This is a genomic window from Patescibacteria group bacterium (assembly GCA_018896215.1).
Classification (GTDB): domain Bacteria; phylum Patescibacteriota; class WWE3; order 0-14-0-20-40-13; family 0-14-0-20-40-13; genus JAHINB01.
The window spans coordinates 1-55,507 of record JAHINB010000007.1 but is presented as its reverse complement, the minus strand read 5'-3'; the positions used below and the strand labels follow the sequence as shown (position 1 = coordinate 55,507).

Genomic DNA, 55,507 nt, shown 5'->3' with positions numbered 1-55,507 from the left:
TTGCAAGAATACGACCACTGTTTGCTGATACGAAGATAAAGGTAGGATTTGTTTCGGGAAGTTGTTCGGGAATTCCCGAACAGGGATACAAAATAGAATCCACGGGAATGGCGGTGGACGCGGTCAGGAAACTTCAGGTTAAGGTATCCCGCCCGCAAATGAGCGCAATTTTTGATTACGCAATTTTTTCTGGTGGAGACATTTCGAAGTAAATTGAATCTTGTTATAAGTAGGAGGTGATTTTTTATGCCAGTTTCTAAAATATTTTTTGGGTTGCTCATTTTAGCAGTAGTGGGTCTTGGTGGTTATTATGCCTACCTTAAATATAATAACAGTCCAGTTGCAAACAAAACCGAAGCGCCCAAAAATTACAACTCTTTTGAGGAGCTTCCCGACTACGAGGCGGGAAATCCTCGGGTCAATGTAGTTCCTGAAAATCTTCGGGACGAAAATGCCACAGTTGGCGTAACCGCGGTTAAAATAACTGCCACAGGATTTAGCCCGAGTAAAATTACCGTAAAGCAAGGCGATATTGTTTCGTTTAGCAACGAAGATACATCTCCTCACCAAGTATATGGCGAGGGCGGATTGTGGTTTGGCAGACAACTAGAAGGAGCCGAGACTTTCAGCCAAGAATTTGATGTTCCGGGAACATACCCTTACTACGATAAACTGAACGAGGGGTTAAAAGGAGAGGTTATGGTTGAATAATAGCGCGTATGTCTGCAATAAAAATCCCCCTAGTTTTGCTGTTAATCGCGGTGTTGTTTTTGTGCCATCCCCGTTTGGTTTTGGCAAGTGATACCGTTGCCCCAGTTTCGTCTCTAACTTTGGATCCCTCATCCCCCGATGGGTTGGAAGATTGGTATTTGCAAACCGTTCTAGCTAAAATCATCTCGTCCGATTTAGAGTCGGGCGTCCTAAAAATTTACCACAAGTTAAACCAATCTCCTTGGGAATATAAAACCTTTAGCGGGTCGTTAAATACAGTGATAAACCCTTCTTTTGAGGATGATCTTAGTCAGTCGTGGCAACTTGTTGGCGATGACCCGGGATTTGTGGATAGGGAAATTTATTTTGACGGCGAAAGATCTGTTAACATTGTAGCGACTAATATTTTGTCCGAAACTTGTTGGGAAAATGCTCTTCGTTATATTCCAGCTGACCCTTGGGATACCATAAACAGCTCCCTTTATCTCAAGACGGATAATGTTATGGGGACTGGAGCTTACTTTAAAATCTACACAAAATTTGGCGAGATAAAAACTTTAATTGGCGAAAGTACCAAAGTTACAGGAACCGCAAATTGGCAAATTCTGTCTAAATCGGTGGTTTTGGGAACAGATGATTTAGACGGTGTGTATTTATCTTTGTGTCTCTGGGGATCGGGAAAGGTTAATTTTGATTCGGTTTATTCGGCAACTGTTGCGGAAGAGATATCCAACACGGTAAATATTTCTAGCAGTGGTTTGAATACTTTAAGTTTTTATGCTCAAGATAACGCCCTAAATTTAGAGGACACGAAAACCGCCACAGTTAAAATTGACACCAAGGCCCCCTCCCCCTGGAGCGATTTTAAAATTGGCGACGAAAAAGGCAATGACCACTCATTTGCGGTATTCATAAAAATAGCTGATGCCGATTCGGGGCTAAAAAAAGGCTACGAAAAGTTTCAATACTCTGTGGATGGCGGCGTTACTTGGGGGTATTACAGTAATTTGGATAAATGCTCCGGTAATTTTGTTAACAATGGTTGGGTTGCCTTAGATAATATTTCTTATGATGGCGCAAATGAGGCAACCTTAGAAACCCCCGTTGTAAACTACTGCAACTCGGCTTGGAAGACTTGTAAATCGGTACGATTTTTTGTTCGCGATGTAGCCGGAAGAGACTCGCTAAAAGATATTTGTATTAACGGCCCGTGGTTTAGAACGGAGAATGCCAGTATTTATGCTAATGGCGCCATCTCTCAAGGTGGTGGCGGGGCTGACGATACCGCGTCTGGTCTCATAATTTCCAGGACAACGGTTTCTAATGTTTCCTCTGGTTTGGGTATAATTTTGGAGTATTATAAGCATAAGACCGCCCCGTTGAGTTTTGTGGAAATGCTTTCTAAAACTAAAAATGTGCTAACGGTCTCCTCTTTTCCGCGCTCCTCCGGAGCTTATTTAATCAACAACGATTTAACAATAGGTAGCAATACCGTACCTTCCGAGGTCAAAAACGGCTCCGCTAAAGTTGTGGTTTTTGTCAAGGGGGATCTAACCGTAGGTTATGACATTGATTTAGCGTCAAGCGGAGCAATAGTTTTTATTGTTGCTGGCGATGTGGATATTGCGCGAACCGTGACTAAACTGGATGTTTTTATTGTGGCGGATGGAAGTATTGATACGACTTACAATGGGAATTCAAAAAGCGATAGCATTTTAATTAATGGAGGTCTAGTTGGTAAAGCAGTTAATTTGTCTCGTCAAATATCCTCAAAACAGGCAACCGATCCAGCGGAAGATATTGTTTGGAATCCTAACCATTTGTTATATCTAAGCGAGATACTAGGGGTAAGGAAAGTGGTGTATAAGGAGTTGTAATAGATTGAATTCTATTGTAATCTTACACCAGTTATCAAACTGCCCCTATGAATAAATTAGGTCTTGATATTGGATCCAGCAAAATAAAATGTGTTGAGATTACAGCAAGTGTTTCCCCACCAAAACTTGTCTCTTACGATATTTCCAATCTACCTGCAATTTCGCTCTACTCCGACTCCAAAGCTGACAGGAGCGAGTTTATTGATTTTATTAAAGAGTATATTTTTAGCAGTAAATTCTCAACCAACAATATTGTAGTTGGGTTGCCGGAGTCCAAAGTATTTACTAAAATTATCGAAGTGCCCAATTTGTCCGAAAAAGAGCTTGCCGAATCTATCAAATGGGAAGCGCAACAGTATTTTCCCGACTCCATAGAAAATTTAAGTTTGCAATATCAGCAACTGCCTCGTTCTAGCCAATCTCCCGAGGGAGAAAAAAACAAGACCGAGGTTTTGCTTGTTGCTGTAAACAAAGCGTTAATCGAAAAATATGTGGGGATTTTTGAAAAAGCGGGATGCGAAGTCCAAGGAATTGAGCCGGAATCTATGGCTATTGCTAGAGCTATTCAAAATGCTCCCAATACGCCGGTTTCTTTAGCCTTAAATATTGGAGCAGACACCTCCGATTTAATTATTTCGGAGAGCGGTATCATCCGTTTTACCCGAAGCGTTTCCTCTGGAATGGAAGCGTTCACAAGAGCCATATCGCAAGAAATTGGAATAGATCTAAGGCAAGCAGAAAGTTATTTGACCAGCTACGGCTTGGACGAAGGCAAACTAGAAGGCAAGATTGCCAAGATAATCCGCCCCGTTGTGGATATGGTAGTTACTGAAGTTAAAAGGTCAGTGGTCTATTTTGAAAGCAGAAAGCAAGGGAGAAAGGTTGAGCGAATTGTTCTTTGCGGTGGCGGAGCTACAATGCCAGGAATTTTGCAGTACATTGTTTCTGCCGTTGGGATAGAAGTGGAGATGGCGGATCCTTGGAAGCATCTGGCGATAGACAGCCAAAAATTTTCGGAATCCGACTTAAATATTTTTGGACCTTTCTTTACAACCGCTGTTGGTTTAGCATTAAAGGGTCTTTAGCTTTAACTTATGCAAAGAGAAATTAATTTAGTGCCCGAAAATCTAGTCAAAAGAAAAGAAAAGTCGGCTATTCTGGCTCTTTCTAGCAAAGTTCTTGGTGTTTTAGTCGCGGTGGCATTGTTGTTTGCTTTAGCGTCGTTTTATTTGTATTTTAAGCTCAATAGCTCCCTTGCTAAATTAAACTTGGATTTGGATCAAAAAAAGGAATCGGTAAAATCGTTGGAAAAAATTGAACAGCAAAACAACGAATTGTCCTTTAAGCTTGAAATTTTAAATAAAATTATTGCCGATCAGGAATATTACTCGGGTTTTTTGGAAGAAGTAAAAAAGGTCTTACCGCCTGCGGTTGTAATTGACGATATAAATTTTACAGATAATGCTTCTGTGACAGTCAGCGGGACAGCTCTTTCTTATGGGTCGCTTGCCGATTTTATAGAGAATGTGTCTAGCGCATCCGAAGACCCCAATTCGATTTATAAAGAAATTTCTCTTTCCGAAGTGACTCTAAAAAAAGAAACTAGGCAGATAAGTTTTAGCTCAATGATTAAATTAAAAGACAACGCGTTAAAGGCTAAAACCAAAATTTAGATGGAAATTCTCGAAAAACACAAAATAATTCTTTTGGGCGTTATGTTGGTTGGGTTTATCGCTTTGTCTTTTTTTGGTTTGCGTTTTTTTACCTATTGGATCAAGAACAAAGATTCCAGCAACCTCATTCTGGAAGAGATAAACCAGCTATCCCTAAAAGAGAACTCTTTAAAGTCGCTCTCGGCTTTAGCGCCTAAAATAGACGCTAATTTAAGGATAGTGGATACAGTAATAACCCCGCAAGTAGATATACCCGGCTTTATGACGCAAATAGAAACCGTGGCAACAGACGCTGGTCTTAAGGTAGACAGGCTTACTTTTGTAAGAACAGATACAAGCGCCTCCGAAAAGGTGGTAGCGGTACCTTTTGTTTCTCTCTCGGGATCATTTACTGGTAATTACGACAGTGTACTCAAATTCTTTAAAACGGTTGAAGGGGCGCGGAGAATTACTTACAGTCACGACATAAAAGTCTCTGCTGTTGTTGATAAAGAGTCGGTAGGAGTTTATAGCCTAAATGTCGCCCTTGATGGATTTTACCTGCTGGAAAATACAAAGCTAAATCAGGGGTCCTCGGGAGTCGATTTTAGAACAAAGGAGAACGCTCAATTAATCGATCAGATTTCCAATTTAAGAGAATACCAAATTCAAAGACTCCCCAATTCGGAAATGATTCCGCTACAAGATACTACAACCACCTTTGAGACACCCCCTTAATTTGATTTTTTCCAATCTTTTATTTTTTGATGGTTTCCCGAAATTAAAGTATCAGGAACAGAAAGACCCAAAAACTTTTGGGGTCTGGTGTATTGGGGATGTTCCAGAGAAAATTCTGGAGAAAAGCTTTCTTGTAAAACGGACTCTTCTTTTGCCACTACGCCAGGAATTAGTCTTGCGCTAGCTTCTATAAGTACCATAGCTGGGGTCTCTCCTCCCATGGTAATGTAGTTTCCAATGGATAGCTCTCTTGCGTTGGTCAGCTCTACAATTCTTTGGTCAAAACCCTCGTAGCGGGGGCAGAGAAGGACTAGATGGGATAAAGATGACAGGGAAGAAACCCTAGATTGTGTCAAAATTTGTCCTTTGGGAGAAAAAATAACAGTTTGGGCTTGGGGATCTTTAGCCTTAATTGAGGATACTGCTTTAAACATCGGTTCTACCATATACAGCATCCCCGCGCCTCCGCCGTAGGGTTTGGCGTCAACCGTGTGTCTTTTATCTGTTGCGTAGTCTCGCAGATTATACAAATTTACAGTAATAACCTTTTTATCTAACGCTTTTTTTATTAGAGAAGACTTTAAGAAAGAATCAAAAATTTCGGGGAAGGTGCTAATTATGCTGTAGACCATCGTCAATCGAGATATCAATAAACTTATTATCCAAAGGCGCTCTAATGCGCAGAATTGATCTTAAGGCTCTGATAACAATCCCCTTCTTGCCAATAATAATTGGAATATCGGCGGAATCGGCTTTTACATTTACAATGGCTACATTTTCTTGAGGGGTAGCGATTGTTATCTCAAGCCCGTCTTTGTTGGTGACGATGTTGGAGATGAGAAATTTTGCGAGATCTAGTAGCTTATTCATTGCTATTTTTATCATTTCCTACCTTCAAGCTTCCAGCTTCCGGTTGTTCAGCTTTTGCCTTCTTTGGCTCGTATTTGGTATAGGTATATTTTTTGTTAATCAGTTTAATCACAGATTCTGTCGGTACCGCTCCCTTGGCAACCCAACCCTCGTAAGCTTTTTTATCTACTTTAAATTCGTGGTTTCCATCTACCCGAGGTATTAAGTAACCAATCTCGGCAACAGCTCTTCCCGAGACCTTGGTTCTTGCTTCTTGAACGGCGATCCTATATGTTGGCGCATTGCGTTTTCCACGGCGGGTTAGTTTTATTTTTAGCATGGAGCAAATTGTATCATTTGCTGGTTAACTCTACAACAGCCTTTTGAGCTGCCCGCTCCTCGGCTTTTTGTTTGCTGGAACCTTGCCCTTGAGAAAGTTGCTTTGTATTCAGAAAAACACCTACGGTAAATACTTTGTTATGATCGGGACCCTCCTCGTTGAGTACTTTGTACAGCGGAGTAACAGAGAATTTCTCTTGGGTAATTTCTTGAAGATATGACTTTGGGTCGCGGTACTTTTTATCTTTAACAATTGATTCTATCTTATAAAATAATTCTTTGTAAAGAAATTTTTCGCAAATATCTAACCCGCTAGTTAAAGAATTAAATTCTAAAAACATTGTCCCTAAAAGCGCCTCAAAAGTGTTTGCCATAATGTAGGGTCGTGTCCTTCCCCCCGTTGCCTCTTCGCCTTTGGACATAAGAAGGTATTTTCCAAGATTTAATCTTAGAGCTTCTTGAGCTAGTGAGGTGGTGTTAACAATAGCAGCTCTATAGCTTGTAAGAATGCCCTCTGGCTGGTTTTGGTATTTAGCGTATAAAAGTTTGGAAGTTAAAAATTGCAGTACTGAATCGCCCAAAAACTCCAATCTCTCATTAGATTCTATATTTTGGTCACGACACTCATTAAGATAAGACCTGTGAGTAAAGGCGGTTTTAAGAAGGTTTTTGTTGGTAAATTGTAAATTTAGTGTCTTCTCAAGATCTAAAAAATCAATAATCATCACAAATACCCCGCTTCTTCAATAATAATTGCTAAATCGGCAACGGTTCTAATTGCTTTTGCGTCTTCGGGATCAATTTCTATTTCCAATTCGTCTTCTATTGTAGAGATTATTTCTGCAAGCTCAAGCTCGGAGATATTTAAATCGTCCACAAAGTCCTGTTCGGGACTAATATCGTTTGGGTCAACACCAGTGTGTTGGGAAATGATTTGGTATAATTTATCTAAGATTACTTTGTCCATATTTTGTATTTTTCGGGTGTCACCCGGAAGCTATTCCAGTTTTAACACCTCGGCAATAGTACCCAAAACACCGTTGACAAATTTACCGGAGGCGTCTCCCCCAAATTCTTTTGCCAGTTCTACCGCCTCGTTAATTGCCACCTTTAGAGGGGCGGTTTTGGCAATTATAATCTCAAAAAGAGAAATTCTTAATACCAAAAGATCTATTTTAGAGATTTGTTCCACAGGCCATTTTTGGGCGACTAGATTAATATATCCATCCAGCGAGTCGATATTTTTTGATACTCCAGAAATAATAAGTTTTTCAAGTTCCGTGTCGCAATTGGGGTGTTCCAAAATTTCATTGGCAAACAGCTCTTCTTTATCCATATCCTGCGACAAAAAGCTCCAAGAAAAAAGAGTTGCCAAAGCTATTCTTCTAGCATTGTGTCTAGGATCTTCTTTTAACGATGACTTTTTTGACATTCTGCTCTAATTGTAGGTCCCACAGTTTGCGCAGAGCCTGTGAGAGCGAGTCTCTTTTTTGCATTTTGCGCAAGGAACGGTCTGCACTTTCGAAATTTTTAAATTTACTCTTCTGTGCTTGCGTCTTGTATTGGAAATTCTGCGTTTTGGTGTTGCTGCCATGGGAGTAAGTTAGCGTTAATTGGAGCTACTTGTCAAGCACAAAATATTGGATTGTTGTCTTGCCGAATTTTCGCAATTTTGTTAGGTTAAAATTAACAGCTTCTGTTTGTTCGTTTTTAGTTTTACTGTCACAAAGATAAACGAGAACACAATTCCCACTGGCAACGCCGAAGATGTTTTTAAGGATATGGGTAATTGGGGAATTGTAAGGAGGATCTAAAAAGATAATGTCAAATTTGTCAGTGGTATTTCCAATGTATTTTACGGCATCTATTTTTTCCACATTGGCTAAATTAGAGAAATTAGCGTTTGCCACATTGGTTTTTATGCAAGAAATAGCATTATAATCGGAGTCGGAAAATTTGCAGAACTTTGCACCGCGACTTAGCGCTTCAAGACCCAAGGCTCCGCTTCCAGCAAATAAATCAAGGCACCTTTTGTTTTTTATCTCGTCCCCAATTGTTGAGAAGATAGAGTTTAGGACAATACCTTTTATTGGTTTTGCAGACTCGGGGACTGATATTAGTCGATTTTTTGCGATACCCGATGTGATGTGCATAAAGTTAATTTACCCCGATTGTATCTGATGAAAGTTTTTTAAGCAATGTCACGGTTTGCGGGTACTTGTCTAGATTTTGTGAAACAAATACCGCAGTCTTGTAAGTTTGCTCTAACAATTTTTCGTCAGAAAAGTTTGCGAATCTAAATTTGCTCTTCCCGCTTTGCTTTATTCCATAAAGCTCTCCGGGACCTCGGGTTTCCATGTCTTTTTGCGCCAAAACAAGACCGCTTTGCGATTTTTCCATAATCGAAAGGCGCGAGTTTTTACTTTTTCCTTCTGTAGTAAACAAAAAGCAATAGGCTTGGCGGGAGCTTCTCCCAACCCGACCCCTTAACTGGTGCAAGCTTGCAAGACCAAAGCGTTCGGCTCCTTCGATAACCATAATGTTGGCGTTTGGAATGTCCATTCCAACTTCTACGACACTTGTTGCCACTAAGATTTTTATTGTCCCATCTCTAAATTCGGTAATAATTTCTTCCTTTTCTTTAGATTTTAATCTTCCATGAATTAATCCCATTGGTATGTTGTTAAACCATTGAGATTTTAATTCTTCAAAATGAGCAGTTGCTGATCTGACACTTTTTAATGTTTCTACCTGCGATTCCTCAACAAAGGGACAAACCACATACACTTGTTCGTTTTCTTTTACAATTTTCTCTTTTATCCATTGGTATCCCCTACCCCGCTTACTTTCGGGGACGACGAAGGTTTTTACAGGTAGGCGACCTTTGGGCATTTCATCAATCGTGGAAATTTCTAAATCGCCAAATAGCGTTAAGCACAAACTTCTTGGTATTGGTGTAGCCGTCATGGTCAGAATGTGCGGGGTGTGTTTAGCTGTAACAAATGACAAAATTTTGTTTCTTTGTGTTACTCCAAATTTATGCTGTTCGTCAATTACCACTAAGCCGATGTTTTTGTAAAGGCTTGGGTTATATAATAGGGCGTGGGTTCCTATTAAGATGCTTGGGGTATTGGGTGTGTTTTTGCTTTTAAAGTGATGGGTAATAAGAGAGATGGGGGCGATAGAGAACAATTTTTCGAAAATAACCTTAATTGTGTTGTAGTGTTGTTGGGCTAGAATTTCAGTTGGTGCCATAAATACGCTTCCAACACCGGATTTATAGGCAATGTACATGGCAAGGGTGGCAACTACAGTTTTGCCACTACCAACATCTCCTTGAATAAGTCTATTGGCAGGTAAGTCTTTTGTTAAGTCCTCTAGGACTTCACCACATACCCTTAATTGGGCTTTTGTAAGTTCAAAAGGAAGAGATGTTATAAAATTTAAAAGATCATTTCCTGCAACCCTCATTTTTTTGGCTAGTCCCCTACTCTGCCATTGTTGTTTCTTGACTAATCCTAGAAGTTGGGTAGTAAAAAGTTCTTCAAAGGCAAAACGGTTGGTTGCCAAAGCGACCTCGTGGAGATCCTTTGGGAAGTGTATTTGTCGCAGAGCGTGGCTTAGGTCATTTAAGTCTTTTAAGTCGCTTAGGTTAAGAGGGAGAAGATCGAGGTCGTTAAACTGTTGGGTGTTTAGTACTAAGCTAATTTTTTTACGCAACCATTTAGAGCTTACTCTGGCAGTTTCGGGATATATGGGAACCAGTCGTCCCGTGTGAATTGGAATATAACTTTCACTTTCTATCATCTCGTAGTCAGGACTTACAAAAGAAGGTTTACCTTTATAGGCTGTTACATCCCCTGCGATCTGGATAGTCATTCCTTTTTTTATGGTACGAGTTAAGAATTGTTGGTTAAAAAAAATACAAGCAACACTGCCAGTTGAATCAATTAGTTTTAATGTTGTAAGTTTGGAATATCCTCCAGTGTAAATGTTTTTTATCTCTGCTACTTCCCCTTTTACGGTTACTTTATCGTTTACAATTAGATTGGAGATGGTTTTGATAGTTGAATAATCCTCGTAGCGACTTGGAAAATGGTATAAGAGGTCACGGATTGCATAAATCTCTAGTAGTTCTAAGAGATTTTTGTAATGTGGGCCAACAAGAGGGAGCGTGGTTATAGAGGAAAAAAAATCCATTATTAGAAAATGTATGGGAGAATGGAAGCCCCAATAATTGCCAGTGTTGCAAGTACTGTTATTACCTCCCAAACTTTTTTGTGTTTTCTAAAAAATTTCATAATTTATCTTGTAATTTGATAAGATCTTACCTCATTATACAGCTTTTTTGCTTTTCTATCCTTTTCAAAATGACTTCTTACGGGTTTAATAAGAAAATCCAACGATGAGGCGACTGCAGACTTTAGATCATTAGGATGCAGGTTGCCATTCTCGTAATCAATTTGTAATTCCCGCGACGAGAAATACTCAACATATCCTCCGTGTTTGGGTTCTCGATAAACTTTTAAATTTCCCATGACGGGAATTACTATCAATTTGGCGTATTCAAAGATTGGATTTCCTAGAGTTTGATTGGGTGGACAAAAAGCGGTTCTGATTTTGGCTTCTATTTTCTCTTTTGCATCGTGCATATAAATTGCACTTGTGGGATCACTTTTAGACATTTTGCTGGCAATCATTGTTGCTTCTGGGTTGTCTAATTCTTTTACCCCTTTTAGTCCCAATAACATGGGGTGATGAACGGCAATGGGTTTTTTCCAATTTTGCTTTTCGGCAACTTCTCGAGCAATCATGTTAGCGCGGCGTTGATCCATACCAAGCTGGCAAATGTCTATTTCCATCTCAAAAATATCAGCAACTTGCATGGAGGGGTAAAAAAGCTGGGCAGTAGAAAGTGTGTCCTTTTCACTTCTGCCTGCAATCGTTAGTGACTTTAGGGTTCGCTGTAAAGTTAATGATTTGGCAACGGTTAGTACCCTGTCCCAGTAGTCAATTGAGTCCATAAGCTCGCTTGCCCAGACAATCTCAATTTTAGTGGTGTCTACACCAGACGCTTTCCAAATTTCTACAAAGTACTCCCCCACTCTTTTGATCTTTTCTAGATCCCCGCCAATTTTGTTATTGATGTAAGCAAAGTAATCGGCAAGATATAACTTTAAGTGGATGTCGCAGGATAGGAGTCTTTTAACATTAATGGCTCGCAATAGGCCGAAGTGAATTGGGGCAATGCCCGAGGGTTCAAAGCCATCGTAAGCTACGGGATGTTCTTTTTCCTCAAATAGCTTGAGCAATTCATCCTCCGAAACAATCTCTTGCGCAAAGCTTTTGATAATCTCTACTTTTTCTTGTGGAGTCATGCTTGACATTTTATCATAGATAAACTAAACTACGCTCAATCACCATGAGAGGACTAGCAAAGGGTTTTGTCCCGCGTAAATGCCTCTCATCTTCTTTTTAATTTATTCTTAAATAATCCGATATTAACTATAAAACTACCAAATTCTCGCAAAAGTGAGGAATATTTTTTATTAGGGACTAAAACTACCCTGAGTTTACGCTTCTTAAGAAGATATTTAATAAGGCAATAGAAATCCCCATCTCCAGATACTATAATAGCCTTGTTAAAACTCGAGAGCTCTATCATTGTTTGTAAGACTAATTCTGTGTCTACATTTCCTTTAGTTTGCTTATAGCCACTTTCTTTATATTCTACAGTAGGTTTAAATATTAATTTATAACCTGATTTGGTTAATAGATTATAAAGGTCTTGGTTTTCTTTTATAAACCCAATAAACAAGAACGCTTTTTTAACACTATACTTTTCCTCTAAAAGAACGCGAAACTTTGCGAAATCCAATTTCCAGCCTTGACTTCTTATTCCAAGATTTAAATTTTGACTATCTATAAAGGCATAATTTACGATATTTTTGTTTCTCACAAAATAATAATATCACCTTAAAGAAAATGTTAAAATGCTTGGGGAACGAGAGGTTGCAAGTCTGTCACGACCTTCTCTCGTTCCCCAATGTCACTTCCTACTCCTTTTCCTGTTGAGGCAGAACATCTCTGCTCAAAAGGATTGACACTTGCGGCCTGCCACCGTCTGGACCGTACAGCCGTACTGATGGTATTGGTGGCACCGCCTTTATCGCGCTTCCGTGATCGAAGACCCGCACCCGCACCTCCACCCGTTGCTCTGGAATTTCCCTTTCGGAATCTGCTGGCAAGTAGCTAGGCGGGATTTCTTCTTGGGCGATTATCGGACCTTCTCCGTAAGTTTCGATCTCATAGAGCGCTTTGGCTAGTCCATCTGCCGATGAGACACGACGCGTTCCAAATCCGCCATAGTTCCAAGCGGATTTTAGCCAGAGCGGTCTTGTTGGAGCTACAGAACGAGCTATCCAGCCATACATCCCTCGTTGATACAGGAATGTCGCTGGCATCACCTCCCCTGCCACCTTGATGAGATTCTCTGGAACACCGCGTTGACGAAGTTCGCTGGCATCCGCCAAAACTGGGAGAACTACCTTCGAGCTTACGAAGGAGTTTCCTATTGGTGGGATTAGTCTTACATCCCCAGCAAGAACTCTCTTCCAAAGGTGCGTTCCCTTGATTGTGTTCCAGCCTTGTGGGTACATCAAGGAAAACCGAAGATACACAGTTTCTGCCGAGTTGGGGACTTCCTCAGCAGAACCAGATGTTGCTTCTACCCCAACTTCCCGAAGGAAATTCATCTGGAACAGATGCTCCCCGTCTCGAGTGTGGTTTAGTTCACCAATCGAGGTAACAAAGTGCAACCGCTTCCCAACCATCAAGGGTTTTACTAGCGACTGCCACCACGCGAGTATATTGGTTCCTTCGAACAGCATCGCTGGAGGGAAAACAATTTTGCTCGCAAGCCTGCCCTCCACAAGATGTTTCCACCAAGCCATGAGGGTTGTCGTGTATGATCTGGTGCCGAGGATTGTGTCCAGCATTACTGCGGACATAACCATATCGGGACCGTAAGCTGCACATTCCAAGAGCTTGGGGCTCTCCAAATTGCGACCGACGAAGAAGTCAAACGCTAGACCCGCGAGCGCGAATTCATTAGCGGATGGCACTTTGTGAAGCCATGGGGGGAGTGCCCTGTGTCGCAACTCTTGGTCTTGGAAGAGGATCTGATAGATTTGCGATAGTGCCACGGCACGATTCGCAAGGCTAGAAAATCCTGTGTGAGGAAGGAACGGAACTCGTGGGCTTACAAGAAACCCAGGTTCCAGTTCCCCGCAAAGCCTCCTGTACACTTCCTCCTGGAGGGTAAGGCAAGGCATCACCTGCTTATCCTCAGCGTTTGATCCGTAGTTGAGAGGGTATTCAGCATCCCCTATGGTCACGGATTCCAGAAGTTGCCGTCTTTGTGCTTTCATAGCGATCCTCCTTTGTTATCTAGTATGAAGATACATATGGTGCGATGATCAAACGGATGAGTCTTTCGCAATGTTCTTTCATGGAGAACTTTTGTTCCGCAAGCGTCCGGTTTCTCGTCCCTATTTTAGCCATCAGATCAGGCTTTTCGGCAAGAGTTACGAAGGCTTTTGCCAACGAGTCTGGGTCCTTGAGCTTTGCATAGAGACAATTCTCCCACTGTTTGAGGTGTTTGGGGATATCCCCGACCGGTGTTGCAACAACCGCAAGTCCCGAAGCCAGAGCTTCAACAACCGAGAAGGGCATTCCTTCTTCTGTTGATTGGGATGCTGTGGCAAAGACATTGTGATTTCTGTATAGTTCTGGCAAACCTGCGTAAATTCCTTCGACAAACATGATACTTCCCTCCAACCCAAGCTTTTTAGCAAGTTGCTTTAGGTTTGGGAGTTCCGGACCAACACCAGCGACTGTCAGACTCATTGGAAGATTATTCACCCGCCTTTGAGCAATTCCGAATCCACAGATCAGCACATCTATAGCCTTAATGTCATGCAAACGACCAGTATAGATGATTCTCACGCCATTGGGGATTGATAGACTCGCTTCTGGGTGAAATCTTTCCGTGTCAACCGGAGAGGGCATCACCAACATGTTGGAGTGTCTTCCTTGCGTAAGTTCGTCAACTTGCTCGTATAGAACTTGCGCAACAGGGGTAAGAAGATCGGCGTGCTGGAAAACCGCGATACTTGCTTCTCGGAACCCATCCATCTTGGCCAGAGTTGCAACATCGCTTCCTTGAAGCGATACAACAGAGGGAATCCCTAGGAGTTTTCCTGCTGTTACCGCGATCAAGCCGTGTGGCATGGCATAGTGCGCCCGCAGAAAATCGGGTTTTTGAGATGAGGACCATGCAATGTTCAGAACTTCGGAGAGCATGGCGATTGCGATTTGCGAGCCAATCACCTTGTTCGATATCGGTTCTTGTACCAAATGGAACATGATTCCGGAATTCCTCAAAACAGCTGGATCGAGGTCTGGGATCGTGGTTCCATGTGGGTAGCTCTTATAGGTGACGAAATGTACATCGTGTCCCATTTGAGCCAAAGCTTTTGCTTCTTCGAAGGCAAAAACAGCGGGTCCTGCAAGATACGGTAGGCACTTCGAAACAACAACAATTTTTAAGGTTCTCATGGTATCTCTCCTTGGCTAGATTTGAGTCTTAGCAAGACCCATATTAAGAGTCGATATAGATTTGGACTCGACTCTTGAAATCGGTGTTGCAAGCTAAATTTTGTACGCCACTTCGTACAGGAACTCTCCAACCCTTACAAAACCCTGTCGCTTTACAACCCAAAGTTTTCCTTTAAATTCACTTTTTACATCTATTGTTTTAAGTGTGTAGGGGTCAAAAATCTCTCCAACCTTTTCTCCTTTTGCGATTTTTTCTTGCGGAGTTTTGGTAGGTGTAAAAATTCCGCAGATATCGCTTCGAACAAGATTAGTCTTTATCTTTTTGAGTCCCACTTTCCTCCGATCTTTACTTAGGTCTAAATAATTTGTTGCATTTATAACCCCCTTCGAAAGAGAATCTATGTCCGATTCCTTTATTATGTCGGGAAAAGGCATTTCGATACACGCATAGGCGATGTTTTTTCCAAGAAGAACCTGCCCTATGGTTCCCAGAAAACCTCTTTTAATCGATTCTTTTGAGTCAACGATATATGTAGTTGTAAATCCCATGTTGACCACAAATTTTTCTGACACCCTGTCCACTTCGCTTTTTATCTCTCGTTCGATAAGTAGTGGGTACGGTTTTCCAGTATTTGAGAAATTGTGTATATCTAAAACAAGACTGCAGGTTTTAAGCTCCTCTAATAATAGATTGTTCAATCTCTCCTGAATCGTACCATTAGCGTTTCCTGGAAAACTCCTGTTGGGGTCTTTAATATCAACCGGCAAATCAAGACTATTAAAACGACTGCCAAGAAGGCTTCCAGATGGATTTGCCAAAGCCACAATCTTTAGCTTGTTTTTAAGTGCGTTTTGCGATTCTAAAATTCTCTTGAGGACAAGTAGCCCCCCAGTTTCTACCCCGTGTATACCAATAACAACGCCAACGGTTTTTGACCCGCTTCCTATTTCTATAATTGGAACATTTAATTCTATTGTTCCAAGATTTATTTTTGCTACCCTAACTTTTGGTTTTTCGTTTTTCATATATTTTTTGTACATTAAACTAGAGCTTAATAATATTGACCCAAAAAGAAAAAACCCGCTTTCGCGGGTTTTGTGTTTTTACTTATCGTTTCTTAATATTTATGAAAGCAACGCAAAAACAAACCCGCGGTTAGCTGGTGTATAATGGGTAAACCAATAAGTTTTGTTAATGTTTGTGTTTTCCATACTCTAGTACTTTACCCCACTATAAGGCAGTCGTCAACACCGAGATTTTTTAAACAGTTATGCTCCTCGTACTTTTGTATTAAGTTCCTCGTGCACCTTTTCTTCCAAAAAAACCTTCATTAGCGATTGATAAGGAACATCCCTTTTGTTTGCCATCACTTTAAGATTATAAAGTAGCGGTTTAGAAAGTCTAACAGTTACCGGTTTAGTTGATGGTTTAAGATTTGATAAATCTAGGCTAACTCTTTCAAAACTTTCCTTAAAATTGGCAAAGTCGTTTTTGTCCCAAAAGTTTCTTTCGTTTTCTTCGGATTTAAATTTTGGAATCTTGTTTTGTTTCTTCATAAAATATCCTCCTTTCTTTTTTGCTTTGAATTCTTGCAGAGATAACTCTTAACTTTTCTTTTCTTATTGTAAAAGATATAAATAAATTTAATGTTGTTCCAGTCGTTCCTAAAGCAATAAATCTATCTTCCGTTTGTGAGTGTGTTTTATCGTAAAAAAACAAAACTGGGACATTAAAAAACACCTCTTCACACTCACTGCAAGAAATTCCGCGCTTTAGAAAATTCTTATCGGAATTACCTTCATCCCAATCAAATTCATAAGCGATTTTATCCAAAAACCTAATGCTCATTGTGCATTACTATACAATACAGTATTTTACAAGTCAATGACTATTGATATATACCGACTGTTATGGTTTTGAAAATACTAAATGCCAATTTGTGGTTAATATCTAGAGATAAATATTATCGGGTGACACCCCGATACAGAATATAGATTCCCACGCGCAAGGCGCAAGCGCGTGGTACTATATAACGCCTTTTGCCTTCGGCAAAAGGAATTTATCGGAAGATTCATCCACGGGCAAGCCCGTGATCTTCTCTAAATCTTGTTATAAATGCTTTATGGGGTGTCACCCGTCAAACCCTGATTCGGGCAAATGTGTTATCATTTAGATAATGAAAAAGGTAATAAAAAGGCCCATTAAAAAGTTGGAATCTACCCGACTGGTTGCCATAGCTACTTCTCTCGTAACCTTTCTTTTAGTTGGATCCATTTTTGGTATTGTGGTCTTTACTTATTTAAGCAAAGATCTGCCCTCTCCTAACGAGCTTACTGAACGACCGATTGAATTATCCACCAAAATATACGATCGCAATGGTGTGCTTTTATACGATGTCTATAATTTAAAAAACAGAACTATAGTATCGTTGGACAAAGTGTCTTCCTACGTTGTGCAGGCAACGCTTGCTACGGAAGACGCTGAATTTTATAGACATCACGGTTTTGATATTTTGGCTTATGTTCGCGCTGCAAGAAACATTCTTTTAAGACGGGGGTTACAGGGTGGTTCTACCCTTACGCAACAGCTGGTTAAGAATGCTCTTTTGACCAACGAAAGAACTGTGGTTCGCAAAGTAAAAGAGTTGGTCCTAACACTGCAAATAGAAAAAAAGTACTCCAAAGATCAAATTTTGCAAATGTATCTTAACGAAGCTCCCTATGGCAGTACTGCTTGGGGAGTAGAATCTGCCAGCGAATTATTTTTTGGAAAACCGGCGTCACAGTTGGATTTAGCGGAATCTGCCCTAATTGCGGGTCTTCCTCAAAGCCCAACAACTTACTCCCCAATAAATAATCCCGTCGTTGCCATAAAAAGGCAACAGTATGTGCTAAAACTGATGAAGGAAAAGGGTTGGATTAATTCAAAGAGCGAAAGGGAATACATTTCTTCCGAAGATTATGATGGGGCTTTAAAAAAGGAATTAGTTTTTGCCTCTGGTCAGGCGGTGCTTAAAGCTCCCCATTTTGTTATGTATGTGAGAAGCAAGCTAATTGATTCGTTTGGCGCCGATTTGGTGGAGACGGGGGGTTTAAAAGTTACTACAACCCTAGATTACAAATTTCAGGAAAAGGCTCAAGAAATTCTAACCGATGAGGTTGCCAAAGAGGCGTATCTTAAAGTTGGGAATGCTTCTCTCATCGCTTTAAATTCTAAAACAGGGGAAATAATCGGTATGGTTGGCTCCAAGGATTTTTTTAATTCCAAAGAAGACGGTCAGGTTAATGTGTCCTTGTCTTTGCGCCAGCCTGGTTCCGCCATAAAGCCTATAACATACGCCACCGCCCTAAAAATGGGGTATACAGCGTCATTTCCTATAATTGACGCTCAAACCGACTTTAACGAAGACCCGGAGGCAAAAGAGTATATCCCTAGCAATTACGACGGTGTGTTTCGCGGTACGATTCAGCTTAGATACGCTTTGGCGCAGTCGGTAAATGTTCCCGCGGTAAAAGTTTTAAAACTTGTGGGTATTAACAACATGGTAAAAACTGCCAACGCTATGGGAATATCGACCTTAACTTACGATCCTAAATATTACGGATTAGCTTTAACTTTAGGTGGTGGGGAAATTAAGCTTATCGAGCTTACCGCCTCTTATACGGTCTTTGCCAATAGTGGCACTTATAATTTTCCCTACGGAATAGAAAAAGTTGAGGACAACAAAGGGAATGTTTTGTTTTCGCATCGCGCGGAACCAGAAAAAGTATTAGATCCAGAAGTGGCTTTTATTATTTCTAATATTCTTTCGGATAACGATGCGCGGGCTCCAGTTTTTGGTTATGGATCGTACCTTAATATTGCCAAACATACCGTTGCGGTAAAAACTGGAACCACAAATGACAAGAAGGATAACTGGACAATCGGCTTTACACCTTCGATTACAGTTGGAGTGTGGGCGGGAAATAACGATGGGTCGTCAATGAACGAGATCGCGTCCGGTGTTACCGGAGCGGCTCCCGTGTGGAATAGAGTTATATCGGATTATCTAAAAGATCTGCCGGACGAAAAATTTTTTCAGCCCGAGACTGTTGTAAGAGCGGAAGTAGGAAGTATCACCGGTTTTAAGCCCTATTTGGAATTAGAAAAGCCACGAATGGAGTATTTTATTAAGGGTACGGAACCGCAGGGATATAGTCCTTGGGTTACAGTTTTGGAGATCTGCAGAAAAGATGATAAGCTTGCCAACGATGCCTGTAAAAAGGATGACAAGTCCGAAATGCGGGCTTTTTTAAAACTTAAAGCGGAATTTCCGCAATGGCAAGATGCCGTGGATCATTGGGTTGAGGATGTCGTCGACAAGGATTCTGACAAATATTCTCTGTATGATATTCCCACAAAAGAATCGGATTATGGAGATTAGGGGTTAGTAACCAGAAGAACTACCTCCTTACTACCACCTCTAAATCTTTTTCTAGCTTACTTATTATTAACCCTCTTGATTCTTTTATATCTTCGTTACTTAATTGGCAATTATCCTTGGTATAAAAAATACTAAAGGTACAAGAGGTTTTGTTCTCCTGTTTTAGTTTATCATCCTGAAATGTATCACTAAGTTCAAAAGCGAATTTAATGTTGTGGGGTAATTTAATTCCCTTAAAAAATTCTTCGATATTCTCATACGAAAGACCGCGAGAGTCGATAAAAGAAACCATTTCCTTTATGGGAATTGTATCGTCAAACGATCTATATTTAGTTGGTTCTAACTTAATCTCTTTGAGAGATATCTCAAAAGAGAATGTTTCTTGGAGGTTCGATATTTCTGCTTTATTTGGGTTACTTAATGATTTTAAGATCTCTTCAGCAACGCCTTTTACTTTACGGAAGGTATCTTTTTGATCCGCTTTTGAGTTATAGCTTGATATAGCCAGGTGCATTTCTTCTTGGGGATTATAAATATTTGCAATTTCAAAGATTTTAATCTCATCAAATCTGCCTTTATTAGAATTAATTACTTCTTGCAATGAGGGTAAAAGACTTTCATTCCTTAAATATCTTTTATCCTCTGTTAGCGGGTTCTTAATTTTTAAATATGGTTGGTTGTCATTTTGAATAGTTGGTACGAGAGAATAGGTGTAAACTTCGGTATATCCACAAGATACTAAAATATTTCTTAAGTTCTGCTCAATTTCAAATTTTTTATCTAGATAGGATATTTTTAGATTGGATTTTGGAAGTTTAGGAAAAAGACTAAAATAGCCTTTTATTCTGGCGTACTCTTCTATAATATCTTCTTCGCAGTTTAGATCTTCATATCTAAAAGATGGAATTGTGGAAACAATCGTTTGGTTGTCTTTTAGAGTACTTTTAATTTGGAGATCATTTAGGACTTTAAGAATATTTTCGGGATCTATTTTTTCTCCAAGATAGATACTAAGCTTTTCTAATTTTGTTGTGATCGTTTTTATTGGTTGGGAAACATTGTCAATATCATAAATTTTGGAAATCACAGATGCGTTGGCATATTTTTGACAAAGGTCCATCGCCTTAAATAATGCCGGTAGCGCCCCTTTGTAATCTACTCCTCTCTCAAAAATTTGGGCTGCCATAGTTCTATGGTTTAATTGCATATTAGCTTTTCGGATTGCTGTCTTGTCGTAAATTTGAGAAAAAAGAATTATTCTTTTGGTGTTGTTATCAATTTCGCTGGATTTTCCACCCATAATTCCGGCTAGATCATAAATACTTTTATTATCCTCGATGACGATAGCTCCAGCGGGTAGTATCCTTTTTTGCCCATCTAGCGTTGTTATTGTTTCTTTATCGCGAGATGCCCTAAGATTCATTATCGCTTCCCCGTTGTTGTTTTTGCCAATTTTGTCAAAATCAAAAGCATGCATTGGTTGTCCAAATTCCAGCATAATATAATTTGTGATATCGACAATGTTGTTTAGGGATCTAACCCCGCATTTTTCCAGCCTGTTTTTTATTAATTCGGGGGAATTGGAAATTTTTATATTATCCAAAACAATGGCACAGAACTTGGCGCAAAGGTTCTTGTCTAAATTTATCTCTAAAGCAACTTTTTCGTTCGAATTTAGTTTAATCTCCTCACCGTTTGTAATTTTTAGTGTAGGGTTATGTCCAAATTTTTTGGTCACAACGAATGCCTCGCGGGCAAACCCCCTTATTCCTATTAGATCTGGTCTGTTGGAGGTTATCTCAACATCAAATATTTTATCTTTGTCTGTTGCTTGAATAATCTTTTCTACGCTAGATGAGCAAAGAGACATTTCTTGGGCAAATTCTTTCTCGTCAAGGTCTATTTTTAAAAATTCTTTTATCCAAGAATAAGGGTATAAAATATTCATGCCTTTAAAATTGATTTAAAAACCTCAAATCGTTTTTGTAAAACATACGGCAGTCGGGGATGTTATGCTTCATCATAGCAACTCTTTCAACACCCCAGCCAAAAGCAAAACCGTTGTATTTTGGATCCACTTTTCCATATTTTAAAACGCTAGGATGGATCATCCCCGCCCCGCCAAGCTCTAACCAACCTTCTTTGCAAACACCACAACCCTTTCCCAGGCAGACGCTACAATTAATATCTACTTCAAAAGAAGGCTCGGTAAACTGGAAATGATAGGGCCTCAATCTTGTTTTTCTTTTTTCTCCAAAATAATTTTTAACAAAAAAATCTAGAGTTCCGATTAGATTGTTGATTGAAATGTTCTCGTCCACGAGTACCCCCTCAAACTGATGAAACATTTGAGTGTGAGAGACATCCTCTTGTCTTCGATAGCACTTGGCAATATTTAAAAGTCTTATTGGCGGTTCTTGCGATTCCATTTCTCTAACTTGAGCATTACTAGTATGTGGTGTTAATACAAGATTACCTTCCCCCTCCACAAAAAATGTTTCCCACTCATCTCGCGCTGGGTGTTGTTTTGGCATATTTAATGATTCAAAAGCGTGATACTCGGTATCCACTTCAGGATATCTTTTGCGCGTGTAACCCAAAAATTTAAAAATACTTGTTATCTCCTCAATTGTTTGAGTTAGAATATTAGTGCTCCCTAACTGGAGCTTTATAGATGGAATTGTGTAATCAAACGAACTCGAGGAAGATTGTAAAAAGGTTTTTTTCTTTTCTTTGACTTTATCTTCAAGATAGCCTTTTAGCTCGTTAAATTGGATACCGAAAGATTTTTTTTCTTTTGGAGTTAGGTTTAACAAAGAGGAAGTAACTTTTTTTAAAACTCCGGATCTTCCTAGATATTTGTTATCCAGCACCTCAATATCCGCCACAACGAGGCAATTTTTGCTATCTTTATCAAAATCTTCTTTAATCTTTAGAAGTTTTGGGAGCATCTTTATTTCGTAAGATTAACTTTTTTTACTACTTGCTCAAAGACTTGAGGGTAATTTGTTGCCATCTCGGACAAAACCTTTCTGTTTAAGAGAACCTTTTCTTTAGAAAGCAAAGCGATAAATGCGCTGTATTTAAGGTCGAATGGTTTCAGCGCCGCGCCAATTCTTAGAATCCACAAGGATCGCAAATCGCGTCTTTTTATTCTTCTTCCTGCAAAAGCATGTTCTCCGGCTCTAACATACGCTTCGTTGGCTCTTTTAAATAACTTAGATCGGGTTCCTTTATAACCCTTGGTTGCGGAAAGTACCTTTTTGTGTCTCCTGACTCTTTTTGTACCTGTTTTTACTCTGGGCATAAGTTAATGCTTTCCTAGAACTTTGATAATTTTTTTAGCGAAACCCTTGGATACCGTTGTTAGTCTTCTCTTACGGTTGGAATTGCCAGATGTTTCTTTTCGTCTTAAATGTGAAACACCCTGTACCCTGCGTTGTAGTTTTCCTTTACTACTTATTTTAAATCTCTTTAAGGCTGTTTTATTTGTTTTCATTTTACTCTTTTTCATAGGAAGATCATTTCTTGGGACGCAAAGTTAAGGTCATTTGGTTGCCCTTTAATTTTAATTCCTCATCGATATCTGTAATGTCTATAAGTTCCGCTATAACCCTTTCCAGCTTTTGTTTACCGAAGTCGGGGTAGGTAACTTCTCGTCCCTTAAATTGTACAGTAAATTTAACTTTGTTTTTATCTTCTAGAACAAATTCCCGCGCTCTTTTAATTCTAAATGCTATATCACCTTCTCCAATTCTGGGGCTAAGCTTAAATTCTTTTAGCTCTCCTCCTCCTTTGCTTTTTCCTTTAGACTCTTTATGCTTTTCGTCGTATAAAAACTTTTTAAAGTCAATAATTTTGGCAACGGGAGGAGTTGCCTTTTCGGCAACCAAAATTAGATCCAACCCCTCTTCTTTAGCTTTGGACAAGGCGACGGGTGTCTCTAGAACGCCTAAATTTTCTCCTTTGTTACCAATAACTTGAACCTGCGGTACTCTGATAAAATTGTTTATAGTGTATCTTTTCAATTTAAATCCAACTCCAATGACTTTGCGATTATACGATTCATTATATCTTTTGTAAACACCCCAAGATCAATTAAATTATCTTGCTTGTTATCCCGCGTTCTGATAGAAATTTTATTCTGCTCTTTTTCTTTATTTCCCAAAATTACCATGTAAGGAATTTTCTGCTCTTGGGCTTTGCGAATTTTGTTTTGCATGGTGTCGTTGTCTAGGTTTACTTGTACCCTAATGTTGGCATCCGTAAGAGTTTTTTTAACTTTAATAGAGTATTCGTCTAATTGGCTGGTAATTGGTATAATTTGTATCTGAACGGGAGAAAGCCAAACAGGAAAAGCGCCTGCAAAATGCTCAATTAAGAATCCAACGAACCTTTCACTCGATCCAAGCGGTGCTCTGTGTTGGACAACTACCAGCTCCTCTTTTCCAGTAGAGTTGATATAAGTTAAGTTAAATCTTTGTGGCATGTAAAGGTCAATTTGGTTTGTTGAAATTCCGTATTCTGTACCTATTGCGGATTTAATTTTAAAGTCCATTTTAGGACCATAATGAGCAGCACCTTCGTTTTCTACGGTGTATTTTATCCCCGACTTTTCTAGCGCCTCACGAGACATTTTCTCAGCTTTTTGCCACATTTCCTTATCCCCATGATATTTACCTTTTTTCTTTGGGTCTCTAAGGCAAAGTACTATATGATAATCCTTTAATCCCAGGGTATCGTAGTAGTAGCGGTGAAGATCAACTATCTTAACAAATTCCTCAACCGCTTGTTCTTCGGTAGAATAAATATGGGCATCGTTTTGACAAAAGACTCTTGGTCTCAATATGCCATTTAACGCCCCAGAATCTTCATAGCGGGCAACCGTTCCATATTCGGCAAGTTTTATTGGTAGATCTTTATAACTTCTTAACTTTGATTTGTAAATCTCGTGGTGAAAAGGGCAATTCATTGGTCTGATAAAATATTCGTCTTTTTCGTCGCCTGGAACATGGACTTTGTACATTTCGTCTTCAAAATAAGGAACATGACCCGATGTTTCAAAGAGTTTTCTTTTGGTAATAAAAGGTGTTGATACTCGCAGGTATCCCCATTTATCTTCGGTTTCTTTGCCCCACTTTTCCAATTCCTCTTTTATGATTGTTCCATTGGGAAGCCACAAAGGAAGACCAGAACCTATATCTTCAGAAAAGGTGAATAGTTCTTGTATTTTGCCAATTTTTCTATGGTCACGTTTTTTGGTCTCCTCTTGTTGCCAGAGAAATTTATCCAATTCTTTTTGTGTGGCAAAGCTGGTGCCATAAATACGGGTCAACATCTTATTTTTTTCGGATCCTCGCCAATAGGCTCCAGCAATAGAAAGCAGTTTAAAAAAACCAATTTCGGAAGTGTTGTCAACATGGGGTCCAGAACATAGGTCCACAAAAGAGCCTTCTTTTTTTGGTTCTCCAGTCCAATAAACGGTTGGGATCTCGCCACGGGTTGTGGCTTCTTTAATCCACTCTTGTTTATAGGGGTTAGCTTTAAAGAGGTTAATAGGCCTGTCCTCCGAAGCTTTAGCGTAGGAGGAGGGGATAAGGGAGATAGGAGAGATTGAGAGAGATTGCTTTTTAATTTTCTCCATCTCTCTTTCTATTTTAATAAAATCTTCTTCTATTAGTTTGGTTTCTAGGAGTTCGAAGTCAAAGTAAAAGCCATCGTCGGTTGCGGGACCCATGGCGGGAAGGATTTTATACCCCAAATTTTGCATGGCGTGCATTAAAACATGCTCTGTAGAATGGCGAATTGTAGAAAGCGGGTATTTTGACATTAATTTTTAGTGTTTAAATACGCAATGAGCTCATTGTAGCCTTTTAAGCTGTTTACCGCAAGCCAGGATTTTGTGGGAATAGAGGCAGAATAGAGTTTTTTGTCACGAGCTAGAATTGGAAACAAGACTTTTTCGAAATCAGTTTTTTTGGAAAGGTCGAATGTATCTCTAAAAAGTTGGTAGGTTTGGGGAGAAAACACTGTTACTCCAACATGAGCAGGAATTTTTACCATGGGATACATTTCTATCTCTTTGACGATCCCGTCTTCTATTTTCATTCCTGTGTAAGCGTAAGGTGTTTCTTTAACGATAGCAACCGTGGCAATACAACCTCTTTTCTCCCCCTCTTGGTGTTTTTCTAGAATGTATCTGGGGAAAATTTCTGGGAATTCTAAAATTAGATCATCGGGATTGTGTACAATTAAATACTTATCTTGGGGAATAAAACCTTTATCTAGAGCGTTTCTTACCGCTCCCCCCTTGCCTACAGGGTGGTCGGGGTCGTGACAGTAATTAATCGAGACACCGTATTTGCTCCCATTTCCCAAAATGTCAACGATGGTTTGGGCTTTGTGATAGACTAGCGCGACAAAGTTTTTAAATCCCGCGTCTCGATACATTCTAACGGTCATTTCGATCATGGTGTCGCCGTTAGGTAAAAAAAAGGAATTTTTGTGAGTGTTGCCCGATCCTTCGACCTCTTTAAATCGAGAGCTTTCACCTCCTGTCATTAACGCAACAACCACATTGTTTGGGTCAATGTTTTTCATATCTTAAATAAATTATGTTGTAGATTTGTTAGCCCGCAATTGCCCCATCGTTTCTACCACCCCCTATTGCCCCATCGTTTCCACAACCCCCTATTGCCCCATCTAATTTTCCACCGCCAATTACTCCGTTATCCATATTTACTAACACCTCCTTAAAATTAGCTAATAACTAACTTATAAACAAGTTTGTTTCTTACGAAATAATATGATCAACTATACCATAGTCCTGGGCTTTTTGGCTAGTCATATAGTAATCGCGATCCATGTCTTTTAATAATTGCTCTTTGGGTTTTCCAGTGTCTTTAGATAATAATCCAACCAGCAATTCTTTGAGGCGCAAAATTTCTTTAGCGTCAATTTCGATGTCACTCGCTTGTCCCCCGGCTTGACCCAACGGTTGGTGAATATGAATTACCGAATTTGGAAGCGAGTACCTTTTGCCTTTTGCTCCGCTTGCCAAAAGAATTGATCCCATGCTGGCCGCCATCCCAACTGCAATAGTGGATACGGGGCATTTTAAATGTTTAATCGTGTCGTAAACGGCAAGACCGGCGTAAATTTGACCTCCGGGACTGTTGATGTAAATTTTAATATCCTTAGTTTCGTCCTCGGCTTGCAAAAACAAAAGCTGGGCAATCACGGTATTTGCCAAACGATCGTCTATTGGTCCTGAAATGAAGACAATTCGGTCTTTGAGAAGTCTGGAATAAATATCATAACTGCGTTCGTAACCTTTAGGATCTTTTTCCACAACGATTGGAATTAATTGATTTTGCATATAAATTCAAGGGGGTAGTACCCCGTAGGGGTACTACCCCAACGCATTAAATACCTTTGGATAATTCTATCAAGACTTTGTTCTTGAGTAAAATCGCTCGAATGTACCATTTGTTTTCCTCTTTTGCCAGTTCCTCGCGGGCTTTGGAGTCGGGGTTGGCATTGATGGCGCTTTGAATTTCTTCATCGCTCACTGCTATTTTCTCAACTTTTGCTATTTCGGTTAAAATAAACTCCAGCTTTAAATTCTCTTCGGCTTGTTTTTTGTATTCCGCTTTTAATTCTTCTAAATTCTTTTTAATGGAACGCAAATAATCTTCCACAGTCATTCCCAGTTTTGCAGTTTGGTCAATTAGCTGGGAAAACATGCGGGTGGTTTCTTCCTCAATTAGGGTTGGAGAAATATCTACCTTGCTTGTTGCAAGTAACGCATTGGTAATATCGGCGGTTTTTGTTGGGGTCTTAGCCTGCCCGCCATCGCTACGCTCAGGCGTTAGCGGGCGGGGGGCATTGAAAGATTGAATATCAGAAACAGCTTTTTTGTAATCACCAAGGACTATCTCTGGGAGCTCAACAATTGTTGCCTCAAAAGTGGCCTCTTTGCCATCCTCTAACTGCTTTAAATTAATTCTAGGGTTAATTATTGGAGCCATGTGGTGTTCTTTAATAGCGCTACTTACCGCTTGAGGTAACAGAGTATTTACCACCTCTCCTCGCAACTTGCTGGGGTCTATCTTGTCTTTTACTAAATCTGCTGGCGCGGTTCCTGGGCGAAAACCATCTATTTTTACTTGAGAAGTCAGGGTGGTTAGAGCTTTTTGGAAAGCTTGCGATACCACATCCTTGGGAATGGTAATTGTTAGTTTATAAGTTTTTGCTGGCAGTTTTTCTATTGTTGTTGTCATAGCAGTTTCTTTTAGGGTGACACCCTATTAGGGTGTCACCCTTAATTAATTACTCGTATCTTAATGCCTCAATAGGATCTTTCTTGGCGGCTTTGTAGGCTGGCCAGGTACCAAAGGCAATTCCCACCAAAGCCGAAAACCCAAAGGCTATTATAACAGACCAGGGAGTAATTGCGGTATTAATTAATTTTTTTAAAGCTAAAGACCCCAATCCTCCAATTAAAATGCCGACTATTCCTCCAAGACTACTCAATGCAACCGCTTCAATGAGGAATTGTAGAAGTATATCTACAGGTTTTGCTCCAACCGCCTTCCTCAACCCTATTTCACGGGTGCGTTCAGTAACAGAGACAAGCATGATATTCATAATCCCAATTCCTCCAACCAAAAGCGAAATAGCGGCAATTCCAGCAAGTCCTAATGTCAAAGCGTTTAAGATGCCAGTTATGGAATTTAAAAGTTCTTTCTGCGAGACGATACTAAAATCATCCACCTTTAAAGTTTTTAAAAGTACCGATTTTATTTCCCTTTGCGCTAAATCTTTGTCCATGCTATCGGGAATGGACATGTAAAAAGTGCTAGGTTTATCCAGCCCAAAAAACTTTTTGGCGGTTGTGTAAGGAATAAAAATTTGGTTGTCGCGATCAACCCCTCCAAAACCACCTTTAGAGTTATAGATCCCAACGACTTGGATTTTTTCTGATCCTACAGTAATCAACTTACCTAGAGGGTCTGTATTAGGAAATAATTCTTCTACTACAGAAGGACCAATAACTCCCCGTTTAGAGTTGGAATAAACATCGCTTTGACTAAATTTTTCGCCACTTGATAACGAATAGTTAGCAATGGAGAACCAATTGGTGTCTACCCCATCAATTTCTACGAGCGCCGTATTATTTCCATATTTAACTTTTTTGTTAGTTTGAACAACAACAGTGGTTTCTATTTCATTGCTTAAGAAGCCCTTTAGGTTTTTATATTCAGTGTCCGAGAGTTTATTATTGGCATAAGCAGAACTGGGATCTCCCCTAAACCCTTGACTTCCGGGAACAACAAAAAGAGTGTTTGCTCCTAAATCTTTAAATTGACCGGTAATGTATTCTTGCAATCCCGAACCAATGGCAACCAGAAGTATTACAGACGAGACACCAATAATAACGCCGAGCATGGTTAAGACGGACCTAACTTTGTTGGCAAAGATTGCCTTAATGGCGATTTTATGCGTTTCGAATTTAAAGAGGATCATATTTTATTTCTCATTCGGGTCCGTCCCATTTGGGACGGACCCGTTTAAGTCAAAGCTAGTTGACTACCTCTCCATCTTGTAATTTGATTATTCTTTTAGCTTTTTTAGCTATCTCCATGTCGTGAGTGACGATAATGACTGTTTTTCCCTCGTGATGTAGATTCTCCAAAATTTCAAGAATTGCCCCGCCAGATTTGCTGTCTAAATTTCCAGTTGGCTCGTCAGCTAAAATAATTGCTGGGTTATTAATTAGAGCCCTGGCAATCGCGACCCTTTGTTGTTGACCGCCTGAAAGTTGATTGGGAAAATGATGCAACCTGTCTTGCAAACCCACTTTGTTCAGCATCTCAATGGATTTTTTAATCCGCTCTTTCTCGTGAATGTTGGCGTAGATGAGTGGGAGCTGAACATTGTCAATCGCAGTAGTGCGTTTAAGCAAATTAAAAGCCTGAAAAACGAATCCAATCTCTTTGTTGCGAAGTGTAGCAAGCTGGGACTCGTTCATTTTAGAAATTTTAGTGCCGTTTATGAGAACTTCACCACTTGTTGGTTTATCTAAAGCTCCGATAATATGCATCAATGTGGATTTTCCCGATCCCGATTTACCTACAATAGAAACAAATTCGCCTGTCTTAATTGTCAAGGAAACATTTAAAAGGGCAGGTACCTCGATACCTTCCATGGTATAAACTTTAGAAACATTGATTACTTCTACAACAGGTTTTACGGAGGTCATCGGATTACGATTACACGAATACCATCTTTAACAGTTCCGTTTTTGGGATAAATAATCGTGTCGTTTTCGGCAACTTCGGCTAATACCTCGGTATCAAGATCGGTCTCTAGTCCCACAGTAATCTCTCTTTTTATTGCTTTACCACCCTCTAATTTAAAAACAAATTTTTTATCATTCTCTGTGAGAATACTCGTCGAGTCTAAATACAAAACATCAGTTTTGATGCTAGTGGCAATTTCGATGTCTCCGTGCATGCCAACGGAGGCTTTAGCTAGTAATTCCTCTGGTAGTTTAATTTTAATTTTAAAAACGGTGTTGCCCGAAGCGTTCTTTTGGGCAAAGTTAGTAAGTTCCATAACCGAACCTGTAAATTTATTTTCTGGGTAGCTGTCCAGGTCAATTGTAACTGTTTGACCATGAGCGATTTTTCCATAATCCCCCTCGTCAATTTCGGCAGAAAAATATAATTCATGAGGATTGGCAATTACAATAACAGGACTGGTTGCTGAAGCGATCTCTTGCGCCTTGTAGTAGATTTTTGTGATTATTCCGTTAAACGGGGCGCGAATTGTTTTATCCCCAAGAGATTTAGCTGATTGGTTTACTTGGGCCTGGGCAGAACTTATAGCCTCTTGATAGTAATTGTATTTGTCCCAGTAGATTTTTTCGTTGTAGACCCCGATAGTATCGGGGTCGCTTTTATACTGCTCCTTAAACGAATTGAGATTTGATTTGGCCTGTTCTAACGCATTTAAACTTTGGGTATACGAGTTGTATTCGGATGAAGAGTTTCCCTTAACGAGAATCTGCCCTTTTGTAGTGGTGTCGCCTTCATTTACTAATACTTCTGTAATTTGAGTGCTTGTCGGAAAGCTTAAGGAAGCGGTTTGGTTGGAGGTGATATCGCCCGATGCCGATACAGTCTGTTTTACCTCGCCTCTTTTAACAGTGGTTACAGTAACCGGAATTCCCGCGGTTTTTGATTTGTATACTATAAAACCAATAATTAAAATTGGAATTAAAAGTAAGAAGAATTTTTTGTTTAGTCTCATAGGCTTGGATTCTATCATTTTTTCTAGTGGTGCCGCGAGGGAGAATCGAACTCCCAAGGATTTTACTCCACAGGGTTCTAAACCCTGCGCGTCTGCCAATTTCGCCACCGCGGCACTAGAGATGGAGCGGGATAGGAGAATCGAACTCCCTTCTCTACCTTGGGAAGGTAGCATACTACCAGTGTACTAATCCCGCAATTAATCACTAAATACTCTACAACATCTACACTAACCCATAAAGGGTTATAACAAGATAAAAGAAAATACCCAAAGGCGTTACAAGCTTGCTTATTAGCTATAGTCGAGATTACCCCCTCGCTTTAATTTGGTAAAACTAGCACCTGCCCAGGCTCAATCAGTGGGTTGCCGTTGGCAAGCCAGCCTATCGATTTGCTATTTGCAGTTAGAATCTTGTTCCATTCAAAACCACTGCCGTATTTAGCTTCGGCGATTTCCCAGAGAGTGTCCCCTTCTTTAACGGTATATTCGCCGCTCGTTATATCTCCGCTTTTGTAATCGTTGGCATACCAGACTATTGGTCGTTCAGGTGTTTCTGCTCCACCAACACCTAGTACCTCGGGCAATTTGCTATTTTTTTCTTCTGTTCTTCCAGCTTGTGATAAAGCTTCCTGGGTGATTTCTCCTTTGGAATTATCTTGGTTTTTAGAACTATTAAAATAGTTGTATACGGCAAACCCCGCAAGGACAACAATAATTCCAGCAAAAATAGCAGGCATCGGGTTTACAACTTTGTTAGTTGTTGATTCTTGAGAGCTCAAATTAAATCACCTCCTAGGTTTGGGGCAGAGGTTGTTTTAGCTAGTAATTTCAGTTTGCTCAAATTCAACGGGGCACTCTAAAACTCTAGTCTCCCCCGACCTTCCGCCAGCTGGCGGAGTTGGGGATCGACAAGATTTTTACGTGGCGGGAGCGACGGGACTTGAACCCGCAACCTCTTCCGTGACAGGGAAGCGCTCTAACCAATTGAGCTACACCCCCATTAGAATCTCTAAACTCGCGAAGCGAGTCAAGAGATTCTTATGCCCTCCGAAGCTCCGTGCCAAAGGCACGAGAGCGTAGGACGGGCAGGTTACAATTACAAATGTCACTGTTAAAAAAACCAGTCCATCCTTCGCTCCTCGGTAAGCTCGGAGCTACGGAGGACTAATTCGACCTAGACTCGAACCTCACTTTGTTCGTTCTCGTCAAGTTCTTATTGAGTATAATAATTCATTTTCCCCTATTGAGCAATGGCGTAACCGATAGTACCATATAACTATGCAGGATTTAACAAAAAAATTCTCTAACGCCCACATTTCGCAAATGTTTAAAGAAATTGCCTCTGCTTATCAGATACTAGGTAAAAGCTTTTTTAGAACCCGCGCTTATCAAAACGCATCTTCTATTATTGGTTCTTTATCTTCCGATGTCAAAAGTTTGTGGGAAGAAAGTGGTTTAGATTCTATTCAAGGTCTTGGAGATACCACTAAAAGTTATTTAGATGAGTATTTTAGAACAGGTCACATAGTCCATTTTGATACAGTTAAAAGCCAGATGCCCCCAGGGATGTTTGTTTTGCTGGATATCCCAGGTATTGGACCAAAAACCGCCTATCGTTTGTCAAAGGAATTGGGAATAACTAGCAGAGAAGATCTAATTAAAGCATGTAAACAGGAGGCTGTTGCAAATCTCACTGGTTTTGGGGAAAAATCTCAAAGCGACATCTTAAAATCAGCTCAAACCCCGCGAGTTAAAAAAGATAGAACTCTTTTAAATGTAGCAGAGGATATTGCTCTTTCTTATCAAAAATTCATCTTGGAGGATCCTAATACGGTCTCCTGCGATTTTTTGGGATCCCTGCGACGCAAGGCATCTACCGTTGGAGACATAGACTTTTCTGTTGCAACAACAAACCCTGTTGCTGTGATCAATAAATTTGTTTTGTACCCACAGGTAGAACAGGTAGAGGATAAAGGAGACAAAAAGGCTAGCGTAATTTTAAAAACTGGTCAAAGAGTAGATTTAATGACAGGAGACCCCGCAAGCTACGGAGCATTGCTGGCTCACTTAACTGGATCCAAGTTGCATAATATTGCATTAAGGACTTACGCTCAAACCAAAGGTTTATCCATTTCGGAGTATGGAATAAAAGATCAAACTGATGTTTTAAAGACTTTTCCTAGTGAGGAGTTGTTCTACAAATACTTAGGATTAGACTTTATTCCGCCCGAATTAAGAGAGGACAGGGGTGAAATTGATTACGCTAAAGCAAAACCCCTTCCAAAACTTATAGATCAACCAGATATGAGAGGTGATTTGCAAATGCATTCAACTTATTCTGATGGGGCAAATACCATTGCCGAAATGGCGCAAAAAGGCTTTAAATTAGAATATGAGTATCTTGGAATTACAGACCACTCCTTAAGTCTTAATACCAAAACTAAACAAGAAATACTTAGCATTATTAAAGCTCAAAAGCACGAAATAGCACAACTTAAGTACTCTAAGGACGATTTTAAAGTGTTATTGGGTACAGAATGCAATATATTATCCAACGGAGAGTTGTCACTAAGCGACGAAATCTTGCAAGAGTACGATTACGCTATCGCCTCTATCCATACTGGTTTCGATCAAAGCAAAGAACAAATTACTCAAAGACTGATTAATGCAATTATCAACCCCTCCATAAATTTTATTGCCCATCCCACAGGTAGAGTTTTACTGGAAAGAGATCCTTATGATGTTGACTGGAGAAAGATTTTTAATTATTGTATCCAATATAACAAACCCCTGGAGATTAATGCCTTTCCTTCTCGTCTTGATTTACCTGACGATTTAGTTAAAATTGCCAAGGATATGGGGGTAAAGTTTGTCATTAATACCGATGCCCATTCAACTGTTCATTTGGACTACATGAAGTATGGAGTTTATGTGGCAAGACGCGGCTGGTGTACTAAAGAAGAAATATTAAATACCTTGTCATTAAAAGGTTTAGTAAAAATTCTTAAGATTAGAAATCAAGATTAATTATTTCGTTAGAAACAAACTTGTTTATGATTACAGATCAAGAAATAGATAATTTATATTTGCTTTCAAAATTAACTCTCAAACCAGAACTTAGAGAGGAAGTTAAAAAATGGTTGTCCGAAACTCTAGATTATATTACAGTTTTAGACGAACTTGATACAGCCAATGTTAGACCAACAACTCAAGTTACGGGACTGACTAATGTTTTTAGAAAAGATCTACCTACAAAAGAAAACGAATTAAATTTGTCTGGAACATATTTTAAGACTAGCATCACCGTTGTTAAGTAAAGAATAAATAGGGATTATCCCAAATTTGGGATAATCCCTAATCTACTAATCTAGCTATGAAAAATCTTTATAATCTAACAATAGAAGAATCGTTGCGAGGACTTAATGCGGGGGATTTTTCTTCTGTTGAGCTTGTCAAAAGCGTTTTGGAAAGAATAGAAAAAGTAGAAGATAAGGTAAAGGCCTACATTTCAATTTTTAAAGAAGACGCTTTGTTGCTGGCAAAACAGGCAGATGCAGAGCGAAAAAAAGGAAGTAAGAAAAAGCTTTTGGGTATTCCCTACTCTGCCAAAGATCTTTTTAATACTAAAGGGTATTTGACTACAGCCTCCTCAAAAGTTTTAGAAAATTACATTGCGCTTTACGAATCCACCGTCACCGCGAAGTTAAAAAATGAAGGAGCGATTTTAATTGGAAAAACTAATTCCGATGCTTTTGCTCATGGTTCTAGCACCGAAAACTCCGATTTTTTTGTTACAAAAAACCCCTGGGATCTTACGAGGCTTCCTGGAGGATCCTCGGGTGGTTCTGCGGCAGCCGTTACAGCGGATGAGACCATTTTTGCGATTGGAACAGAAACAGCAGGTTCCATCAGACAACCAGCTTCTTGGTGTTCGGTTGTTGGTCTTAAACCGACATACGGTAGAGTGAGTCGCCATGGTGTTATAGCAATGTGTTCGTCTACAGATAGCCCAGGTCCTCTGGGAAAAACGGTTAAGGATTGTGCCACAATATTAAAAATCATAGCGGGAAAAGATTACCACGACGGTACATCGAGTAACGAAATTAGAAACGACTATTCCAATTTTTCTTTTTCTAATCTTAACAATATAAAAATTGGGATTCCTAAAAACTACTTTAGTTATCCTATGGAAGAAGGGATTAAAGAAAAGGTGACGGATTCAATTAACGCTCTTGCTAAATTGGGTGCGAAAATTATTGAGGTTAACTTAATGGATCCAAAATATGCCATTGCGGTTTATACAATTATTCAAAGAGCCGAAGTTTCATCCAACCTATCTCGCTTCGATGGTATAAGATACGGTAATCCCCGCTCTAGTTTTGGACACGAAGCCCAAAGAAGAATCTTGTTGGGCACTTATGTTTTATCCGCTGGTTATTATGATAAGTATTATCAAAAAGCTCAAAAAGTAAGGACGCTAATTTGCAGAGATTTTGATCGAGTTTTTAAGAGTGTGGATTTAGTTGTGTCGCCTGTTTCTCCAACACTTCCGCTAAAAATCGGGTCTACCGTTGATCAATCTATGTTTGGAGAAATTGCTGATGCCTTAGTTGAGTCAAGTTCCCTTGTGGGACTCCCCGGGATTTCTGTTCCCGCGGGTTTTGTAAATGGATTGCCTGTTGGGATGCAACTTGTGGGTCCAAAATTCAGCGAAAAATTAATTTTGGAAGTGGCAAATCTTTATGAAAAAGAAGTCGATTTTAGCAGATTTAAACCAAACCTATGAGTTATATACCGGTCATTGGTCTAGAAATTCACATCCAGCCTAAGACGGCATCAAAGATGTTCTGTGGGTGTTCAGCAAACATTTGGAAAGCCGAGCCAAATAGCATTGTTTGTCCCGTGTGTTTGGGTCTTCCCGGAGCACTACCGGTACCTAACGAAGAAGCGATTAAACAATGCCAACTTATGGGGTTAGTGTTAAATTGCACAATTGCTAGTTCTTCTAAATTCGATCGCAAGCATTATTTTTATCCCGACTTGCCTAAAGGGTATCAGATTACCCAATACGATGAACCCCTTTGCTCGAATGGGTATTTAGCGCTCTCAACTGGTACAAAAGTCAAAGTTAGGCGGGTTCATATGGAAGAAGACACAGGAAAATCTTTTCATCAAAATAATGAAACACTATTAAATTTTAATAAATCTGGAATGCCGTTAATAGAGATTGTAACCGAACCCAACATTAAGTCACCCGAAGAAGTCTCTGACTTTGGAAAATTGGTTCGTGACCTAGCCCGAAAATTTAATATTAGCGATTGTGACATGGAAAAAGGGCAAATGAGATTAGAGGCAAGTATCTCGCTTAAGAAAAACGAATCCGATCCCCTACCCGATTATCGAGTAGAGATAAAAAACATTAACTCGTTCAAATTTGCCAAGAATGCGGTTTCCTACGAAATTGCCCGTCAAACAGAAATTTTAGATGCCGGAGGTACTATTAGCAATGAAACTCGTGGGTATAACGAAAAAACCAGAGAAACATTTAGCATGCGCCAAAAAGAGGTAGAAAAAGATTACAGATATTTTCCCGAGCCGGACATTCCTCTTATGGAGTTTAGTAAGGAATATCTTAATAAACAAGTTTGTTTCTTGCGAAATAAGTTGCGCCATGGATAAACTCGAATTTGACTTTGACAACCCACAATACGAATATGTAACCACCAATGTCCGTTTAAAAGAAGTATCCGAGATACTAAAAGAAGAGAAAATGGTTTCGGTGGATACCGAGGGAACCTCTTTGGATTATTACTACAATAAGCTCCTTTTATTGCAAATTGGAACCCCAACTATCGCTTACATTTTTGATACCCAGAAGATTAAGGATTTCACTCCCTTAAAAGAAGTCATAGAGAATCCCAAAATTCTTAAAATTCTTCAAAACGGCAAGTTTGATTACGGTATTATAAAAGTTGCCTTAAATATGGATATTGTAAACATTTACGATACCATGTTGGCGGAACAGATTGTTATAAACGGTTACAAGAAATCGGCATCTCTTGGCGCCATGGCAAAAAAATATTTGGAAATTGAGCTGGATAAAAATTACCAGTCTTATCAATGGGATAAGGTTGGGCTAAGTGGTAATTTTCAAAAACGGCACCTAAATTACGCCGCTTTAGATGTTTTAACCCTTTTTCCGATTTTTAAAAAACAATTAGCCATATTACAAAAAGAGAATTTAGTGAAAATCGCCAAATTGGAGTTTTCTGTTTTACCAGTTGTTGCTCAAATGGAACTTTCGGGATCATATATTGATGTTGACAAATGGAGGCAGGTTATTGCAGAGCTTAAAGAAAAGAGGCAGGATACCGCAACAAAAATTCAATCCGAAATTAGACCTTTATACAACTCCTCGCAGTTAGACTTGTTTGGTAATTTATCCGATGTAATAAATATCAACTCTCAACAGCAGTTGCTGGAGTTGTTTAACGATAGATTGGGCTTAAGTTTGCCTTCTACCGGTGTTAGAGTTTTACAGCAAAATAATCACCCTGTAGCTAAATTAATTTTAGAGTATCGGGCGTCCGAAAAACTTATCTCGGCCTTTGGAGAAAACTTGTTGGCTAAGATAAATACGGTTACGGGCAGGCTTCATCCTGATTTTAGGCAAATAGGCGCCGATACAGGAAGATTTTCTTGTACCAGTCCCAATTTACAGCAAATTCCCCGAGGCTCGCAATTTAGAAGTTGTTTTATAGCTCCAAAAGGAAAAAAGCTTGTAACCGTTGATTATTCGCAACAGGAGTTAAGAATTCTTGCAGAATATTCTGGCGATCCCATTTTAATTAATACCTATAAAGAAGGAAAAGATCTTCACACAGTTACGGCATCTATGATGTATGGGATACCCGAAGAGAAAGTTAAAAAAGATGTCGAAAGATACGCTGCTAAGTCTATCAATTTTGGTCTAATGTATGGCAGGGGCGCGAATTCTTTGGCGGGACAGATTGGACTGTCGCAAGAGGAGGCTAAAAAACTACTCGCGCTGTACTTTAAAAAGTTTTCTAAGGTTAAGCTATGGTTAGACAAAGCGGGAAAAAACGCTGTTACCCGAAAGTACTCCACAACCCTTGGGGGCAGAAAACGCTATTTTACATTGCCCGATCAAGGCGATCCCAACTACCAAAAACTTATTGGAGATATAGAACGAAAAGGAAAAAATACTCCAATCCAAGGAAGTGGTGCCGATATGGTTAAACTGGCTCTAGTTTTTATTCATATGCGATTTAAGAAAGAAAAAATAGACGCGCGAATTATCTCTACCGTGCATGACGAAATTGTTGTTGAAGCAGAAGAATCGGTGGCTCAAGATGCTTTAAGGATGCAGAAGGAGGAAATGCTTCGCGCTGGAGCAACTTACCTAAAAGCAGTTCCAGTAGAAGTTGGTGGCGAGGTCTCCGATGTTTGGGAACACTAATGATTTGCACTTGGGGTGTTAGAGTGCTAGAATATCTAAACTATGGTAATTTGCCAAAGATGTCAAAAAAGACCCGCAGAAGTGCAGACAAGCCAAAATATTGGTGGGAGAATTGTCTATGCTCCAGTGTGTCGCGTCTGTTTTGAGGAAATCCAGAAAACCGCCCAAACAGTTTCGTTTGTGGAGAAGTTCGGAAAAGATTTGACCGAAATGGCGCGAGTGGGAAAATTAGATCCAGTTATTGGAAGAGCCAACGAAATTTTAAGAATTGTCCACATTCTTTCTCGTCGTACAAAAAATAACCCAGTTCTAATTGGAGACCCCGGGGTTGGAAAGACAGCAATTGTAGAAGGTTTGGCGCAAAAGGTTGTAGAAGGAAGTGTCCCAGAACAGCTAAAAGGAAAAAGGATTGTTTCTATAGATATGGCATCTCTTGTTGCGGGGACCGCGCACAGAGGTCAATTCGAAGAAAGGCTTAAAAAGGTTTTAGAGGAGGTAATTTCTACCCAAGGTCAAGTAATTTTATTTATTGATGAGATGCATACTATAGTTGGCGCGGGGGCGGCGGAAGGCTCGGTTGATGCGGCTAATATTTTAAAACCAGCGCTCTCTCGTGGGGAAATGCAGCTTATTGGAGCAACCACAATAGATGAATATCGCAAAAGGATCGAAAGGGATAAGGCTTTGGAGAGGCGTTTCCAGACCATATATGTTTCGGAACCAACTGTTGATGAAACCCGAGAAATTATCAAAGGTCTAAAAATTAAATATGAGAAATTTCATCAGGTAGAAATTACCCCCGAGGCTATAGAGGCAGCTGTTACCATGTCGGATCGTTATATTTCTGACAGGTTTCTTCCCGATAAAGCCATTGATTTAATTGACGAAGCTTGCGCTATGGTTAGAATTTCCGAGGTTAAAGAGCCAGAAAACTTAAAAGAGGTCGAAAAAGAAATCCAAGTTGTAAAAGAAGCCGAAAAATTAGCTGGTGGCGAAGAAAAACTGCGTTGCGAGAAACGGTTAGAGGAGCTATCTGTAATTAAAAAAGAGCTTATGGAGATATGGACCAAAACAAAGCTGGAAGACATTCCCCCAATAACAAGAAACGATGTGGCAAAAATTATCTCTAAGGCAACCAACATTCCTTTAGAGGATTTGTCCCAGGAGGAGCGCCTTAAACTTGCAAATTTAGAATCTTTAATTCATAAAAGAGTTGTAGGTCAAGATTTGGCGGTGAAGGCTGTATCCGAAGCGGTAAGAAGAGCAAGAGCTGGAGTTAAAAATCCCGCCAGACCAATTGGGTCGTTTATCTTTTTGGGACCAACCGGCGTGGGAAAAACAGAATTAGCTAAAGCTTTAACGCAGGTTTTATATGGTAGTGACGAAATGTTGGTTAGGATTGATATGAGTGAGTACATGGAAAAGCATGCTATTTCTAAAATGATAGGTTCCCCTCCAGGATATGTTGGGTACGATGAAGCCGGCCAATTAACCGAAATTGTCCGTAGAAAACCCTTTTCGGTGGTTCTTTTTGACGAGATAGAGAAAGCCCATCCCGAAGTTTTTAATATCTTATTGCAGATCATGGAGGATGGCAGGCTTACAGATAGTCATGGGAGGGCGGTAGATTTTAAAAATACGATTCTTATTCTAACATCCAATTTAGGGTCTCAAGTTGCTAAAATACCCTCGATTGGTTTTGCGGACGGTAGTAAAGCGTCTTCGTCTTATGCGCTTATGGAGTCCAAAATTATGGCGGAAGTTAAAAATAATTTTGCGCCCGAATTCGTAAATAGATTAGATGAAATTATCATCTTTAAACCATTATCAGAAAAAGAAACTAACGAGATTGTGGTAAAAGAATTAGAAAAGGTAAATGCGATGTTGGGTTTACAGCAAGTCACTTTAACTTATGATAAAAAAGCTGTTTTGTATTTAGCAAAAATTGGTTTTAGCGAGGAATACGGGGCTAGAATGTTAAAAAGGACAATTCAAAAATATATCGAAAATCTAGTCTCGGACATGATAATTGGAGGGCAGATTAAATCTGGGGATAGCATAAGTCTTGATATTTTAGAAAAACAAGTTAAAATTGCAGTCTGCGAGAAGGTTACAGTTTAAATGGCAATATGCAAGAGGAAAAAACAGAATCAAAATCTAAGCCCGAATCCAAACCCAACTTTAATGTGGGTGATACGGTGGTGGTTCATTATACCGTTTTAGAAGGCGATAAAACAAGAATCCAACCCTACTTGGGAATTGTAATTTCCAAAAAAGGCAAGGGAGAAAGCAAAACATTTACGGTGCGAAGAATTGCCGATGGCGCGATTGGGGTAGAAAGAATTTTTTTGGAAAATTCTCCCAAAATTGCCAAAATTGTAGTTAAAAGTAGAACCAAGGTTAGGCGCGCTAAGATAACCTATATGCGAAAACGAATTGGAAAGAGTGCCTCTAAAGTTTAACTTTTCAGCTTTGTCCGATAGCAATATTCAAACTGGAAAATTAGGTGAACAATTAGCTTGTAAATACCTTGAATCTAAAGGTTATCAAGTTGTTGCCACAAATTTTAGATCTAAAAACTTTGGGGAGATTGATATTGTTGCAACTAAAGGCAGAAAAACTGTATTTTTTGAGGTTAAAACTCGTTCCTCTAATTGGAAAGGAACTGGAGAAGAAGCCATAAATCTGCGAAAACTTAAGGCGCTTTCTCGGGTTTGTGAGATCTTTATCAAAGCTCACCTCGAGTTTCCCCAGTCACTCCGACTAGATGCCATTTTAATTTTGTTGGATTCTACAAATCCCCAAAACTCCACAATTCGCCATTACGAAAATCTAGACATCAACGGAAAATATTGGAATTGAGCAGTTTTTCGTGTACACCCTTCGCTCGCCCTCGGCGAGCTACGGGTATATACCCCTCTAAGCTATTTTTGCAACCTTGCGGGTTGCAAATTAGCATAAGATGGGTATAAAATCCTCGCATTCATGGGCCTTTAGCTCAGGGGTAGAGCAGCTGGCTTTTAACCAGTTGACCAGGGTTCGATTCCCTGAAGGCCCACCACGCTAAGCGTGGTGAATGTCGCGCTAAGCGCGACCACCATCTTTCGGTTGCATTCTCCAAAAAGTGATATAATAAACACACATGGTTTTAAAGTCTGAACTTTTTACAATTAGCTTAGAGGAACAACCAAGTTCTGCCATAAAACCTAAAAGAATATTTAGGTTTAAGTCGTTTATGTTTCTTATTCCTGTTATTTCTATCCCTATTATCTCTTTAAGCCTTATTGCCTTGGTTTATGCATCAAACAACACCTCGTACGCATCTAGCACAACTAAACAACCTAGTCCCCTATTCTATTCTTTATTTTCTGCAAAACCCAAGGTACTTGGTGCTACAACCCAAGGATTTGAAGGCGAAGACCCAAGACCACATATCATCAAACAATTTTATCAAGGGTACTATGGCAACAATGCCCCGCTTGCAGATTATGGGGATTTTATTGTAGAAAGTGCCGATAAGTGGAAAATAGATTGGAGGTTAATTCCAGCAATTGGAATGTGTGAATCTAATGGGGGTAAAAGTATTCCAGAAGATTCTTACAATGCTTGGGGGTGGGCAGCAAGCGAAAGAGATTTGGCAGAAAAAACTGGTAACTATAACAATAATTCTTGGGAGGCAGGAATTGAGCGAGTTACTAAAGGTCTTGCCACTAGTTACTATCATCTAATAAATGCATCTGATGGAATCGATTTTGATGAAATTTGGACAATTATGCGAAAATACACTCCCCCATCAGAGGCTAAAGGTGGCCCTTGGGCAAAATGTGTTTGGCAGTATTACAGCGAATTAACCGAATTTCAGACTCCCGCTAGGTAGCTTCCCATCATCTATGCTTTTTCAAGCAGAACTTTCCAAAATTGTTTTGCGCCGTCGCTTCCAATTTCGTGATTGGAATCTTTTTGTTTAAAATTTTTAAAAGTTTCTAACATTGTTCCTTGATATAAACTCCAGGTTAGTTCAGCGGAGGCCTTGGAACCCTGGGGCAAAATCCAACCGCGGGTGTTTTTTGATGCTGTTTCTATCAACCCATTTCTCTTTAAAAAGTTTAGGTTATCGTGTTCCTGCCTTCCCACAGGTTCGGCTAAAAGCAAAAAAGCTCCCCCCACGCTATCAACATCCAAAAGCGCTTTAAATGCCTGTTCGCTGGGTTTGGTAATTTCTGCCGAGATAATATTTTTCTTGTAAACCGTTTTGTATAGATTGACAGTTTCTCTGTATCCCGATGAAACATATAACCTAACATAACTGCGATGAGACATTTTGTGTAAAAAAATAAGAGTAAATGGCGCCTGTCGGCAAACAATATGAAAAACAAAACGAGGGGACATTTTGTGTAAAGTATGAATTAAGTGAGCAAAAAATTCCATACCCACCGCGGCTCCAGAGACTGGAATAATAATATTTATTGGGGTGTTTTCTGTTGGGTCATACTGTTGCAACCGTTGGTTAATTTTGCTAGCCGAAAGTTTTTGGGAAAACTCTAAAGATACAGGGTAAGGAACAACTTCCACAGGGACATCGGGTAACCCGTCCTTTCTGGCAAATGCTTTTAAAGCATTTTTGGTTTTTAAGCTGGGGCAAAAAATCAGGTCGGCGCTATCTACATACCAGATGTCTTGAGGCGAGTCGTCGGTTACTTGAACGACTAAAAAGACTTCGGCGTTAAGGATTTTTGAAATTTGGTTTTTAAGCTCTCCGAGCTGGTATGCCAGCCCAAAGTGCGTGGATACGATGATAATTTTTTGGGGTTTAACGCTTCGGTCTTGTACCAGATGAATAAATTGATTTAACAGATCGTCAGTGTGAGTTTTTAGATATTTGGTGTAGATTTTTGTAAACCAATACCCCGCCTTTCCCTTTTGGGTAAACTCCATCAGTTTTCTTGCCCAGGTATTAATGCTAGAAAAGCGGTGCATGGTTTCGGTTGTTGAGTCTTGGGCGGTAAAAACGGTGTATTTTAAATGTGGCGGAATAGCCTCTATCAGCGCGTCTGTTACCCTAATATGCCCCAAACCAGCTGGAGCGTAGGTAAAAACAATAAGGGTTTCTTTATCAGTATCCACACTAACAGTTTAAACAATTTTAAAATAAAGTTCTAGTTGAAATTTTCTTTGGGGAGATAATTGATTAATTGATTATTGTAATATTTGTCCTAAATCTTGTTATAATACTTATATGCCCAAAACTATTAAGTATTTGATAATAGTGGCGTTTCTTACTATAATCTCGGGATTGTTGGTTTATCTCGCGGGTTTAATTTCGTTAGGATGGATTGTTGGAAAGAATTTGTAATGCGAGGGTAGTTTCCGCCAAAAGCTCCGCATTTTTGCGGATCTGCCATAATGCGCTTTGCGCTTTAGGCAGACAGTGTAATATATAAAAATGTTCTATTATAATTATGTTTTGTTATGTAAAAAAGATAGTGATAAATCAGAGTTTTACATTGGGATAACATCCGATCTTAAAAAGAGAGTACAGCAACATAAAAATAGATGTGTTAAATCGACAAAGGGGTTTGATAGTGTAGAGCTGGTATATTACGAAGCATGTAAAAATAAAACAGACGCGAGGCATAGAGAAAATCAATTAAAGACAGGATTTGGTAGGGGGTATTTAAAAAGGAGATTAGAAAATTTCGTGCAAATATAGTTTTTAATTGCGAGGGTAGTTCAGTGGTAGAACGCTTCCTTGCCAAGGAAGAGGTCGCGGGTTCAAGTCCCGTTCCTCGCTCCACTTCGGGCGGTTAGCTCAGTTGGTTAGAGCGCTTCAGTGACATTGAAGAGGTCACAGGTTCGAGTCCTGTACCACCCACCACGTAATATCTTAGCGATCCCCGACTCCGCCAACTGGCGGAAGGTCGGGAGAGCATAGAGTTTTACAGTGTGGCGTTGAATCCGAGCTTTGCGAGGATTCTTACGCTACCGTATGGATGCCAAGATTTAACGTGGCACAGCCATTTTGTTTAATACCGTGGCCCCGTCGTCTAGTGGTCTAGGATATCTGGTTTTCATCCAGAAGATCGCGGGTTCGAACCCCGCCGGGGTCACCACTAACCTGTTCCAAAATGGAACAGTTTACATTGTGTAGAAAACGCGCACATTCCAAATCGGTAAAAGAGTTATTCGGAAATTCCGAATAACTGTAACGGGTTGTCTTTTGTAACTACTGGTTTAACCTCTACCATTGTCTCAAAATCTGGTTTGTTTTCTAGCATTGCTATCAAACATCGTCCCAAATGATAGCCAAGATTAACGGGTACAGCATTGCCAATTTGTTTATACTTAGAAGATAATGAACCAGCAAATTCCCACTCGTCGGGAAATGATTGAATTCTCGCATATTCTTTATAGGTTAAAGGTCTAGTTTCGTCGGGGTGACATCTTTCTGTCTGCTTTTGAGCAGGAGCACAAGTTAAAGTAAGACTTGGTTCATCCCACGATAATCTTCTAGCCATTCCCGTTTTTCCTCCTTCCATATAAAAACTGGCTCCCATATATTCCTTTTGTAATTCTAAAGGCAAATCTCGCCAATAACCACCGGGGGGAACTAATTCCAAAATTTTCCTTTTTTTGTCGGGGTATTTTTGACCTTCAGATTTTGGAACATCTTTTAACGCATCTCTCAAAACTGTTATGTAATCTTTTTCTTTTGGAAATAAAATTGGCAAATCTAAATCATTTCTAACAGCAATAATTAATAGCCGTTCTCTTTTTTGTGCCACATCTAAATATTGTGCCCTTACAACTTTATAGGCTACTTTGTAACCAGTTTCTTTAAGAGTCTCTACCATTGTTTTTAATGTCTTTCCATTGTCGTGTCGCAATAATCCCTTAACATTTTCTCCAACGGCAATTTTGGGCATTGTTTCTTTTACACACCTTGCAAATTCAAAAAACAATGTTCCCCTTATTTTATCCTCTAGACCCAGTTTTTTTCCTGCATAACTAAATGTTTGGCAAGGAAAACCGCCTTCCACAACATCTACATTTTTACCTGTAAATGTAATATTTTTAATATCGTCCTGAACTACATTCCATTCTGGTCGATTATTTTTTAATGTAGAGACGGCGTTTTTATCAATCTCTACCATTAAAGTATTAACAAATCCTGCATTTTCTAAACCCAATGCAGTCCCACCAGCTCCTGTAAATAATTCGATGGTGGTATATTTTGTTTTGTATGCTGATTTTAGAATTTTAAATTCTGTAGGTGTATAAAGACCGTTCTGCTTTTTATTTACTCTTTCCACCTCATCTAAATTAAATAGACGATAGTTATTTTGGGATCTACTAGATTTTATGAGACCTTTCTTTTCCCATCTTCTAACGGTGTCAGAAGACACACCAATTTTAGTAGCGGTTTCTATAACTGTGAGGGTTTTATCTTGCATGTAAAAATGCTACCAATAACCATTGCATTATGCAAGGGTTACCCACTTATTGTTTTTGAATGCTTTGTTGTAAAGTTTGTGGAACAAAGGCTCTAAGCTGTAGTCGTGAGATTTATTGCCATTTTGTATTTTACAGATAGCAGTAGGTAACACATTGTAAAGCTCTTCTAGGGCATTTTTATCACCAGTAACAATTTCATAAAAACTACTCCCATCAATCCTTCTTATATTTTTGTTACTTTTTCTGTTAACCTTGGTTTTATTATCCGATGGTTTAAAGGTTTTATTATAAATAGCACCACTCTTAGGTATTATTTCCACATAATAAGCTATATACCCTTTATATTCGCCTTTTAATGCAAATTTTAAGTTATCATACAGCCCCTTTTTATCTGAACCTTTTGTGGTGTTATATTTATTTTTTATTTCGGCAATAATTTTTCTTTCGATATTTTCTACATCAATGATTTTTCCAACAGGAAGATTTTCCCATCCAGTAACACTACCAATAATCACTTTGTGAAATTCTCCGACAGCATTTTGTAATGTCTTTTGTCGCTGCCTAGCCTTTTCTTGTCCTATCCAATCTTTTAATGAAATTCCAGCACTGGAAGCATCAAAAATTGCCGAAAAAGGATCCACAGAGTTTTTGTAAAAATCTCTGTCGTCTTTAGTAGCATTTTTTATTCTAGTAAGAACTGTTTCTACAGCTAAAAATAATTTTGCGTTAGAGATAAATGGTAGAAGCTGTTGTTCTTTATGCATAGTTTTAATAACTATAACAAAATTCTAATTAAAAGTTATTTGCATTCTTTCCAAAGACCTAAATTGTTCTTTTTAGCTTGTTGTTGGAGGTCTTTGAGTAAGGACTCATACTTTACATCTGGTTCATAAGTAATTTGTTTCGCAAAGCCTAATTTTACCAATTCCCCATTGATAAATAGAGCATCTTTATAGACATAACGAAGTTTTCTGTTATATCTATCTTCATCCGAAACATCTTGTTCCAACGACACCGTTTGATTTTCTAGCAGGTTTGTCAAATATTGTTTTGCCTCCTCGGCGTAACATTTTGGATTTTTAACTGGTTCAATTTCCGAGGCATCAATACCAATAAGACGAATATGGTCACCGTTTTCCATGACAATGGTGTCGCCATCAATCACTCTTGTCACTTTTTGTAAATTTTGAGTGGACTCAACAACGGGACTTGGAGCTTGAACTGGTTTTTTTGCGGAGTTTGTATAGAAATACAGGAACAATAAAGACGCGACAAGGGTTTTTAGGATATTTAAGTATTTTTTAGGCATGGTTCGATTAAACTCACCATTGGAGCCTTCTTCCAGGATCGAACTGGAGACCTCATCCTTACCATGGATGCGCTCTGCCAACTGAGCTAAGAAGGCATCAGAATACAAACTAAACTCCTGCCGACTTTAGGTCGGCAGATCGCTAAGATATTACGTGGCACGGGCGGAAGGAGTTGAACCCTCGTTAATGGTTTTGGAGACCATCGTTCTACCGCTGAACTACGCCCGTCCGTCAAAAATCTACTTCAACTTTGCGCTTTCCTTATGCATTGTTGTTTTTTTACACCACTTGCAATATTTGTTAAGCTCAAGCTTTTCTTTTTGCTCGATCTTGTTTGCACTTGTAATATAGTTTTGCCTCTTGCATTTGATACATATCAAATGGAAGATTTTTCGGTTAGTTTTTTTCGCCATGTTGGTAAACTTTCAAACTAAAACTAATAATAAAATAACAAAGTAATCTAACGCTGTTTATAACTTGGAGCCACCTATTGGATTCGAACCAATGACCTATTGTTTACAAAACAATTGCTCTACCACTGAGCTAAGGTGGCTTAAAAAGGTGGCTCCAAGTTATGTCCTCGCCTTTGGCGAGGACCACAAAATTGTTCGCACGGAGTGCGAACATTTCGCCGTAGGCGAAAGATGCTACTCTACCACTGCCTGCCCGCCAAAGCTGAGCCGTTAGGCGATGCGGGCGGGAGCTAAGACGGCGTAATTCGACTCCAAGCTTTAGTATCATACCAAATTTTTACTCGTCTCAAAAGGGTCAGCTACCACAAGCATTAATTTAAGAGTATAATCCATCGGTCATGGATATTAGAAATGTCGCTATTATTGCCCATGTTGATCACGGAAAGACCACACTTGTTGATGGCTTGTTAAAGCAATCGCATACTTTTAGAGATAACGAAGCTCAAATGACCCAAGATCTCATTATGGACTCTTTCGATCAAGAACGCGAGAGAGGCATTACCATTTTAGCTAAAAATACGGCAATTATTTACAAAGGAACTAAAATAAATATCATCGATACTCCGGGACATTCTGATTTTGGTGGTGAAGTAGAACGAACTTTAAATATGGCGGATGGCGCCTTGCTTTTAGTTGACGCGCAAGAAGGCACTATGCCACAAACTAGATTCGTTCTTAAAAAAGCTTTAGAGTTAGGACTTAAAATAATTGTCATTGTAAATAAAATAGACAAGAACAACGCTAGAGTTAAGGAAACCTTAAAAAGTATTTACGACTTATTTTTGGATTTAGCAAGTTGCGATGAGCATTTGGATTTCCCAATAATTTACGCGGTGGGAAGACAGGGAAAAGCTTGGGAAAAAGAACCAGAAAACTTTGATGATTTAGGAGATCTATCCCCTATTTTTGAAGCGATTTTAAAATACATTCCCGCCCCCTTGGCCGATCCAGCAAAACCTTTCCAGATGCAAATTACCAATTTGGACTGGAGCAGTTTTTGCGGAACTTACTGTATTGGCAGGGTTTCTCGTGGCGTTGCAATTCCTGGGATGAAGGTAGTAAATATCGCCGAAGGTGGAAGTACAATCTTGTCCACAATAGATAAGGTCTATCTAAACCAAGGATTAAAAAGAGTAGAAACACCAAAAGGAGTTGCTGGGGATATAATTGCCGTTACGGGAATTAAGTTTGCGGAAATTGGAGATACTTTGTGCGATCCCCTATCTCCCGAGAAGCTTCCAAGATTAAAAGTAGAGCACCCCACCATTAGTATGTCAATTGGAGCAAACACCTCTCCCTTTAAGGGAACCGAAGGGAAATTTATTACCGCGAGGCAAATTCTCGAGAGAATAGAGAAAGAACTCAAAACAAATGTTGCCATGAAGTTTAAAATCGACACAGAGGGTCGTTATATTTTATATGGACGCGGGGAATTGCATCTTTCGGTTTTTATCGAAACCCTCCGTCGCGAAGGTTATGAGGTGGAGGTTGGAAAGCCCACGGTGATTTTTAAAGAGATCGAAGGTGTTTTATCAGAACCTGTAGAAGAACTTACGGTGGATGTAGAGAGTGCGTACGAGGGCGCTATAAAAGCGGAAATTGGCAAACGGCGAGGTGTTTTATTGTCACAATCGCAAATCTCGGAAAATACCCTAAGAATGGTTTTTGAAATAACTACTCGCGGAATTATTGGTCTTAGAGGAGTTTTGCTCTCCATTTCCCGAGGGACTGCGGTTGCCAGTTCTGTGTTTTTGCGTTACGACAAGGTTAGCGGTCAAATTAGTAAATCGCGAAGCGGGGTGTTAATTGCCTCTAACACCGGAAAGGTTGTTGCCTATGGGCTTGTTACCGCCCAAGAAAAAGGAGCTACCTTTGTTGTACCCACAGATAAAGTTTACGCGGGGCAAGTTATTGGAATCAACGGCAGGGATTCCGACATGGAGATAAATGTTTGTAAAGAGAAACAGCTCACGAATAACAGATCGGTAGGAGAAGATACAGTATTTTTAGTTCCTCCAACGGTGTTTAGCCTAGAACAGTATTTGGTATTTTTAGAAGATGATGAATTGCTCGAAGTTACGCCAAAAAGCCTAAGGTTACGAAAAAAGATTTTAGAAAGTTCTTTGCGTCATCGACAAGCTCGAAAAGGAAAGAGTTAATCAATCAAGGTTACAGCAACGCCAGCTTTTCCTATTCTTCCCGTTCTTCCAATTCTGTGAACATAATCCTCGTAGGTTTGAGGCAAATCAAAATTAATTACATGGCTAACATTTTTAATATCAAGACCTCGTGATGCCACATCGGTAGCAAGAAGTATCTTAATTTCGTCATTTTTAAATTGAGCTAAAACGCGCTGTCTTTGTCCTTGTCTTTTGTCTCCATGAATTGCTCCCACTTTAAACCCGCGATCCAGCAGTTCATTGGACAATTTTTCTATGCCCCACTTGGTTCGCCCAAAAACAAGAACTTTACAATAGTCCTTTTGGATTAGTAAATCATGAAGCTTCTCGATTCTGTTGCTGTTGGATGGAATACGAACAACCTCTTGTTTAATGTTTTGGGTGGTGTCGGAAACTTTGGTGCTTATTGTTATGGGGTTTCGAACAAAAGCGTTTAAAATCTCTTTAACCTTGGTGGATACCGTTGCCGAAAAAAATAAAGACTGGCGATCTTGTGGCAAGAGTCCAATAAAGTATTTTATCTCCTCCAAAAAACCTATATCTACCATTCGATCTGTTTCGTCAAGTACCACATTATTAAACTTACTAAGGTTTAAAACTTTTTGCCTGATTAAATCTTTTAACCTTCCTGGTGTTCCAATGACAAAATTGGAGTTTGCCCGAATCATTTTAATTTGGGGATAGATGTTAGAACCACCAGTACAAACAGCCGAAAATACTCTCATTCCGGCGGATAGTGCTCTAAATTCGTCATTTATTTGTTGAGCAAGTTCTCTGGTTGGTGTAATAATTAAAACCTTTTCGGTTCTATCGCGATAAACTTTGTTAATCAAGGGGATAAGGAACGCAGCGGTTTTTCCAGTTCCGGTGTTAGCGATTCCAATGACATCGCGATTTAGCATTACCGCGGGAATCACTTGGTCTTGAATTTCTGTTGGTGTACGGTAGCCTTTATTGACAACATTCATTTTTAGGATGGAGTCTAGATTTAACAAGTTAAAAGGGTTCTTAATCTCACAAATTTTAGGCGCAACAGCAGAAATAGTTCTATTGGAAATTTCTATTTGACGAAGCAGATCGTATTTGGAAAATTTTCCACGATTAACACTGCCACGATAATTTTTAGCGCTAAAACGCCGATAACGGCTACGGTTGTATTGCATTATGATTTAGTTTCTGCGGAAGGTTAAACAAAGGTAAAGAGGTTAATCTACCGAAGACTTATTGCAATATAGCATATTGTTAGTTTGTCCACAATGACAAAGAAAAAGATGGTGAATATTGATTTATCAACCCAAAACTCTTCCACTTCGGAAGTGGAAGTTTACTTTAGAGAAAAAGATGTTGGTTGTAAAAATAAGTCCTACAACCAGCACTGAAAGCGTCTAAAAGCTATCAACAAACCGCATAACCTTTCTCGTCAACTTCTCCAAATCATCCGAGTCCTCGTAGTAGAATGAGGCGCAGATTTTCTTCCCCTCAAGAATCGAGGGCAACCAGAACTTGTCAGCCTGCCCCATCATTTGGTACGGAACATCCTCTACACGATACCACGATGGTTTCATTTCCTCGGTTTCACATGGCTCTCCTTCCCAACTCGTTACCACAAACACATGACATTCGTGAGTAAGGTCGGGATCATAAAAAAACACTTCGCCAAACTTCTTCATTGTGTTTATTTGAACACCGAATTCCTCCCATGTTTCTCTCTTGCCACAATCTTCAAGAGTTTCGTCACCTTGTAACTTACCTCCCGAGCCGTTAAGCTTTCCTACAAGAAAGCCCCGTTTTTTAAGACCAAGAAGAACTTCCCCCGGTCTTACCAATAAACAGATCGTGTAGATTTTCTTCATTTTCTCCCCTTCTGTATTCATAAGATACTATTTTAATAACATTTAATTAGTGTGTAGTCATTACACAATATGGTGCTATAATACACACCATGAAAATCTGGTTTGGAACTACAACATTACATTTTTCTGACTATAAAGAATACTATCTAAAAATTCGCGAACATTTACTTAGTCTCGGACATGTACTAACCGACGATTGGATTGGAACTTGCGGAGATTGGATTGAACAACACCCAAATACTAAAAGGGATATAAAAGAAATATACGAATCGGTAACTAAAGCTGTAAGAGATGCCAATGTTTCTATTATTGAATTTACCGTACCAAACTTTAGCACCTCTCACCAAATTACTTATTCCTTGCAACTTAAAAAACCAACGCTTGTTTTAAGATTAAAAAGAGAAAACTCTTTTCCCGATTCTTACATAGAGGCATTAAACTCACCTTACCTAACAATTAAGTTTTATACTCTAACAAATTACAAAGAAATAATTGACGAGTTTTTGGGGTATTCTTCTATAGAAGATAATGATGGACGATACAATATTGTTTTATCCAAAAAACAAAAATATTACCTTGATTGGGCATGTAACAAATATGGACAAAGTCGTTCAAAAATAATTAGAGGTTTAATTGAGGTAAAAATTCAAGATGATAAAACTTTTAAATCGTCTTTTAGCCATTAGCTATAAGGTACTACCCGACATCGGGTAGTACCCGAGAATTTGTTGTACCTAGAGCATTTACTTCAAAAGGGGTTTATTTATTATGACAAAAAATAGCAAGCTATACACAGAAAAAAATCTTCTACCTTCGAAGTGGAAGTCACTACAAGATAAGTTTAATACTTTTTCTTTTGATAGCGAGTATCGCTAGAAGTCCAGTAGTAATAATTGCTGTAAACACCATTAATTTTGAAAATCCCAATCCACTTATGATATATCCCGCTACTAAAATATAGAACGAAGAAAAGAGTCTCATTACCATATTCTTGAACGACAAAACGCTAGCCTGGTGTCCCTTGGGTGCGGACTCATTAATTAGAAAATCTGTGTGTGTTTGTAGGTAACCACTAATAAAATGAAGAACAAAAAGCCCTAAAAGTGATATTAACCAAAAAGAAGTAATTCCAGTTAGTAAAGTCGCACCTAAGCTAATTAATATAGGTACAATAAAACCGAGTTTTGCTATTTTAGGGTAAAATTTCATGCCAATTGCAATAAAAACAGAAGCGAGTGCAATAAGTACACCCCAAAACGCAAGATCTATCCTTAATACCTCAAATAAAGGATTGTAAAGCCATTTAAAACTAACAAAAAAACCGCCGGTTACAAGCCCGATAATTGTGAGATAAAAAATGTTCTTATCTCTTGCAACAATAAACAAACCTTCCTTGGCTTTATTAAAAATATTGCCTTCTTCCCTTTGGTGCAAATTCCGACTCATTAAAAAAACCAAAATGGCACCTAATAAATATAAAAGAGCACTTAAGAAAAAAGTTAATGAAAAGCTATATTTAGCAATCAATGAACCCAAGATAATAGTGATTACTGACCAAGTTTGTGAAGAGTAATTTATGTTAGAAAAATCTTCTCTAAAATTTTTTGAAACTGACGAGATTAAAACTGTATCACTTCCTGACATTAAAGTGACCGACACAGAATACAAGACCATAAGTATGGTATAAGAAAGAAAACCTAAGGGAAAACCCATCAAAAAAACCACAATAGCGGATAATAAATATCCCAAAAAAACGGAGGTTCTGGGAGAAAAATAATCGGCAATAACTCCAGTAGGATATTCAAAAAGCACTACACACAGAGAATGTATGCTAGAAATTAAAAATACTTGCTTTAGGTTAAAACCTCTGGATTGAAGGTAAACAATAATTATTGGTAAGAAAAAGTAGCTTGTTGTTAAGATACGGGCTAATTTTATTTTTGCTAGGTCTGTCATTTTTTCTACTGTTAATTATATACCTAAAGCATACTTCGACCCTTGGAAAAAGGAAATAGTCAAAACATTCTTCCACTTCTGTGGTGGAAGTTGTTGAGACGCGTTCGAGTTTTGGGCTTAGTTATAAGGTACTACCCGATTTGGGTAGTACCCGACAATTTGTTGTTAAATCAAGATATTCTCAACGCAGGTTAAAATGTTGTTACAACAAAGAAAAAATGGGGTGAGACCTTCTGCCAGTCGGCGGATTGGGTCTCACACCTCTTGCATTCAGCCAGAATTAAGTAAGTGGAGTACAATAAGCCTTATGAAAATACTTATTGTGGAAGATGAACATAGAATTGCCGGATCGATAAAAAAAGGATTGGAGCAAGAAAAGCATCTTGTAGATGTTGCTTATGATGGAGAAGAAGGTTTGGATATGGCATCAAGCGGTTCTTTCGATGTAATTATTTTAGATTTAATGTTGCCCAAAATGGACGGCTTAACCGTTTGTAAAAATCTTCGAGAAGAAAAAATCCATACTCCGGTTATTATCCTAACAGCTAAAAGTCAGATAAGAGATAAAGTTGCTGGTCTAAATTGCGGGGCGGATGATTATCTCACCAAACCGTTTTCTTTTGAAGAGTTATTAGCTCGCATAAAAGCATTATCACGAAGGTCTAGTCATGAAATTAAATCAACAATTGTCTCTCATAATGATTTAACTTTAGACTCAGAAAGCTACAAAGTTATGAGAAGTGGTAAGCAGATTGATCTTACAAGTCGCGAATTTATGCTGTTGGAGTATTTGTTAAAAAACCAAAAGAGAATTTTAACCAAAGATCAGATTATTGATCGGGTATGGAATTATGATTCCGATATTTTGCCCAATACCGTGGAGGTTTACATTAAAAAACTACGAGATAAAATAGAGGTTCCCTTTAAGGGAAAGTTGCCAATTATAAAGACGGTTAAAGGGTTTGGATATAAGGTAGGAGAGTAAGTATGTTTAAAAAAGCACGACTAAAACTTACCGCTTGGTATTTGGTGATCATTATGGTCATTAGTATTTCTTTTAGTTTCGCTTTATACGGTATTTTGCAAACCGAAATTCATCGCTTTGCAATTTTGCAAAGAGGTCGCTTCGAAAGAAGGTACTCCCCTTCCCCATTGGGTTTCTCTCCAGCTATTGATGCAGATCTAGTCGAAGGGTTAAATCGGCGATTAATTTTTTCTTTGATTGTAATCAATACTGGAATTTTTATCGTTTCAGCAGGTTTGGGATATTTTTTAGCTGGTAGAACGCTAAGACCAATCAAAAAAATGTTGGAAGATCAAAATAGATTTATCAGCGATGCTTCGCACGAGCTAAAAACCCCGATAACCGCGCTAAAAACATCTTTGGAGGTGGGTCTTCGTGATAAGAATCTTACTCTTGCCAAGGCTAAAGAACTAGTCGCAGAAAACCTTAGCGATGTAAACAGGTTGCAAAAACTTACAGAAAGTTTGTTGTCCATTTCCAATTTCCAAAGCAACGCCAATTTGTCCAATTTGACGAATTTGTCTTTAGATGAAATTCTTGAGACTGCTAAAAAACAAACAAGTTCTCTAGCTAGGATTAAGAAAATAAAAGTTAAATTAGAAAAGACCGATCAAAAGATATTTGGCGATAAAAACAGTCTCGCGGAGCTTTTTGTGGTCCTTTTGGATAATGCCATTAAATACAACCGTAAGGGCGGTAATGTGGATATCACTTTCAAAAATACCGCAAACATGGCAGTTGCAGAAATTTCCGATTCAGGAATTGGTATCTCTAAAGAAGATCTCCCCCATATCTTTGACCGATTTTATCGAGCGGATTCTGCCAGAAGTCAAGAGAATCACAATGGATTTGGTCTTGGTTTATCCATAGCAAAACAGATTGTAGACAATCATCACGGGAAAATTGTTGCCGAGAGCGAAATCGGAAAAGGCTCAATATTTAGCGTGTATCTCCCAACATAACTATTCAGATTAAATTAAGTTAATAAGCCTATACAAAAAAGATATGAATAAAATGATAAAAAAGGTAATAGCGCTTTTAATTGTTGTTGGAATCGTGGGCTTTATTTTTTATAGAGTTTCTAAATCAAACAAAAATACTGTCGAGTACCAAACCCAAGTTGCCACAAATGGTGTATTAGTCACCTCTATTTCCAGTTCTGGATCAATAACCTCGGGTAATAATATCAATATAACCACAAAAGTATCCGGGGTTGTAAAAGCAGTCTCTGTAACTAACGGGGATACAGTAACC

59 protein-coding genes and 10 tRNA genes are annotated in these 55,507 nt (G+C 39.2%); 26 read left to right on the top strand and 43 right to left on the bottom strand.

The genetic code is table 11. The features are described 5' to 3' along the window. The 6 genes from KKF75_01720 to pilO all read left to right on the top strand — a co-directional run. Window positions 1–212, top strand: a 212-nt coding sequence (locus KKF75_01720) for a hypothetical protein (protein MBU4380915.1), incomplete at its 5' end; no start/stop codon positions are given. Between the two features lie 34 nt (window positions 213–246). Further along, window positions 247–711 carry a cupredoxin domain-containing protein gene (locus KKF75_01715; protein MBU4380914.1) on the top strand — a complete coding sequence of 155 codons (465 nt, stop codon included), beginning with the start codon at window positions 247–249 and terminating at the stop codon, window positions 709–711. Window positions 712–719: 8 nt separating this feature from the next. Continuing rightward, window positions 720–2,588 carry a hypothetical protein gene (locus KKF75_01710; GenBank protein ID MBU4380913.1) on the top strand — a complete coding sequence of 623 codons (1,869 nt, stop codon included), beginning with the start codon at window positions 720–722 and terminating at the stop codon, window positions 2,586–2,588. A gap of 47 nt (window positions 2,589–2,635) precedes the next feature. Next, window positions 2,636–3,673, top strand: a complete 1,038-nt coding sequence (gene pilM, locus KKF75_01705) for a type IV pilus assembly protein PilM (GenBank protein ID MBU4380912.1) — start codon at window positions 2,636–2,638, stop codon at window positions 3,671–3,673. Between the two features lie 9 nt (window positions 3,674–3,682). Continuing rightward, window positions 3,683–4,261: a PilN domain-containing protein gene (locus tag KKF75_01700; GenBank protein ID MBU4380911.1), complete on the top strand. Its 579-nt coding sequence runs from the start codon at window positions 3,683–3,685 to the stop codon at window positions 4,259–4,261. Further along, complete coding sequence (gene pilO / locus KKF75_01695; protein MBU4380910.1) at window positions 4,262–4,978, top strand: type 4a pilus biogenesis protein PilO; 717 nt, start codon at window positions 4,262–4,264, stop codon at window positions 4,976–4,978. Here pilO and trmD read toward each other — a convergent pair. The 16 genes from trmD to KKF75_01615 all read right to left on the bottom strand — a co-directional run bounded on the left by trmD (window position 4,975) and on the right by KKF75_01615 (window position 16,634). Then, window positions 4,975–5,610: a tRNA (guanosine(37)-N1)-methyltransferase TrmD gene (gene trmD, locus KKF75_01690; protein ID MBU4380909.1), complete on the bottom strand. Its 636-nt coding sequence runs from the start codon at window positions 5,608–5,610 to the stop codon at window positions 4,975–4,977. The two genes, pilO and trmD, sit on opposite strands and share 4 nt — an antisense overlap. After that, window positions 5,591–5,848 (bottom strand): KH domain-containing protein, encoded by a 258-nt coding sequence (locus tag KKF75_01685; GenBank protein MBU4380908.1) that lies wholly within the window; start codon window positions 5,846–5,848, stop codon window positions 5,591–5,593. The genes trmD and KKF75_01685 overlap by 20 nt, the downstream gene beginning before the upstream one ends. Continuing rightward, window positions 5,841–6,167, bottom strand: a complete 327-nt coding sequence (gene rpsP, locus KKF75_01680) for a 30S ribosomal protein S16 (GenBank protein ID MBU4380907.1) — start codon at window positions 6,165–6,167, stop codon at window positions 5,841–5,843. The genes KKF75_01685 and rpsP overlap by 8 nt, the downstream gene beginning before the upstream one ends. A 13-nt stretch (window positions 6,168–6,180) precedes the next feature. Then, a complete protein-coding gene (rnc, locus tag KKF75_01675) occupies window positions 6,181–6,891 on the bottom strand; it encodes a ribonuclease III (protein ID MBU4380906.1) in 711 nt (236 codons plus the stop codon). Beyond that, window positions 6,891–7,133, bottom strand: coding sequence for an acyl carrier protein (locus tag KKF75_01670; GenBank protein ID MBU4380905.1), 243 nt, complete (start codon window positions 7,131–7,133; stop codon window positions 6,891–6,893). The genes rnc and KKF75_01670 overlap by 1 nt, the downstream gene beginning before the upstream one ends. Before the next feature lie 30 nt (window positions 7,134–7,163). After that, window positions 7,164–7,598, bottom strand: coding sequence for a transcription antitermination factor NusB (gene nusB, locus KKF75_01665; GenBank protein MBU4380904.1), 435 nt, complete (start codon window positions 7,596–7,598; stop codon window positions 7,164–7,166). Between the two features lie 6 nt (window positions 7,599–7,604). Beyond that, on the bottom strand, window positions 7,605–7,760 hold the full coding sequence (gene rpmF, locus KKF75_01660; GenBank protein ID MBU4380903.1) for a 50S ribosomal protein L32: 156 nt from the start codon (window positions 7,758–7,760) through the stop codon (window positions 7,605–7,607). Window positions 7,761–7,785: 25 nt separating this feature from the next. After that, window positions 7,786–8,319, bottom strand: coding sequence for an RsmD family RNA methyltransferase (locus tag KKF75_01655; protein ID MBU4380902.1), 534 nt, complete (start codon window positions 8,317–8,319; stop codon window positions 7,786–7,788). Between the two features lie 4 nt (window positions 8,320–8,323). Continuing rightward, the gene (locus tag KKF75_01650; protein MBU4380901.1) at window positions 8,324–10,366 is read right to left on the bottom strand and encodes an ATP-dependent DNA helicase RecG; all 2,043 of its coding nucleotides are present in this window, start codon (window positions 10,364–10,366) and stop codon (window positions 8,324–8,326) included. 104 nt (window positions 10,367–10,470) lie between these two features. Then, a complete protein-coding gene (locus KKF75_01645) occupies window positions 10,471–11,544 on the bottom strand; it encodes a tyrosine--tRNA ligase (protein MBU4380900.1) in 1,074 nt (357 codons plus the stop codon). Window positions 11,545–11,630: 86 nt separating this feature from the next. Beyond that, window positions 11,631–12,125, bottom strand: coding sequence for an NYN domain-containing protein (locus tag KKF75_01640; protein MBU4380899.1), 495 nt, complete (start codon window positions 12,123–12,125; stop codon window positions 11,631–11,633). A 97-nt stretch (window positions 12,126–12,222) separates the two neighbouring features. Then, on the bottom strand, window positions 12,223–13,596 hold the full coding sequence (locus KKF75_01635; GenBank protein ID MBU4380898.1) for a hypothetical protein: 1,374 nt from the start codon (window positions 13,594–13,596) through the stop codon (window positions 12,223–12,225). A 19-nt stretch (window positions 13,597–13,615) separates the two neighbouring features. Beyond that, a complete protein-coding gene (locus KKF75_01630) occupies window positions 13,616–14,785 on the bottom strand; it encodes a glycosyltransferase family 4 protein (GenBank protein MBU4380897.1) in 1,170 nt (389 codons plus the stop codon). 93 nt (window positions 14,786–14,878) lie between these two features. Further along, the gene (locus KKF75_01625; protein MBU4380896.1) at window positions 14,879–15,811 is read right to left on the bottom strand and encodes a succinylglutamate desuccinylase/aspartoacylase family protein; all 933 of its coding nucleotides are present in this window, start codon (window positions 15,809–15,811) and stop codon (window positions 14,879–14,881) included. 243 nt (window positions 15,812–16,054) lie between these two features. Beyond that, entirely contained in the window at window positions 16,055–16,342 is a 288-nt protein-coding gene (locus tag KKF75_01620) for a BrnA antitoxin family protein (protein MBU4380895.1), read from the bottom strand. Further along, window positions 16,311–16,634 (bottom strand): BrnT family toxin, encoded by a 324-nt coding sequence (locus KKF75_01615; GenBank protein MBU4380894.1) that lies wholly within the window; start codon window positions 16,632–16,634, stop codon window positions 16,311–16,313. Before KKF75_01615 ends, KKF75_01620 begins: the two co-directional genes overlap by 32 nt. 328 nt (window positions 16,635–16,962) lie before the next feature. Here KKF75_01615 and KKF75_01610 point away from each other — a divergent pair, with 328 nt between their 5' ends. Then, window positions 16,963–19,209 carry a PBP1A family penicillin-binding protein gene (locus KKF75_01610; GenBank protein MBU4380893.1) on the top strand — a complete coding sequence of 749 codons (2,247 nt, stop codon included), beginning with the start codon at window positions 16,963–16,965 and terminating at the stop codon, window positions 19,207–19,209. A gap of 19 nt (window positions 19,210–19,228) precedes the next feature. Here the strand turns inward: KKF75_01610 and KKF75_01605 are convergent, their stop codons facing one another. The 16 genes from KKF75_01605 to KKF75_01530 all read right to left on the bottom strand — a co-directional run bounded on the left by KKF75_01605 (window position 19,229) and on the right by KKF75_01530 (window position 31,524). Continuing rightward, window positions 19,229–21,157, bottom strand: coding sequence for a phenylalanine--tRNA ligase subunit beta (locus tag KKF75_01605; GenBank protein ID MBU4380892.1), 1,929 nt, complete (start codon window positions 21,155–21,157; stop codon window positions 19,229–19,231). Between the two features lie 4 nt (window positions 21,158–21,161). Beyond that, entirely contained in the window at window positions 21,162–22,160 is a 999-nt protein-coding gene (gene pheS / locus KKF75_01600) for a phenylalanine--tRNA ligase subunit alpha (GenBank protein ID MBU4380891.1), read from the bottom strand. Between the two features lie 2 nt (window positions 22,161–22,162). Then, window positions 22,163–22,516, bottom strand: coding sequence for a 50S ribosomal protein L20 (rplT, locus tag KKF75_01595; GenBank protein ID MBU4380890.1), 354 nt, complete (start codon window positions 22,514–22,516; stop codon window positions 22,163–22,165). 3 nt (window positions 22,517–22,519) lie between these two features. Further along, window positions 22,520–22,723, bottom strand: a complete 204-nt coding sequence (locus KKF75_01590; protein MBU4380889.1) for a 50S ribosomal protein L35 — start codon at window positions 22,721–22,723, stop codon at window positions 22,520–22,522. A gap of 7 nt (window positions 22,724–22,730) precedes the next feature. Continuing rightward, on the bottom strand, window positions 22,731–23,237 hold the full coding sequence (gene infC / locus KKF75_01585) for a translation initiation factor IF-3 (protein ID MBU4380888.1): 507 nt from the start codon (window positions 23,235–23,237) through the stop codon (window positions 22,731–22,733). Next, window positions 23,234–25,039, bottom strand: coding sequence for a threonine--tRNA ligase (gene thrS, locus KKF75_01580; GenBank protein ID MBU4380887.1), 1,806 nt, complete (start codon window positions 25,037–25,039; stop codon window positions 23,234–23,236). The genes infC and thrS overlap by 4 nt, the downstream gene beginning before the upstream one ends. Then, window positions 25,039–25,809 carry a hypothetical protein gene (locus KKF75_01575; GenBank protein MBU4380886.1) on the bottom strand — a complete coding sequence of 257 codons (771 nt, stop codon included), beginning with the start codon at window positions 25,807–25,809 and terminating at the stop codon, window positions 25,039–25,041. Before KKF75_01575 ends, thrS begins: the two co-directional genes overlap by 1 nt. A gap of 193 nt (window positions 25,810–26,002) precedes the next feature. Then, window positions 26,003–26,587 (bottom strand): ATP-dependent Clp protease proteolytic subunit, encoded by a 585-nt coding sequence (locus KKF75_01570; protein MBU4380885.1) that lies wholly within the window; start codon window positions 26,585–26,587, stop codon window positions 26,003–26,005. A gap of 46 nt (window positions 26,588–26,633) precedes the next feature. Further along, a complete protein-coding gene (locus tag KKF75_01565) occupies window positions 26,634–27,491 on the bottom strand; it encodes a hypothetical protein (protein MBU4380884.1) in 858 nt (285 codons plus the stop codon). A gap of 49 nt (window positions 27,492–27,540) precedes the next feature. Continuing rightward, on the bottom strand, window positions 27,541–28,737 hold the full coding sequence (locus KKF75_01560; GenBank protein MBU4380883.1) for an ABC transporter permease: 1,197 nt from the start codon (window positions 28,735–28,737) through the stop codon (window positions 27,541–27,543). A 55-nt stretch (window positions 28,738–28,792) separates the two neighbouring features. Then, the gene (locus tag KKF75_01555) at window positions 28,793–29,473 is read right to left on the bottom strand and encodes an ABC transporter ATP-binding protein (GenBank protein ID MBU4380882.1); all 681 of its coding nucleotides are present in this window, start codon (window positions 29,471–29,473) and stop codon (window positions 28,793–28,795) included. Beyond that, a complete protein-coding gene (locus KKF75_01550; protein MBU4380881.1) occupies window positions 29,470–30,525 on the bottom strand; it encodes an efflux RND transporter periplasmic adaptor subunit in 1,056 nt (351 codons plus the stop codon). The genes KKF75_01555 and KKF75_01550 overlap by 4 nt, the downstream gene beginning before the upstream one ends. Window positions 30,526–30,552: 27 nt before the next feature. After that, window positions 30,553–30,639: transfer RNA gene (locus tag KKF75_01545), tRNA-Leu, on the bottom strand. A gap of 8 nt (window positions 30,640–30,647) precedes the next feature. Beyond that, window positions 30,648–30,721 (bottom strand) — tRNA-Gly (locus KKF75_01540). 124 nt (window positions 30,722–30,845) lie between these two features. Beyond that, window positions 30,846–31,304 carry a LysM peptidoglycan-binding domain-containing protein gene (locus KKF75_01535; protein ID MBU4380880.1) on the bottom strand — a complete coding sequence of 153 codons (459 nt, stop codon included), beginning with the start codon at window positions 31,302–31,304 and terminating at the stop codon, window positions 30,846–30,848. 143 nt (window positions 31,305–31,447) lie between these two features. Next, window positions 31,448–31,524, bottom strand: a tRNA-Asp gene (locus KKF75_01530). Between the two features lie 279 nt (window positions 31,525–31,803). On the opposite strand from KKF75_01530, the gene polX reads away from it, so the two are divergent. From polX to KKF75_01480, 10 genes are all read left to right on the top strand, one after another. Beyond that, on the top strand, window positions 31,804–33,552 hold the full coding sequence (gene polX, locus KKF75_01525) for a DNA polymerase/3'-5' exonuclease PolX (GenBank protein ID MBU4380879.1): 1,749 nt from the start codon (window positions 31,804–31,806) through the stop codon (window positions 33,550–33,552). A gap of 26 nt (window positions 33,553–33,578) precedes the next feature. Further along, window positions 33,579–33,842, top strand: coding sequence for an Asp-tRNA(Asn)/Glu-tRNA(Gln) amidotransferase GatCAB subunit C (locus tag KKF75_01520; GenBank protein ID MBU4380878.1), 264 nt, complete (start codon window positions 33,579–33,581; stop codon window positions 33,840–33,842). A 56-nt stretch (window positions 33,843–33,898) separates the two neighbouring features. Continuing rightward, window positions 33,899–35,311 carry an Asp-tRNA(Asn)/Glu-tRNA(Gln) amidotransferase subunit GatA gene (gatA, locus tag KKF75_01515; protein ID MBU4380877.1) on the top strand — a complete coding sequence of 471 codons (1,413 nt, stop codon included), beginning with the start codon at window positions 33,899–33,901 and terminating at the stop codon, window positions 35,309–35,311. After that, window positions 35,308–36,204 carry an Asp-tRNA(Asn)/Glu-tRNA(Gln) amidotransferase subunit GatB gene (gene gatB / locus KKF75_01510; GenBank protein MBU4380876.1) on the top strand — a complete coding sequence of 299 codons (897 nt, stop codon included), beginning with the start codon at window positions 35,308–35,310 and terminating at the stop codon, window positions 36,202–36,204. The genes gatA and gatB overlap by 4 nt, the downstream gene beginning before the upstream one ends. After that, window positions 36,197–38,005, top strand: coding sequence for a hypothetical protein (locus KKF75_01505; GenBank protein MBU4380875.1), 1,809 nt, complete (start codon window positions 36,197–36,199; stop codon window positions 38,003–38,005). Before gatB ends, KKF75_01505 begins: the two co-directional genes overlap by 8 nt. Before the next feature lie 42 nt (window positions 38,006–38,047). Further along, window positions 38,048–40,126 carry an ATP-dependent Clp protease ATP-binding subunit gene (locus KKF75_01500; GenBank protein ID MBU4380874.1) on the top strand — a complete coding sequence of 693 codons (2,079 nt, stop codon included), beginning with the start codon at window positions 38,048–38,050 and terminating at the stop codon, window positions 40,124–40,126. An 8-nt stretch (window positions 40,127–40,134) separates the two neighbouring features. Beyond that, window positions 40,135–40,467: a 50S ribosomal protein L19 gene (gene rplS, locus KKF75_01495; GenBank protein MBU4380873.1), complete on the top strand. Its 333-nt coding sequence runs from the start codon at window positions 40,135–40,137 to the stop codon at window positions 40,465–40,467. Continuing rightward, window positions 40,451–40,867 (top strand): YraN family protein, encoded by a 417-nt coding sequence (locus KKF75_01490; protein MBU4380872.1) that lies wholly within the window; start codon window positions 40,451–40,453, stop codon window positions 40,865–40,867. The genes rplS and KKF75_01490 overlap by 17 nt, the downstream gene beginning before the upstream one ends. 125 nt (window positions 40,868–40,992) lie before the next feature. After that, window positions 40,993–41,066 (top strand) — tRNA-Lys (locus KKF75_01485). Window positions 41,067–41,147: 81 nt separating this feature from the next. Then, window positions 41,148–41,882: a hypothetical protein gene (locus KKF75_01480; protein ID MBU4380871.1), complete on the top strand. Its 735-nt coding sequence runs from the start codon at window positions 41,148–41,150 to the stop codon at window positions 41,880–41,882. Between the two features lie 11 nt (window positions 41,883–41,893). Here the strand turns inward: KKF75_01480 and KKF75_01475 are convergent, their stop codons facing one another. Continuing rightward, the gene (locus tag KKF75_01475; GenBank protein ID MBU4380870.1) at window positions 41,894–43,129 is read right to left on the bottom strand and encodes a hypothetical protein; all 1,236 of its coding nucleotides are present in this window, start codon (window positions 43,127–43,129) and stop codon (window positions 41,894–41,896) included. 319 nt (window positions 43,130–43,448) lie between these two features. Between KKF75_01475 and KKF75_01470 the strand changes: the two genes are divergently transcribed. The 4 genes from KKF75_01470 (at window position 43,449) to KKF75_01455 (ending at window position 44,115) form a co-directional block, all read left to right on the top strand. Then, window positions 43,449–43,715 carry a GIY-YIG nuclease family protein gene (locus KKF75_01470; protein MBU4380869.1) on the top strand — a complete coding sequence of 89 codons (267 nt, stop codon included), beginning with the start codon at window positions 43,449–43,451 and terminating at the stop codon, window positions 43,713–43,715. A 9-nt stretch (window positions 43,716–43,724) separates the two neighbouring features. Beyond that, window positions 43,725–43,799 (top strand) — tRNA-Gly (locus tag KKF75_01465). A gap of 4 nt (window positions 43,800–43,803) precedes the next feature. After that, a tRNA-Val gene (locus KKF75_01460) sits at window positions 43,804–43,880 on the top strand. A gap of 158 nt (window positions 43,881–44,038) precedes the next feature. Next, window positions 44,039–44,115 (top strand) — tRNA-Glu (locus tag KKF75_01455). Window positions 44,116–44,184: 69 nt separating this feature from the next. Here the strand turns inward: KKF75_01455 and dcm are convergent. From dcm to KKF75_01420, 7 genes are all read right to left on the bottom strand, one after another. Continuing rightward, complete coding sequence (dcm, locus tag KKF75_01450) at window positions 44,185–45,456, bottom strand: DNA (cytosine-5-)-methyltransferase (GenBank protein ID MBU4380868.1); 1,272 nt, start codon at window positions 45,454–45,456, stop codon at window positions 44,185–44,187. A gap of 27 nt (window positions 45,457–45,483) precedes the next feature. After that, a complete protein-coding gene (locus KKF75_01445) occupies window positions 45,484–46,221 on the bottom strand; it encodes an Eco47II family restriction endonuclease (GenBank protein ID MBU4380867.1) in 738 nt (245 codons plus the stop codon). A 35-nt stretch (window positions 46,222–46,256) separates the two neighbouring features. Then, window positions 46,257–46,766: a thermonuclease family protein gene (locus KKF75_01440; protein MBU4380866.1), complete on the bottom strand. Its 510-nt coding sequence runs from the start codon at window positions 46,764–46,766 to the stop codon at window positions 46,257–46,259. Window positions 46,767–46,786: 20 nt separating this feature from the next. Continuing rightward, window positions 46,787–46,862 (bottom strand) — tRNA-Thr (locus KKF75_01435). Between the two features lie 59 nt (window positions 46,863–46,921). Continuing rightward, window positions 46,922–46,995 (bottom strand) — tRNA-Trp (locus tag KKF75_01430). Window positions 46,996–47,006: 11 nt separating this feature from the next. Beyond that, complete coding sequence (gene rpmG, locus KKF75_01425) at window positions 47,007–47,180, bottom strand: 50S ribosomal protein L33 (GenBank protein ID MBU4380865.1); 174 nt, start codon at window positions 47,178–47,180, stop codon at window positions 47,007–47,009. Between the two features lie 65 nt (window positions 47,181–47,245). Further along, a tRNA-Thr gene (locus KKF75_01420) sits at window positions 47,246–47,320 on the bottom strand. A gap of 258 nt (window positions 47,321–47,578) precedes the next feature. Here KKF75_01420 and typA point away from each other — a divergent pair. Further along, window positions 47,579–49,399, top strand: coding sequence for a translational GTPase TypA (gene typA, locus KKF75_01415; GenBank protein MBU4380864.1), 1,821 nt, complete (start codon window positions 47,579–47,581; stop codon window positions 49,397–49,399). On the opposite strand, the gene KKF75_01410 is transcribed toward typA, so the two are convergent. Further along, complete coding sequence (locus KKF75_01410) at window positions 49,396–50,583, bottom strand: DEAD/DEAH box helicase (GenBank protein ID MBU4380863.1); 1,188 nt, start codon at window positions 50,581–50,583, stop codon at window positions 49,396–49,398. The two genes, typA and KKF75_01410, sit on opposite strands and share 4 nt — an antisense overlap. Window positions 50,584–50,805: 222 nt before the next feature. Further along, window positions 50,806–51,294, bottom strand: coding sequence for an 8-oxo-dGTP diphosphatase (locus KKF75_01405; protein MBU4380862.1), 489 nt, complete (start codon window positions 51,292–51,294; stop codon window positions 50,806–50,808). Window positions 51,295–51,362: 68 nt separating this feature from the next. Here KKF75_01405 and KKF75_01400 point away from each other — a divergent pair, with 68 nt between their 5' ends. Beyond that, window positions 51,363–51,959, top strand: a complete 597-nt coding sequence (locus KKF75_01400; protein ID MBU4380861.1) for a hypothetical protein — start codon at window positions 51,363–51,365, stop codon at window positions 51,957–51,959. Window positions 51,960–52,101: 142 nt separating this feature from the next. On the opposite strand, the gene KKF75_01395 is transcribed toward KKF75_01400, so the two are convergent. Beyond that, window positions 52,102–53,229 carry an MFS transporter gene (locus tag KKF75_01395; protein ID MBU4380860.1) on the bottom strand — a complete coding sequence of 376 codons (1,128 nt, stop codon included), beginning with the start codon at window positions 53,227–53,229 and terminating at the stop codon, window positions 52,102–52,104. A gap of 307 nt (window positions 53,230–53,536) precedes the next feature. Between KKF75_01395 and KKF75_01390 the strand changes: the two genes are divergently transcribed. The 3 genes from KKF75_01390 to KKF75_01380 all read left to right on the top strand — a co-directional run. After that, window positions 53,537–54,214 (top strand): response regulator transcription factor, encoded by a 678-nt coding sequence (locus KKF75_01390; GenBank protein MBU4380859.1) that lies wholly within the window; start codon window positions 53,537–53,539, stop codon window positions 54,212–54,214. Between the two features lie 2 nt (window positions 54,215–54,216). Then, the gene (locus KKF75_01385) at window positions 54,217–55,215 is read left to right on the top strand and encodes a HAMP domain-containing histidine kinase (protein MBU4380858.1); all 999 of its coding nucleotides are present in this window, start codon (window positions 54,217–54,219) and stop codon (window positions 55,213–55,215) included. A 43-nt stretch (window positions 55,216–55,258) separates the two neighbouring features. After that, window positions 55,259–55,507: hypothetical protein (locus KKF75_01380; protein MBU4380857.1), on the top strand; the 249-nt coding region annotated here is incomplete at its 3' end.

What these genes read in the sequence shown, in the direction of transcription:
- nusB (MBU4380904.1), bottom strand. Translation starts at nt 7,598, where the DNA reads ATGTCAAAAAAGTCATCGTTAAAAGAAGATCCTAGACACAATGCTAGA.
- rplT (MBU4380890.1), bottom strand. Translation starts at nt 22,516, where the DNA reads ATGCCCAGAGTAAAAACAGGTACAAAAAGAGTCAGGAGACACAAAAAG.
- KKF75_01565 (MBU4380884.1), bottom strand. Translation starts at nt 27,491, where the DNA reads ATGACAACAACAATAGAAAAACTGCCAGCAAAAACTTATAAACTAACA.
- KKF75_01700 (MBU4380911.1), top strand. Translation starts at nt 3,683, where the DNA reads ATGCAAAGAGAAATTAATTTAGTGCCCGAAAATCTAGTCAAAAGAAAA.
- trmD (MBU4380909.1), bottom strand. Translation starts at nt 5,610, where the DNA reads ATGGTCTACAGCATAATTAGCACCTTCCCCGAAATTTTTGATTCTTTC.
- typA (MBU4380864.1), top strand. Translation starts at nt 47,579, where the DNA reads ATGGATATTAGAAATGTCGCTATTATTGCCCATGTTGATCACGGAAAG.
- KKF75_01520 (MBU4380878.1), top strand. Translation starts at nt 33,579, where the DNA reads ATGATTACAGATCAAGAAATAGATAATTTATATTTGCTTTCAAAATTA.
- gatA (MBU4380877.1), top strand. Translation starts at nt 33,899, where the DNA reads ATGAAAAATCTTTATAATCTAACAATAGAAGAATCGTTGCGAGGACTT.
- KKF75_01630 (MBU4380897.1), bottom strand. Translation starts at nt 14,785, where the DNA reads ATGAGAACCTTAAAAATTGTTGTTGTTTCGAAGTGCCTACCGTATCTT.
- KKF75_01470 (MBU4380869.1), top strand. Translation starts at nt 43,449, where the DNA reads ATGTTCTATTATAATTATGTTTTGTTATGTAAAAAAGATAGTGATAAA.
- KKF75_01685 (MBU4380908.1), bottom strand. Translation starts at nt 5,848, where the DNA reads ATGAATAAGCTACTAGATCTCGCAAAATTTCTCATCTCCAACATCGTC.
- KKF75_01625 (MBU4380896.1), bottom strand. Translation starts at nt 15,811, where the DNA reads ATGAAAAACGAAAAACCAAAAGTTAGGGTAGCAAAAATAAATCTTGGA.
- KKF75_01440 (MBU4380866.1), bottom strand. Translation starts at nt 46,766, where the DNA reads ATGCCTAAAAAATACTTAAATATCCTAAAAACCCTTGTCGCGTCTTTA.
- KKF75_01650 (MBU4380901.1), bottom strand. Translation starts at nt 10,366, where the DNA reads ATGGATTTTTTTTCCTCTATAACCACGCTCCCTCTTGTTGGCCCACAT.
- KKF75_01445 (MBU4380867.1), bottom strand. Translation starts at nt 46,221, where the DNA reads ATGCATAAAGAACAACAGCTTCTACCATTTATCTCTAACGCAAAATTA.
- KKF75_01405 (MBU4380862.1), bottom strand. Translation starts at nt 51,294, where the DNA reads ATGAATACAGAAGGGGAGAAAATGAAGAAAATCTACACGATCTGTTTA.
- KKF75_01410 (MBU4380863.1), bottom strand. Translation starts at nt 50,583, where the DNA reads ATGCAATACAACCGTAGCCGTTATCGGCGTTTTAGCGCTAAAAATTAT.
- KKF75_01505 (MBU4380875.1), top strand. Translation starts at nt 36,197, where the DNA reads ATGGATAAACTCGAATTTGACTTTGACAACCCACAATACGAATATGTA.
- KKF75_01575 (MBU4380886.1), bottom strand. Translation starts at nt 25,809, where the DNA reads ATGAAAAACATTGACCCAAACAATGTGGTTGTTGCGTTAATGACAGGA.
- KKF75_01635 (MBU4380898.1), bottom strand. Translation starts at nt 13,596, where the DNA reads ATGAAAGCACAAAGACGGCAACTTCTGGAATCCGTGACCATAGGGGAT.
- pilM (MBU4380912.1), top strand. Translation starts at nt 2,636, where the DNA reads ATGAATAAATTAGGTCTTGATATTGGATCCAGCAAAATAAAATGTGTT.
- dcm (MBU4380868.1), bottom strand. Translation starts at nt 45,456, where the DNA reads ATGCAAGATAAAACCCTCACAGTTATAGAAACCGCTACTAAAATTGGT.
- KKF75_01390 (MBU4380859.1), top strand. Translation starts at nt 53,537, where the DNA reads ATGAAAATACTTATTGTGGAAGATGAACATAGAATTGCCGGATCGATA.
- rnc (MBU4380906.1), bottom strand. Translation starts at nt 6,891, where the DNA reads ATGATTATTGATTTTTTAGATCTTGAGAAGACACTAAATTTACAATTT.
- KKF75_01615 (MBU4380894.1), bottom strand. Translation starts at nt 16,634, where the DNA reads ATGAGCATTAGGTTTTTGGATAAAATCGCTTATGAATTTGATTGGGAT.
- KKF75_01500 (MBU4380874.1), top strand. Translation starts at nt 38,048, where the DNA reads ATGGTAATTTGCCAAAGATGTCAAAAAAGACCCGCAGAAGTGCAGACA.
- rpmG (MBU4380865.1), bottom strand. Translation starts at nt 47,180, where the DNA reads ATGGCGAAAAAAACTAACCGAAAAATCTTCCATTTGATATGTATCAAA.
- KKF75_01480 (MBU4380871.1), top strand. Translation starts at nt 41,148, where the DNA reads ATGGTTTTAAAGTCTGAACTTTTTACAATTAGCTTAGAGGAACAACCA.
- KKF75_01395 (MBU4380860.1), bottom strand. Translation starts at nt 53,229, where the DNA reads ATGACAGACCTAGCAAAAATAAAATTAGCCCGTATCTTAACAACAAGC.
- KKF75_01715 (MBU4380914.1), top strand. Translation starts at nt 247, where the DNA reads ATGCCAGTTTCTAAAATATTTTTTGGGTTGCTCATTTTAGCAGTAGTG.
- KKF75_01605 (MBU4380892.1), bottom strand. Translation starts at nt 21,157, where the DNA reads ATGAATATTTTATACCCTTATTCTTGGATAAAAGAATTTTTAAAAATA.
- KKF75_01610 (MBU4380893.1), top strand. Translation starts at nt 16,963, where the DNA reads ATGAAAAAGGTAATAAAAAGGCCCATTAAAAAGTTGGAATCTACCCGA.
- KKF75_01560 (MBU4380883.1), bottom strand. Translation starts at nt 28,737, where the DNA reads ATGATCCTCTTTAAATTCGAAACGCATAAAATCGCCATTAAGGCAATC.
- KKF75_01550 (MBU4380881.1), bottom strand. Translation starts at nt 30,525, where the DNA reads ATGAGACTAAACAAAAAATTCTTCTTACTTTTAATTCCAATTTTAATT.
- rpmF (MBU4380903.1), bottom strand. Translation starts at nt 7,760, where the DNA reads ATGGCAGCAACACCAAAACGCAGAATTTCCAATACAAGACGCAAGCAC.
- rpsP (MBU4380907.1), bottom strand. Translation starts at nt 6,167, where the DNA reads ATGCTAAAAATAAAACTAACCCGCCGTGGAAAACGCAATGCGCCAACA.
- KKF75_01655 (MBU4380902.1), bottom strand. Translation starts at nt 8,319, where the DNA reads ATGCACATCACATCGGGTATCGCAAAAAATCGACTAATATCAGTCCCC.
- KKF75_01710 (MBU4380913.1), top strand. Translation starts at nt 720, where the DNA reads ATGTCTGCAATAAAAATCCCCCTAGTTTTGCTGTTAATCGCGGTGTTG.
- thrS (MBU4380887.1), bottom strand. Translation starts at nt 25,039, where the DNA reads ATGTCAAAATACCCGCTTTCTACAATTCGCCATTCTACAGAGCATGTT.
- pheS (MBU4380891.1), bottom strand. Translation starts at nt 22,160, where the DNA reads ATGCTCCCAAAACTTCTAAAGATTAAAGAAGATTTTGATAAAGATAGC.
- KKF75_01590 (MBU4380889.1), bottom strand. Translation starts at nt 22,723, where the DNA reads ATGAAAAAGAGTAAAATGAAAACAAATAAAACAGCCTTAAAGAGATTT.
- pilO (MBU4380910.1), top strand. Translation starts at nt 4,262, where the DNA reads ATGGAAATTCTCGAAAAACACAAAATAATTCTTTTGGGCGTTATGTTG.
- KKF75_01555 (MBU4380882.1), bottom strand. Translation starts at nt 29,473, where the DNA reads ATGACCTCCGTAAAACCTGTTGTAGAAGTAATCAATGTTTCTAAAGTT.
- gatB (MBU4380876.1), top strand. Translation starts at nt 35,308, where the DNA reads ATGAGTTATATACCGGTCATTGGTCTAGAAATTCACATCCAGCCTAAG.
- KKF75_01385 (MBU4380858.1), top strand. Translation starts at nt 54,217, where the DNA reads ATGTTTAAAAAAGCACGACTAAAACTTACCGCTTGGTATTTGGTGATC.
- KKF75_01570 (MBU4380885.1), bottom strand. Translation starts at nt 26,587, where the DNA reads ATGCAAAATCAATTAATTCCAATCGTTGTGGAAAAAGATCCTAAAGGT.
- KKF75_01670 (MBU4380905.1), bottom strand. Translation starts at nt 7,133, where the DNA reads ATGGACAAAGTAATCTTAGATAAATTATACCAAATCATTTCCCAACAC.
- rplS (MBU4380873.1), top strand. Translation starts at nt 40,135, where the DNA reads ATGCAAGAGGAAAAAACAGAATCAAAATCTAAGCCCGAATCCAAACCC.
- polX (MBU4380879.1), top strand. Translation starts at nt 31,804, where the DNA reads ATGCAGGATTTAACAAAAAAATTCTCTAACGCCCACATTTCGCAAATG.
- KKF75_01620 (MBU4380895.1), bottom strand. Translation starts at nt 16,342, where the DNA reads ATGAAGAAACAAAACAAGATTCCAAAATTTAAATCCGAAGAAAACGAA.
- KKF75_01645 (MBU4380900.1), bottom strand. Translation starts at nt 11,544, where the DNA reads ATGACTCCACAAGAAAAAGTAGAGATTATCAAAAGCTTTGCGCAAGAG.
- KKF75_01400 (MBU4380861.1), top strand. Translation starts at nt 51,363, where the DNA reads ATGAAAATCTGGTTTGGAACTACAACATTACATTTTTCTGACTATAAA.